Origin of the sequence: Paenibacillus mendelii, assembly GCF_024498075.1 — a bacterium.
Taxonomy (GTDB): Bacteria; Bacillota; Bacilli; order Paenibacillales; family Paenibacillaceae; genus Paenibacillus_Z; species Paenibacillus_Z mendelii.
The window spans coordinates 115,344-173,014 of record NZ_JANHOF010000003.1; the positions used below are offsets into that span (position 1 = coordinate 115,344).

The window sequence follows — 57,671 nt, forward strand, 5'->3', positions numbered from 1 at the left end:
AGACATTCGGTTATGCGGTCATACCAGATGCATTATCGCAGGAGGAGCTGACGTACCTGAATCAGCTGGTCGAGAGCGAGATGGAATCCGACCCGGAGAGCTGGCATAAGCCGATGGAAGGCGCAACAGGAAACGGGAGCCTGTTAATGAAATATCCGGTGGAGATGGACAAGTTTATTCGTCACCGCACCATTTTCCCTTTGATTCAGGAAGTGCTTCTTGACGAGGCACGGTTTGCTCAGTTCGACTTCCGTGATATCACGATGGAGCGGGCAAGCGGCAGCCAAATGGGCTTTCATCGCGACATCAGCTGGTACGGCACGGTGGGCGGTAAGACCTGGGATCCGGAGAACCCGTATATCAGCACGTATGCCTGCGTCATCTATTATTTGAAGGATGTCTATGAATGCTGTCCCGCCTTCTGCCTTGTGCCGAGCAGTCATGAATATACCTCACTGGATGAAGCGAAGGAAAAGATGGGGGATGCGTACCAGGAGGTTCCGATCCGAGGCAAAGCGGGAACAGCCATTCTGTATAACATTACGACCTTCCATACGCGAAAAGGGGGCAAGGACGAATGCGCACACGGCAGACGTACGATGCACAATTACCATTCGCGTGAATCGAGTGCCCCATTAACGAATTGGGCAACCGTGCCGGAGGAGCTGGCGCTCAGCGATGACAAGCAAACTCGCCTGTTCTACTCCCAGTGGACGCCGAATCAGATCAAATTCGCGCGTGACAATTACAAGAAGCCGATCCCGACCTACTATCCCGTTCATATGATCAAATAGTCGATAGGGGTTGTCTGCAGCATGAGGAATAAGGCCGCTGAAGAAGCGGCCTTTCTGCAGCCCTAGGATTCGCACCACATATTCGTTTCAATATGTGCAAGGGAAGAAGCGAGCTTCGCCGCCAAGGATGGCGGTACATGATTGTTCTTCTTGCCTATCATCGCCATTATTATAGGAGGTTAAGTCTATGACTATCATTAAACGCGTACGAATTATCCGAACGCGCCAAGACAACAGCTGGACGATCGTTAAGGTAGAAACGGACCAGCCCGGGCTGTACGGGATCGGTTCGGCGAATGACTACTTCAATCCCAGCGCGGTTATCGCCGTGATCGAGGAGCTGCTTGCTCCAACATTGATCGGCCGTGATGCGGGGGCAATCGAGGACATATGGCAGTCCATGTATCAGAGCGGCTATTGGCGCAACGGTTCTGCGCTGATGACGGCGATCGGCGCTATCGATATGGCGCTATGGGATATCAAGGGCAAGGAAGCGGGGATGCCGGTTTACCGGCTGCTCGGCGGACCGTGCCGCTCGGCTGTACCGTGCTACGCCCATGCGAGCGGCAGAGATATCGCTGAGCTGTCGGAGGATATCGCGCGCTATCAGGAGGAAGGGTATTCCGTCGTTCGCTGCCAGCTGGGCGCCTATGGAGGAGGAGGGTTCCTTCCCTCTGAACGTGCGAAGCGTCCTACGAATGCATGGCCGTCGGCAGCTGTCTTTGACGAAGAAGCGTATCTGGAATCCATTCCGCGCATGTTCGAGCAGCTGCGTCTGCAGTTTGGGCCGGAAGCCAAATTCACGCATGACGTTCACGAGCATTTAAGCCCACAGGGGGCGGTTATTCTATCCAAGCGTCTGGAGCCGTATGGGTTGTTCTTTCTCGAGGATGTGCTGCCGCCTGAGCAGATCGCGTGGTTCCGTTCGATCCGCCAACAGAGCACGACCCCGCAGGCGATGGGAGAACTATTCACCAGTCCGCATGAATGGCTGCCTCTTATTCAAGAGCGCTTGATCGACTACATACGTGTCCGGGTCTCGAAAGGCGGGGGCATTACGGCCTGCCGCAAAATCGCCGCGCTTGCCGAGCCTTATGGTGTCCGCACGGCATGGCAGGAAGGCGGGGACAATGACCCGGTTAATCAGGCGGCGGCGATGCATCTGGATATGGCGATTTGGAACTTCGGTATTCAGGAAGAGAACACATTCCGTCCGGAAGAATTGGAAGCGTTCCCTGGACATGCGGTTCTGTCAGATGGACATCTCTATGCGAATGAGCGGCCGGGGCTCGGCGTCGATATTGACGAGGACAAAGCGGCGAAGCTCGTCAACCCGGAGCTGCGGACCCGTTTCTATCACAAGCCGTATCCGATCGATCGCAAAGCGGACGGGACGATCGTTCGTCCATAGCCTTACTTAAATGTACATCCGCAGCTGTGCTAGTTGTACATCTATAACAGTACTAGGTTGTCCATCTGTAGCTTTCATAAGGGAGGTAGTTTCATGTGGCGGAGCAGTCCAACACGATAAGATTTGACTCGGCGTGGAACGGGATTATATCGGGCGATTTGCAGGCAATCAAGGTCGCGGGCGGGTTTCAATTCGTCGAAGGTCCGGTCTGGGACCGGCAGCGGGGATATCTCTATTTTAGCGATATCCCGGCTAACCGAATCTATACTTGGAGTCCGCAGGACGGTGTTCAGCTCTTCCGCGAGCCAAGCGGCAACAGTAACGGGCTGACGCTGGACCGGCAAGGGAGCCTGCTTGCATGCGAGCATGGCAACCGCAGAGTGTCCGCAACTGATGATGACGGCTCCGTTCGGACACTGGTCGAACGTTTCGAAGGAAAACGGCTGAACAGCCCGAACGATATCGTCGTCAAATCGGATGGCTCGTTGTATTTTACGGATCCGCCTTATGGGTTGACCCACCCTGCAGAGCAAGAGCTGCCCTATCAAGGCATCTATCGCCTTCTGCCTGAGAGTGGGGCAATCGAGCTTCTGTGCAAAGAGCGGAATCATCCGAATGGGCTCTGCTTCTCGTCGGATGAGCGCATCCTGTATGTGGATGATTCGTCGACTCAAGACATTTATGCATACGATGTGGCTGATGATGGTACGATTCATAACGGGCGGCTCTTTGCCCGCTTGGATCCCTCGTTCGGGGCCGGCGTTCCTGACGGCTTGAAGGTTGACGTTCGCGGTAATGTCTACGTAACAGGACCTGGAGGTATATGGGTGCTGGATCCGGCAGGAACGCCACTGGGTGTTATACGGATTCCGGAGGTTGCGGCCAATCTGGGTTGGGGGGGAGACGAGCATCGAACGCTCTTCATAACCGCAACGACTTCCTTGTATAAGATAGAGACGATAAACCCCGGGATCCGTCATGGGAATTGAAATCACTTGGAGGGAACAGCATGAAACGAATTGCGGTGACCGGAGGCAGCGGGAAGCTTGGCTTGATTGCAGTCGATGAATTGATGCGGCACGGTTATGAAGTAACCGTGATCGACAACAAAGCGCCTGAAGGACGCAAGTGCAAGTATGTCCATGCACAGCTGACTGATGCCGGGGAAGCTTACGGAGCGCTGAAAGGAACGGATGCAGTCCTGCATCTGGCCGCCGTACCTGGTCTCGGTATATACACACACGGACGAATCTACTTCAATAACGTCATGTCGACCTATAACATATTGGAAGCCGCGGAAGCGCTCGGCATGCACAAGGCGGTAATTGGATCGAGCGAATCCTCCTACGGTTTCTACTGGGCGACGCATCCCTTCGTCCCCGATTATTTCCCGGTCAATGAGCAGCATCCGCAGAAGCCGCAGGAAGCCTACGGATTGTCCAAAGTATTGAATGAGACAACGGCGGCCATGTTCTACCGGAATTCGGGCTTGCAGGTCGTGCCCCTGCGGTTTTCGACGATCATCTCGGAGCAGGAATGGCCGAACTTGATTCGCGCGATGAAGTCTGATCCGGCCTTATTCAAACGGAATCTATACAGCCATGTAGATGTCCGTGACGCAGCAGTGGCATGCCGGCTGGCACTCGAGACGGATGGGCTAAGCCCTGAAGGGATGAATATCACCTCAAGCGTGACGCTGTCCGACGTGGAGACTCCGGAGCTGCTTGCAAGATACTTTCGGGAAGTCACCGATATTCGGGAGGAACTCTCCGGCTATAAAGCGCTGGTCAGCAACAGGCAGGCAAGAGAGACGCTTGGTTGGGAGCCGGCGTACACCTGGCAGAATTATTAAACAGTAATGCGCTACATGCTCGAATTTGACGGTGGCGGAGTGCTGTAACACGGCTTGTTTGGTGCATCTGTACTAGTGCTGGATCGCGCGGCACCCCGTTTCGCTGCTGTAACGCCGAAAATGGGCGTTACAGCCATTGCGTTTGTGAACTGAGTGCGTGTAACGCCGCTTTCTACCGTTACAGATGCCGGATCGGCATCTGACGCCTGCGCATAGCAGCTGTAACGCCAGAAAAGGGCGTTACAGCCAGCGCATCGGTGAGCCGATGGTCGTGTAACGCCGTTTTCTACCGTTACAGATGCCGGATCGGCTCCCAACACCTGCGCATAGCTGCTGTAACGCCGAAAAAGGGCGTTACAGCCAAAGCGTTGGTGAGCTGATGGCGGTGTAACGCCGCTTTTTACCGTTACAGATGCGGAACGGCTCCGGACACCTGCAAATATCTGCTGTAACGCCAGAAAAGGGCGTTACAGCCAGCGCGCTGATGCGCTGATGGTCGTGTAACGCCGTTTTCTACCGTTACAGATGCGGATCGGCTCCCGTCACCTGCACATAGCAGTTGTAACGCCGGAATGCCGTTACCATCAGCATAGGCAGCCACCCCTCCCCTCAGGTCGCATACATCCACACGGAATTCTCCTCCCCGTTAGCTCAGGAGCTGTGCTTCTGGAGCCGCTGTCCATTCGTCCCCATAATGATAGAGCTGCACGTCCTCATGTTTCGCCGCACCTGTACGTTCCACCGTATCAACTTCACCGGCCAGACCCAGCTCCATTAAGAAATCACCTACTACACGGTCATACTCCACCCGGTTCGTACGCAGCGACTGAGCATGGTCGGCGCCCGACATTAAATGCAGCCGCTTGAATCCAGACTTCGCTTCGTATAGCTGAAGCGTCATCTCCATCGGAATGTAGCGGTCTGCATCGCCGTGAATGAACAAAATCGGAGTGTCCGCCTCAGCTACATCCCGCAGGGGAGAGACCTGCCGAAATCTCAAGCCGGATCGTAACCAGACGAAAAATTCGGCAATCTGCATAAGAGGGAAGGGAGGCATCCGAAAATCCTCTTTCAACCGATACTTCAACTGCTCCGTTAAATCGGAATAGGGGCAGTCTACAATATAGAATGCAGCGCGCTTATCTATTGCGGCATGCTGCAATGCCGTCGCTGCACCCATGGATTCCCCAAGTACACCGATGGTGCAGGTTGATCCGCATCTTTCAAACAGCCAGTCGATGGATGATTGGAGATCATGCTTTTCAAAAAAGCCGTATGTCGTCGTCGGGCCTCCGCTTTTGCCGTGGCGGCGATGGTCATAGGCAAGAACATGAAAGCCCCTCCGGCGAAATATCTCCATATATTTTAACGTGCCTATTAATGAAGAAGTGACGCCATGCACGAGTACAACCGCTTTCCCTTGATCCTGCATGGCTGGAAAGAACCATCCGCGCAGCTTATAGCCGTATGACGATTGGATCGTGACCTCTTCGTGAGGAAGCCGATCAATGTCTTTTTGAATAAGCGTACCCGCATGCGACTCGAATTTGTAAATATCATCATCTTTGTAAGTGCGAATATGAATGACCAGCCCTGACAGCTTGTACCCTATGCCAGCTAATAAAAGGAGTGTAATCGCGATTGCCCAACCCAGCATGAAATATCCCCCATCTCTTTTCTCTGCTATTAGTAAGCGTTAGGATGCCCGGGACCCGGTTTCATTATGAGAAGATATCCCCAGTTTTGTTCTGTTATTGATCCGCCCACATGGTATCTCGGTGTATAGGAATAGGTGATAAACTCCATAATAACGCTGCGGGTTTGCAATCATTCCCAGTTGTCTGGAGGAGAGGTTTTATGAAAGGTTTGTCATGGCTGGCTTCGGAGTGGAGGGCCATTATTCGCACGCCTAAGACGATAGTTGCACTGCTTGGCATCATGCTGGTTCCGGCTCTCTACAGCGGGACGTATTTATGGGCTTTCTGGGACCCCTACGGTCATCTTGAGAAAATACCGGTTGCTGTCGTTAATGAGGACCAGCCCACTATGTATGAAGGGACCAGGTATGCGATCGGTAATGATCTGGTGGAGGAATTTAAGAAAGACCATTCATTCGATTGGCACTTTGTCGGGCGGGAGGAAGCGGAGCGGGGACTGCTGAACAACAATTATTATTTTGGCATCATGATCCCCAAGGACTTCTCCACGCGTGCAACAACATTAACTGCAAATCAGCCGACACCGCTCGAGCTAGTCGTGAAGTCGAATGAAGGGCTCAATTTCACCGTAGCGAAAATCGGGGAGTCGGGCGTTGAGAAAATTCGTGAGAAGCTCTCGGAGAAATTAACGCGCAGCTACACCGAAGCGATATTCGATAATCTGGAACAATTGAAGGACGGCATGCAGGAGGCGAGCAAGGGCTCGGCGGATCTCCATAAGGGGATTCAAGAGCTTGCTTCGGGTACCGCGACTATGCAAAGCGAGATGAAGAATAAACGATCCTCGCTGAAGCAATTGGATGAAGGGGCAGCCTCGCTCCAGCGTGCTGCTGAACAATTAGCGAGCGGAGCATCCCAGTTAAAGGGAGGCGTATCGCAAGTAACTGCCGGCATGACCACCTTCGATAAGGGGTTGACTGCCGCTCGTAACGGCGGAGATCAGCTTGCACTAGGGCTGAAGCAAATTTCATCCGGCTCGGAGGGGATGAATGCCCTGATGAAGCAGTTCACCAGCGACCACCCTGAGCTGGCCGAGGATAAGGATTATGAGGCTATAACCGCAGCCGGCGCACAGGTATCCGGGGGTCTTACGCAGCTAACGGCTTCGCTCGATAAACTGAATAAGGGTTTGGAGGAATTGACCGGCAATTTCGGGAAGCTGGAAGCGGGCATGAAGCAGGTCGATACCAATTTGAAGAAGCTCTCCTCAGGTGCCTCCGAGATCAGCACAGGGGCGGCTTCACTGAAGAGCGGCGTCCATCAATTGCGTCAAGGGTGGGATACATTAATCAGCGGCTTGGACAAGCTGGCGGCCGGCGAGAGTAAGCTCTTGAATGGCAGCGGCAAGCTGAGCCGCGCGTTAGCCGATGGTGCGGAGCAATTGAATGATCTACATGCGTCGCAGCCTCTGTACGAGATGATGGCCAACCCTGTTCGTCTTAAGGAAGAACCGATCACGACATTGCCGAATTATGGTACCGGAATGGCGCCTTTCTTCATTTCGATCAGTCTGTATGTAGGAGCGCTTTTGCTCAGTACTGTGTTTTCGCTGCGTGAAACGGCTAACCCGCCTCGCTCTGGCTGGTTGTGGTTTCTCTCCAAATATGTGATTTTGGCGATCGTTTCCTTATTTCAAGTGATCATTCTGAGTCTCGTCTTGATCGGTATTGTGGGGGTCGACCCTTTGAATACGATCGACTTCGGTCTGTTCGTTTTCTATACCAGCTTAATATTCATGGCGATTATTCAGCTGCTCGTGACCGTTCTGGATAACGTAGGGCGCTTTATTGCGATCATCATACTCGTCCTGCAGCTGACCGCGACAGCGGGAACCTTCCCGGTCGAGTTAATACCGGAAGGGCTGCAGGCTGTTCACAGCTTCCTGCCAATAACCTATACCGTGGATGGATTACGTGCCATTCTGACGACGGGTGAATATGGCGTCCTTCGCTTCGACATGCTTGCCCTGCTTGTCTTTGGCATCGTCTCGATACTGTTGACGATCATTGTCTTGTCTATTGCAGTTAAACGAATAAACCGGCGCTCCTCCAAGGAGGAGCAGCCGGAAGCTCTGTAATCGATAGTTTACTGCAGCTGTACACCGATTCCAAGTGCATCCAAGCGTTCCCAATAGTCGGGACATGTCTTGGAGACACAGCCGGGGTCGGCGATGCGGATACCGTCTGTCTTAGCGCCGATCAGAGAGAGGGCCATGGCCATTCGGTGATCATCATGAGGATTGAGCCGAGCAGGGCGAGGCTGACCGGGATAAACGGTCAGTCCGTCCGGATGCTCATCTGTCCGAATGCCCAGCTTCGCGAGCTCCAAGCAGATCGCTGCTATCCGATCGCATTCATGATGTCGAATATGTGCGGCATCGGTCAATGTGATCGGGCTGTCGGCGAACACGGCTAATGCCGCCATTGTCAGCGTTTGATCCGACCACTCATTCATACTCATCGTAAATCCCCCCTTCAGCTGCCCCGTCCCCCGAACTTCTACGGCATTGCTCTCTACGGTTGTTGTACAGCCCATTCGTTCGAGCGCCTGCAGGAGCTTTATGTCCGGCTGCCGGGTATCGGCCGGAAGATCTTTTATTCGGATACAACCATTCGTTAGTGCGGCCAGTGCCCAGAAGTAGCCGCAAGTAGATACATCCGGTTCTAACGACAAGGCTTGTGCCTTATATGGTCCAGGCTGAATAGCAATCGTCTGTCCATCGCCTGACACATGGAAGCTTGCGCCAAACTGCTTCATAGTCGCTAGGGTCATCTCTACATAGTCGCGTTGTACGATGGGACCTTTGACGTAAACTGTAAGAGGCTCATGCGCATAAGGAGCGGCCAGCAGCAGTCCGCTCAAAAACTGGCTGGATTGATCGCCAGGCATATGAATGGTTCCTCCGCTAAGTCCGTTCCCCAGTATGGAAATCGGCAGTCCTTCGGGTTGTTCTAAATATCGGATCTTCGCTCCAAGCGAGGATAAGACATGAACAAGCGGCGCAATCGGCCGCTCACTCATCCGTTTGCTTCCTCTTAGGATCCATTCACCATGGCTTGCAGCAAGTGCTCCGGGTAAGAATCGGGCGACCGTTCCTGCTGCACCAACATACAATTCTCCATGCCGGATAGGCCAAGCCCCTCCACCCCCTTCGACGATCGCGCATTCTCCCTCAACCGTAATAGGAATGCCAAGTCGGCGTAAGCTGTCTATGCACCAATAGGAATCGTCACTCTTTAGAATGCCGGTTAACTCTGAGGTTCCTGAAGCCAAAGCGGCACTAAGGAGCGCGCGGTTCGTCAGACTTTTGCTGCCGGGGATCGTCATCTCTGCATGAATCGGGCTGATTGCGGGGGATAGAGCGGCTTCTTGGCGATCATTGTAACGGGACCATGGGGAGCGGGCTTCAAAATCGGGCTGTTGGACGGATGGAACGGACATTTAATCATCATCCTCTCATTTCAGTCATCCAAATGGACGGCTTCGTTTGTATAGATTATAATAGGGGCCATACCAATAAAAGAAATACCAATTAACGAAGTATGCCATAGAGGTGTTCTATATCATGATTAATCTGGAATGGTACCGTATTTTTCTGCACACGGCTAAGGCCGGCAATTTGACTAAAGCGGCTCAGGAGCTGTATATAACACAGCCCTCTGTCAGCTATGCGATCAAGCAATTGGAAGAAGAGCTGCAGCTTAAATTATTTCATCGTTTATCCAAAGGAGTTGAGCTGACAGCGGAGGGGAGGACGCTGCTTGGCTATGTGGAGCGTTCGTTAACGCTGCTGGACGCTGGCCAGCAGCAGATGGATGCCATGAAGCGGCTCGCAGCCGGAGAGCTTCGGGTCGGGGCAAGCGATTCGCTCATGAAGCATCTCATGCTCGCGCAGCTCGACGATTATCGGGCCCAGTATCCCGGCGTCCGCATCCGGCTCTCCCACGGCAAGACACCCGACCTTATCAGCCGGCTGAAGGATGGATTGACCGATTGCATCATTGTTCCTATGCCGGTGGATGACCCAATGCTTGAGATCAAGCCATTAACTGCGGTTCAAGACACTTTCGTCGTAGGCGAGGCCTATCGCGAGCTTACGGACAAGCCGTTGACAGGGATAGAGATCAGATCCGCTCCTCTGCTCCTGCTGTCTCAGGGAAGCGGAACACGCCGATTTCTCGAGCAGTGGCTGGCGAGCCAAGGCGTAGCTGTGGAGGCGGATATCGAGCTGGGGAGCGTAGACCTGCTTGTCGAATTTGCAAGGCGGGGGTTCGGTGCGGCATTCGTCATTCGTTCGTTCGTTGCGGCCGAGCTCGAAGCAGGGCAGCTATTCGAGCTTCGGACGGCAGAGCCGATACCGCCTAGAACCGTAGGCATCGCGGTCCGTAGAGGCATGCCGCTTCCACTGGCGGCTGCACGATTTATTGACATGCTGTCACCGGAGCAGCTATCGTAGGCCTGGAATATAGCCAAACAAACAGACCATCACCAACTCGGCGACGGTCTGTTTCTTAATGTCATTTTCTGTTAGCTTACGAGAGTCGCTCACCGCTTCCGAAGGAGCGGATAGGAGACGCTGCTCGGCACCTCGATCAGAATGATCCGTAAGGTCTCTTCGCCGCCCGCGGTCAATATGACCTCAAGCTCTGCATCAGCCTGCTGAACGATAAAATCTTTATGGTTGAAACGGGCTGCCGCCCGATCACCAGACGCGTATCCGATCGTTCCGCTTCCGCGAATGGCTAACGCCGTGAGCGTGTTGCCTTCGGCAATCGAGCGGCGGAATGCCTTGCCGGGTTCGATAATAACATCCCACATCTGTGCTTCCGCGACCAATTCAACCGGGGAGCCGGCACCGAGGACGGTCTTGCTTACATAACCGTCGCCTTGCTCGGAAGGGAATTGCTCATGCTCGAACTGGCTGTAAGTCGGCTGCCGCTTCAGCGCTTCCTTCATGGACGGCTCGAACCATATTTGGAATCCTTCCATATCCGGCCCGATGAAACGCTCCTCATGGCTGACGCCGGATCCGGTCTGCATCACCTGCGCACCACCGGCACCGATGGTGCTTTTTGTTCCAAGCGTATCCCCGTGCTGGGCTTTGCCTTGAACGACATAAGTCATAATTTCGAAAGCCTGGTGAGGGTGAAGCGGGAGATAGCCTTCTTCCTTCGATTGTGCCCAAGCCCAGTAGAACAGCGGACCGACACGCTTGATGACCGACCCTTCGCCGGGAAAGCCGATCGGTTTCTGTTCTGTAATTTTTCCGCCGTCAAAAGCGCCTGATGCCTGCAAAGTTGGACCATAAATTAGGGGTTGTGTCATGATGATTCCTCCTCGGATTTCGATTATGTCAATCCTATAATTCTATAATAATTATCTCAATATCAAACGTCTTAAATTAAAGATAAATTAATTTGATCTGTTTGTCAAGGGATGAAGCATATATATCATGTCGCTAGTCCTTATGCCACGTATCGAGGAACGAAAGGTATTAGAGTAAGTTGTGGATGCATCTGAATCTTGTCTTTGATATAATCATGGCAACGAAATATTCCCGCATGTAACTGGCGAAACGTGGATTACCACGATGGAGCATGCGGATGCTGCAGGGCCGATACCCGGACGCTTCGGAAGATCGGATCGACAGCATGTTGCTGCCTCGGCAGGCCTATAGTGGGCTGTCAGGGAGCAAGCCGTACGCCTGGGCAAAAGTATTCGAGGGCAAGGTGCAGCGATGCAGCTTGCGGTCGAATGCTTTTTTTGTTTTCTTATTTTCTCATTCAAGGAGAACGGGAGGCGAAGGCAATGGCTGTCATGTTAAAAGCAAAACCGCTCGCAGAGGAAACAGGTGCCGAAATCGCGGCAAAGGTAAATGGTTGGAAAGCACAGGGCCGCAACCCGGCGATTGCGACGATTCTCGTGGAAGGAGACCCTGCATCCTTGTATTATGCCCAAGCGAAGCGCCGGCTAGCGGATAAGCTGGATGTGAAGTTCGAGCTGCATACATTTCCCCCGGATGTGCCGGAAGAGCAGCTGCTAGGTACAATTATATCGTTGAACGAGAATGCGGATGTGCACGGTATTATGTTGGAGCTGCCGCTTCCGGCGGGAATCCGTCTGGATCAATTGGCGGAAGCCATCGATCCGCTTAAGGACGTCGATGGCATCGCGTCGACCAATAAGCTGGCGTGCCTGACGGGTTCGCCGGGCATTTATCCGGCAACACCGCAGTCCTGTATACGGCTGCTGCGTTATTATGATTTTTCACTGCGGGGTAAACATGTGGTTGTCATTGGGAGAGGGGAAACGGTAGGTCGTCCGCTCATTCAAATGCTGTTGAGAGAGAATGCTACCGTGACGATTTGTCATTCGCATACTCCGGATCTTGGCGCGCATATCCGGCAAGCGGATATTGTTATTGCAGCTGCTGGCAAAGCCAATCTGATTACGCCAGCTATGGTTCATCCGAAGCTGGTTATCGTGGATGCGGGTATTAATGAGAAACCAGACGGCAGCGGGATTATCGGTGATGTGGATCCGGAAACAGCAGCTGTTGTACATGCGTTAAGCCCTGTACCCGGTGGTGTTGGTACGCTAACAACAGTTATTTTATTTGACAATGTCATGCGTGCCATGGAGCTGCAAGAAGCTGCGGGGAGGTTGAACTGATGACCATCTATAACCAGACGATTCGTTCTTTTCTCCTCGACGCTAGCTCCAGCTCCCCGACGCCGGGAGGAGGAAGCGCTGCCGCGCTCACAGCAGGGCTTGGGGCATCGATGGGAGCCATGGTCGCAAATTTGTCGACTGGGTCGAAATTCGATACGGTTCGTGAACGGATGAGCGTGATTGCCCATGATATGGCGGCGGCTATAGAGCAGAGCGAGTCCGTACTGATCGGGGATATCGAAGCATTCGACCGATTCATGAGTGTGCTGGCGCTGCCTAAGGAAACGAAGGAAGAACAGATGCATCGAAAACTAGCTCTGGAAGAGGCTGCAGCAGCTGCAGCAGACGTTCCGCTATCGCTGATGCTGCTGTGTCATCAATTGCTGCTCGTGTTGGAGGAAGAGGCACAGACCGTTAACCGGAACGTGATATCCGATTGGGGAATATCAGCGATCTTGCTTGAGGCTGCGATGCAATCGGCCTGGCTTACGGTAGAAATCAATTTGAATGCGATGAAGAACGAAGCGGCAGTGAAGATCATCCGCATACAAGGGAAAGGATTGCTGCAACAGGGAGAAGCCATGAAGCAAACTGTGCTGGAGCAAGTAAGGAATCGGATGTAGCGCAGAACGCACAAGGGGACTTAGCCGGCCTTCACAGAGGAATTATCCAGGTCCCCTTGTTGTTTAATCCTTGTATCTGAGTGTGACACATCTAATTAATACCGCACTTATAATGAGAGACTTCCTACCCATGTACGCCCAGGTCAATATCATTGGATCAGCTGCAGACTGCGCCGATGGAGCGCTAATATTACAGCGATTCGTTAGGGATGTGATTGCAAAGGGTAATGATCTAAGTAGGGCGGTGAAGCGAATGCAGCTGCTTGGAGGATGAATAAAAAAAACGCATATTTAATAGAAGAGATTTTTTTGGATAATTAAATATGAGAATCCATGCATCCTTTTCTTCCCATAAAGAAAGACTAAAGATACCGGTAACGGTCCTTTAGTCTTATGTGATAACAAGGGGCTAGCCGCCGCCTTTCTCTACATGTGCCCGTCCGCGCCTTTTTTGGATATCTAATGGCTCAGGCACATAATCGCCGCCTTCGAATTGATGCTTAACAAGCATATTGAACGAGTCAACCCATGGTGTGAGGGAACGGCCCAGTCGAGCTTCTTGTGCGTACTGAACGATTTGATTAACAAATTCCATATTGGCCGAGATGTGTACTTCTTGAACCGCCGGTGCAAGCCTGCGGATATGAACCGCAATCGTCTGCTTCAGTTCACTGGAGATATCATTGTGGTCATTGATAGTCATGTTGGAGTTATATGGACCGGCGAACCGCTGGTTGTTCCAATACGGACTTCCGGTATTAATATTATACACGCCTTCGCTTGTATTACTCTGCTCCCTGGATTTTCGGCCGCCAATCTTTTGCGTACCCGTTGCCGTCCAATCTAATGTCATACCTACATAAGCATTCTTATCCGTCAGGAACACCATACCTGCGGCTATGCCGTTTATATTCGATATTTCTGTGGAGAGGTGAGTGCTGTACTCAATCCAGCGATTGGCATGCTGGTGTGGATTGCTCGTTGCGGCTCCGTACATGCGGCCGCCAAGCATCTTGGGATCGCCTTTTTGTTTAGTACCATAGTCGTAAGTGCTGTCCTGCACGCGGCGTTCGTAATTGCAGCCTGTGAGCCCCACTGCAGCTATTAAGGCTAGAGCAAGAAATCGGAATCCGACCCGGCTCGCTATCCACTTGTTCATGATCCGTATCTCCTTCCTCTGGATTATCTATAGGATGGGCGGCGGGTGCGTAAATATGCATTGAATTTGGATACATAAAGAACCATGGTTTTTGTAAACAATGTAGGATAGAGATGGCGCCCTGTAGTACCCGTTTAGGGGCTGGGATAACCAATAAAAACGGCAGTTTTACAGCTTTGAGAACAATTTGTGAACTCTTCTAGGAACATTGACAAATAGCACCTTCAACTTTATATTTAATAAAGTGATTAGATTGCGGAAGTTGTCTAAACATCTCAGATTTCACGCATATCGGCCGTTTTTTTTTGTCTAACGGCAGTTGCGAAAACGTAAAAAGTGGGGTTGATTGATGATGAATCGGTGGCACGTTCTAAAACGGCTTATGCCGCTTCTTGCCGGAATGGTGTTGCTGCTGTCAGGGTGCGGACGAGCTGACCTGTCGGCACTCAGACCGCAAGGACCGGTTGCCGAAGAACAATTCGGGTTAATGAAGCTGTCCATCACGATTATGGCTTTTGTGGTTATCGTCGTGTTTGCAATCGCGCTCTATGTAATTATTCGTTTCAAACGTCGTCCAGGCGACAAGTCGGTCCCCGTACAGGTGGAAGGCAACCATAAGCTGGAGATCATTTGGACGGTCATTCCGATCATCTTGCTGGTCATCCTTGGCGTGCCAACCATTAAGTCTGTATTCGGACTCGCTGAGGACTACACGAAAGATCCTAACGCGATTCAAGTAAAAGTAACCGCGCACCAATATTGGTGGGAATTCGAATACCCGAAAGAAGGGGTAAAAACAGCGCAGGAATTAATTATCCCTAATGATGCTGTCATCTCCATCGAAGCTAAGACAGCCGACGTGCTGCATTCGTTCTGGATTCCTTCACTGGCGGGTAAGATCGATACGAATCCCGGCGGTAACGTGAACACTATGTATTTCAAAGCGCCTAAGGAAGGCGTTTATCTAGGCAAGTGTGCCGAGTTGTGCGGACCTTCCCATGCCTTGATGGACTTTAAAGTCAAGTCCGTAGACCGCGCTTCATACGATCGTTGGGTAGCTGCTCAGAAGGCTCCTGTGGCTCTTCCGGCAGATGCACAGCTTGCCGATACTTTAACGACAAACTGCTTGTCCTGCCATGCGATTGGCGACGGGACAGGATGGGCTCCGAATTTAACTGGTATTGGCAGCCGCGGCAGTGTAGCCGGCATGCTGGTTAATACGGACGATGCCCAATATGCGAATGAAGGTACCGTTGAAGAGAACCTGGAAAAGTGGATCAAGGATCCGGACAAAGTAAAACCAGGTAACAAAATGGGTAAAATCGAGCTTTCCGACGAAGAAGTCAAAGCGATCTCGAAATATTTGGCCGATTTGAAGATTGATTATTAATACTTGCAGATAAAGGAGGTACCTACTTTGGGTCATGCACACGAGGTTAAACGGTATCGCGGCCTAATGGACTGGCTGACGACTGTTGACCATAAAAAAATCGGCATTCTATACTTGATTGCGGGAGGCTTCTTCTTCCTTATCGGCGGGCTTGAAGCCATCTTGATTAGGGTTCAACTATGGAAGCCACTGAATGATTTTGTTAGCGCGAATACATACAATGAGCTGCTAACAATGCACGGAACGACCATGATTTTCCTAGCTGCCATGCCATTGCTGTTCGCATTGATGAATGCGGTAATTCCACTGCAAATCGGCGCGCGGGACGTTGCTTTCCCGTTCTTGAACTCACTGGGCTTCTGGACATTCTTCTTTGGAGGCGTGCTCCTTAACATCAGTTGGTTCGCAGGAGGGGCACCTGATGCGGGTTGGACGTCATACGTACCGCTCGCAGGTTCGACGTATAGTGAAGGGCATGGTGTAGATTATTATGTTATTGGCCTTCAGATCGCCGGTATAGGTACATTAATCGGCGGTATCAACTTCCTGGCTACCATTATTAACATGCGTGCTCCTGGCATGAGCTTCATGCGGATGCCGATGTTTACTTGGACAATTTTCATTACATCAGCATTGATTCTTTTCGCTTTCCCAGCTCTTACTGTAGGTTTGGTCGCATTGATGTTCGACCGACTGTTTGATGCCAATTTCTTTAATCCTGATAACGGCGGTAATACCGTTTTGTGGGAGCATATCTTCTGGATCTTCGGACACCCTGAAGTGTATATTCTCATCTTGCCGGCATTCGGCGTCATCTCTGAGGTTATTAGTACATTCTCTCGTAAACGGCTATTCGGTTACAGCTCGATGGTGTTTGCAACCGTGCTGATCGGATTCCTGGGCTTCATGGTTTGGGCGCATCACATGTTCACAACGGGACTTGGTCCGGTTGCGAACGCGCTATTCTCCATCGCGACTATGTTGATTGCGGTACCGACCGGTATCAAGATCTTTAACTGGTTGTTTACGATGTGGGGCGGATCTATTCGCTTCACGTCAGCGAATCTGTTCGCAGTCGGTTTCGTACCAACGTTCGTTATGGGTGGCGTTACCGGGGTTATGCTCGCGTCCGCACCTGCAGACTTTCAATACCATGATTCGTACTTCGTTGTCGCTCACTTCCACTATGTAATCGTGGGTGGCTTGGTACTCGGCATATTCGCAGGCCTGTTCTACTGGTGGCCGAAGATGTTCGGCCGTGTGCTGAACGAAACGCTTGGTAAGATTTGCTTCTGGTTATTCTTTATCGGGTTCCATCTGACGTTCTTCGTACAGCATTTCCTGGGCTTGATGGGGATGCCGCGTCGTATCTATACGTATTTGGATGGTCTCGGATTCAATAACATGAACTTGATCAGTACGGTAGGCGCAATTCTTATGGGCCTCGGTACGATCGCATTCCTAATTAACGTTGTGGTTACATCGATGAAGCCGCGGAATGCTTCCAACGATCCTTGGGAAGATGGCCGTACACTGGAATGGACGATCCCTTCTCCAGCTCCAGAATACAACTTTGCACAAACACCACTGGTACGTGGTTATGACGCATTCTGGAAAGAAAAGATGGAAGGCAAGAATGCCATGACGCCAGCTGAGCCTCTTGGCCCGATTCATATGCCATCACCTTCGATTCTTCCGTTAATTATGTCGATTGGTTTGTTCATTAACGGTTTTGGCTTGATGTATCATCAATACCTGGTTGCCGGACTTGGCCTAGCCATTACGTTCGGATGTATGGTTGTTCGCTCGATCAAGGATGATCATGGTTTCCATATCGAGCCGGATGAGCTGCATGACAAGGGGGTAAAAGCATGAGCGCACATTCACATGTAGACGGCCAATTGCCGCATGAGCCAGAGAAAGCAACTCTTGAAGGCCGTAATAAAGTGCTTGCCTTCTGGTTGTTCCTTGGCGGTGAAACGGTATTGTTCGGAACGCTGTTCTCTGCGTTTCTTGCCCTTCGTCATCAAGTGGGTGACGGTAATCCAACATCACAAGAATTGTTTCAGCTGCCGCTCGTAGCTGCTGCGACATTCATATTGCTGACATCGAGCTTAACAAGTGTATTCGCAATTCAAGCGATGCATAATAATAAAGTGAAAGCCATGATTAATTGGCTAATCGTGACCGTTATTCTTGGCGCAGGCTTCTTGGGACTTGAAATTTATGAGTTCTATCACTATGTGCATGAAGGCCACGGCTTCACAACGAGCGCATTCAGTTCTTCGTTCTACACGCTCGTCGGTTTCCACGGCGCGCACGTCGCGTTCGGGGTTCTCTGGATTGGGCTGTTGATCGCTCAAGTATTTAAAAAAGGTCTTAATACAGTAACAGCGCCGAAAATTTATGTCGCCGGTATGTACTGGCACTTTATTGACGTCGTGTGGGTTTTCATCTTCACCGTCGTATATTTGATGGGAAAGGTGGGCTAATGAATGTCAAATCAACATTCGACTGTAGAAGAGCATGGCAGACCTCGCAAGCATGAAGGTCCTAAGAAGCACATTGTTGCGTTTATCTTCTCGATCCTGCTTACCGTTATCGCGTTTGCAACGGTAGCCTCAGGTGAAATAAACGAAACGTTTACGTACCTGGTGCTGGTCGGTATGGCCTTGCTGCAAGTGTTTATCCAAATGGCGTTCTGGATGCATATGAAGGACCGCGGTCATATGTTCGCTATTGTCGGTATTCTAACGGGTGTATTCGTTGCTTTCACATGTGTCCTTATGGCTGAGTATTGGGTTTGGTGGTAAGCAACACGAATTGAAGAGAGGGAGGTCCTTGTTGACCCCCTCTTTTGTTGTAAATGACGGCATCTAGAGTAATTTTCTTCAAATAGAAATATCAGAGAAGTGTATGGAAACCGACACTTTCTGATTGTTAAGAAAGGGGTGTTCCATGATGCTTGGTTTAGAATATTTCAGCTTTGAAGAGCTATGGAGCCCATTGTTCTTCTTCTTTATGGCAGCGCTTGTGATTCTGTACTTTTACTTGATCGGCCCATGGAAGGAAAAGCACTTTCCTGACGAGCCTCAAGTAACGAGGCTGCAGAAGAGTGTGTTCGTCTTAGGGATGGTACTATACTATTTCGCTCAAGGCGGGCCGCTTGAGCTGCTCGGTCATTTGATGTTCTCCTTTCATATGACCAATATGTCGCTGTCCTATCTGATCGTACCGCCGCTGATTCTATACGGTATTCCCTCTTATCTATGGCGAAAGATTTTTGGTCATTCATTCTGGAGCAGGCTGAGCATCTTTATGCATCCGATTCTGACGCTGGTGCTGTTTAATATGCTCTTCTCGATTTATCATGTGCCTGTCGTCCATGATTACGTGATGACCCATTTCTCCATTCATCGGGTTTACTATGCCGCTCTGCTCCTCTCTTCGTTCATGATGTGGTGGCAAATCGTTGTGCCGGTACCGGAATGGAGCCGTCTGGCCGATGTGAAGAAGATGGCATACATCTTCGCTAACGGACTGCTGCTAACGCCGGCCTGTGCGCTCATAATCTTTGCTGGTGCGCCTTTGTATGCAACCTACAGTGATCCTCAGATATGGGCGCAAGCCATGGGCTATTGTGTATCGGGAGATCCAAGTGCTCTTCTTGCGAGCTTCAATGGTCCATCTTTCTTCAGTCTGATGAAGCCGGTCGAGGACCAACAGACAGGCGGAATCGTGATGAAGCTGGTTCAAGAAGTGATGTATGGGGGGATTCTGTTGTATGTCTTCAAAGCTTGGTATAAACGGGAGCACGCAGACGATGAGCTTCCCAATTCTGGAGCGCCGGATCCAGCGGGTGCAAGCAGTTAGTTAGTCGTGTCCGAAGAATAGAGATGAGCAAAGAGGCTGAACCTTGCGGTTCTGCCTCTTTTGCATTCGCATGAACAGTCCAAAATATGGTATTCTTAAATCATCCATAGGAGCACTGGCGTGGCCGTAATCATTCACATCGTGAAGCTCTTAGCTGCTTATTTAATCGATTATGTATCGTGAATAATGTTGAAGAAATAAGTAGTTGTCCTATCCGTCCAATAGGTGCATGCGGTTAGAGGAAGGATCATCCCTTCATAAATCATAATAAAATAGCATAGTGGAGGGATCATCAATGCGTAAAGGTTGGATCCTATTATTGTTGATTACGGTGGTTGCGGCTCTTATAGGCGGCTGCTCCAAAGACAATACAAAGAAAGATCCCTCTTCAGGGACGAACAATGAGCAACAAGCGCAAGATTCTATTTCGAATACGACTGAATCAACGCCTGATGACGAGCCGCAGGCAAATAACGGCTTAGAGTCCGGGGCAAACCAGCTGTTGGACATGACCGTAATTCAAAGCGGAACATTCGGATTTGCTGATCAAACCGGTAAACGAATTCTGGCTTCAGTTGAGGAGAGTGACCGCGGCCAGCTGGAATCGATGCATACGGCGATCGGTAATTCGGGACAAGTAGTTACCGTCCGGTACGTAAGCAGTCAGGAGGCTGGAGAGAATGACAATGGCCGGCAAACTGCGCAAAATTTCGATAATCAAGCTGGAGAATTATTTGAGGTTCAAGATGGGACAGCTAAGCCGAACGAGACGTATTTCCTCATTAGTGGGGCTGAATTAAACCAGAAGGCACTTCTTCCGGTTACGGACAGCAGAGAAGATCAGGTCCCAGTAGACGATTCCGTGAAAGAGGAAATGAAAAAGAGCAAAAATCGCGACGTCCAGAATGTATGGCAGGTAGCGGTAATTGGCGAGGGGCAGCCGATCTATCTGGTTCAATTCGAGCGTCAAGGTGACGAAATGCTGGCAAGCTTAGCGATAAAGACCGAGAAGGGACTCGTATTCCAAGACTATCCAGCCAAGTATGACGAGAATTCAACCTGGCGGGTTGATGATGGGGGCTTAGTATCGCCAGAGATGTTCAGCTTTCTATTCGCGGCGAAGACCGCTGATGGATTGTTAATTGGGGTCAAATGGATGGGCGCGGAGGGAGAGAATGTATCGTTCTTGTCACAGAGCGGAAATACGTTCCATGAGCTCGATAAGCAGTATGGGCGCTACATGTCGCCAATCTGATCATTATTATGAGAGAAGGTTGTCTTGTTCATGAATCATCGCATTCGTAATCCGCTTGTAATTGGCATTGGGGGCGGCACTGGCAGCGGCAAGACGACGCTGACGGACCGTCTGGAAGCTGATCTTCATATGTTCAATGTCAGGGTCCTTCATACGGATCGTTATTACGTGCGAAATCGCCCGAAGGGCGTTGCTCCGATCTCGGGCAAAGAATACGAGGATTTCAATCATCCGGCTGCAGTCGATCTGACCCGAATCATAGCTGACCTGACACGCATTGCCAATGATGGGGAGACAGAGGTCGTTATTATCGAAGGCTTCTTGGTGCTTCACTTTGCGATGCTAAGAGAATGGACGGACTTAAAGCTGTATGTGGAATGTCAATCGGATGAGAGACTGGCCCGGCGTATTCAACGGTTCTCGCAGCAGGGCTACAATTACGAGGAGATCGTGACGGAATACCTCGACTTTGTCAGGTACCGTCATGATGAGTTCGTGGAACCGACCAAATGGTACGCAGACTTGATTGTGAATGGTTCCGGTTCGATGGAAACCGGCTACCGGATGCTGTTTAAGATGATCCAGCAGGAGCTGCAGGAACGCAAGGCGCTGCGTTTTTGAAACCGATGTTAATGGATAACATCCATGAAGTCCTTCACGTTAATGAGCGTGAGGGACTTTTTTCGTCTTTAGGAATTAACGAGCCTCGCCGTTATGGACGGAGCTGTCTAATTCTTTTTTATACAATATTTATGAAATGTTGGTTGACACTTAGTTAATCGTGTGATTATACTGTATATAAAGATATACACAGTATGATGACTGGGGAGGAACAAGAAATGACGAGCTGGCAGGGGGCTTGGCGGCTGTACCAGCATGAGATACGCCATTCGTGGGTAGGCATAATTCTATCAATCGTATTCTTCGCGTACATAGCAATTGTCTCGTCACCGATATTCTCGGAGTTTTTCGCGGAGCGGAATGATCCGAAGCAAGCTTGGATGTGGCTCGTTGATTTTCTATATCTGACAATTCTGCCGAACATGGGGTTTATTATGAACCGGGTCATGTTCCGTTATTGGCAGAATGATCCCTACACACGCAAGATTGCCTACTGGCGGACGCTGCCGATTGGACTTGTAACTATCGTAATTGCCCGGATGATTCAATTGGTTACGACATTATTGGTCGTAGGAGCCTTCTATTTTATACTCCAATACGTTCTCGTGAGTGATTTGCGTGAAACCTTGAATCTAGGTCAATATATCCTTTTTGCAGGTTTTTGGTTCGGTTATTCGTGGACAATGAGTTCTGCTTACATGTATTTCGAACAAGCCTATAACGGAAAAGTATACTTAATTATTTGCTTCTGTTTCATTGTCGTATACATTCTCATTATTCTGGCATGCTGGTGGGGCGACTTCCAGCCGGTTCGAGAATCGTTGGGGTTGGCACAGAACAATAATCCGATCGGGGCGATTGTTATGGTGTTGATCGGCGCTGCCACGATGCTAGCCTCCGGCCATATAATTCGGAAGAGGCTGGAAACACGAACCTTGATGAATTGATTAGCAGCAGCGGAAGGCACTGATCGGATTAAGACAGTTAGATGTCAAGAGCGAAGAAGGTGTACGTGCACGGTGTGGATACCAATACAGATTAATGAGCAAAGCGCAGAGCCGTTATACCATCAAATCGAGGTTCAACTCCGTGCACTGATCGTGAGCGGACAGCTGGCAGAGGGAACGCTTCTCCCGTCGATCCGAGAGCTGGCCCAATCCGTCAAGTGCAGTGTCATTACAATCCGACGGGTATACCAGGATTTGGAGAATGAGGGTTTGCTCCGAACACGTCAGGGAACCGGAACATTCGTGGCGAAGGTGGGGGATGCAATGAGAGACCTTCATCGCCGCAGCGCCGTTATCGAGGCGCTTGAATCGGCGGTTGATGCCGGGCTGCGCGTGCAATGCTCGGATGACGAAATGATGGAAATCTTGCGGGATGTACTGCAGCGGAAACGAGCTGCAAGCAGCAATCCAGGGGGAGGAGCTTAGAGAGATATGGAGCCCATGGTTATAGAAGTACGAGGCGTGCTGCAGAAACGAAAGCATTTTCAGCTAGGGCCAATTGATCTGCAAATTCCTCAAGGCTACGTGACCGCGATTGTCGGTCCGAACGGATCAGGTAAGAGTTCCTTATTCCGCTTGATGCTTGATCTGGCGAAACCGGATGCGGGTGAAATTGAACTGTTCGGGGAGCGAGTCGGCAGCGGCGATGACACAATGATGAAGCAGCGTATTGGTTATGTACCGGAGCAAGCGATTGATGTCGAAGACAGCTTGCGGGCGGACCAGAAGGCAGCGTTCATCAGCCAGTGGTATCCCAGCTGGGATCTTAATCGCTATCAAGAGCTGCTGCGACGCTTTGAGGTCGATACTTCATTGAAGCTAGGACGGATGTCCAAAGGGATGCGCCGCAAGTTCGATCTTGCGATTGCGATGGCTCATAACCCGGATCTGCTGCTGCTCGATGAGCCGTCTTCCGGACTCGATCCGATCGCATGGAAAACGATGATCGACGCCATCCATCGTTACATGGAGCGCGGCGACCGAACGGTGCTGATGGCCTCGCATATTATCGATGAGGTGAAACGGCTGGCAGACTACATCGTCTTTATCGTCCACGGCCGGGTGCTGGGCATGTATGAGAAGGATGCGCTTCTCGAATCATGGTATTCCTTCTACATCGACACAGGCGAAGGCGCCGTGAATTGGAAGGCTATGCCTGGATATCGAAGTGCGGAGCCGAACGGCGGCAGCATGTATAAAGTGATCACAAGTGAAGCCCTAGAAGCAGAGAGATGGTGCACGGCGTCCGGTGTACACATAACGGGCAAACAGAAGCTGGAGCTTGACGATATTCTGACCGCACTTATCGAGCAGGAAAGATTGCGAATTCGATCTTAAATAGAGAGAAGGAATGTTTACCATGAATCCATTAAAGGTAGAGAAAATTTTCAAGCAGTATGGCGATAAGACAGCAGTGAACGGCATTAGCTTCGAGGTAGGAGAAGGTGAAATCTACGGACTGCTGGGCGGCAACGGTGCAGGCAAAACAACAACGATGCGTATGGTTCTGGGTCTGATCTATCCCGACGGCGGCACGATTACCTATCACGGCAAGCCGTACACCGTCGAGCAGCTGAGGGGGCTTGGTTACCTTCCGGAGGAACGCGGGCTGTATCCGAAGGTCAAGGTCAGTGATCAGATCAACTACTTGGCTCAGCTTCGCGGCATGTCTCGCAAAGATTCCGACCGCAGCCTGAAGCGCTGGCTGGACCGGTTCGGCGTGCCGGAGTATTACAATAAGAAGGTCGAAGAGCTGTCCAAAGGGAATCAACAGAAGATTCAATTCATCGCATCCGTCATTCATGAACCGAAGATCATCATTATGGACGAAGCCTTCAGCGGGCTCGACCCCGTTAATGTGGAGCTTTTGAAATCAACGGTGAAGGAGCTGCGTGACGGAGGTACAAGCATCTTGTTCTCAACACACCGGATGGAGCATGTCGAGGAGCTGTGCCGCAATATCACGATTCTGCACAAATCGAACCCGGTCCTGCAGGGTAATTTGAAGGCGATCAAGAAGCAGTTTCCACGCGAACGCGTTATGCTTGGCACGGGTGGGGATGTGTCCGGACTGGAGTCCATCCAAGGCGTAACGAAGGTCATTCGGCATGAGAACGGCTATGAGCTGTTCATCGACCGCGAGGAAGCCGGTCGGCCGATCCTGGAGCTGGCCATGTCGCAGACGGATATTCAACACTTCGAAGTCTTGGAGCCAACGCTCAATGAAATCTTTATTAAAACGGTAGGTGAGAGCCATGAATAATAATTTTTGGACAGTCGTCGGTTTTACGATCCGCAACAAATTCAGAGGGAAAGCATTTCTCATTACGACCTTAATTATTGCAGTCATCATTAGTATCGGTATTAATCTTCCGTATATTATTTCGCAGTTCAGCAGCGGTGAGGACGAACCGACCTCGATCGGTTATGTGGAGACCAAGGAAGACCTGACGAGCTCGACGATGTTTAACGGCGTTCATATTGCGGCTATGCTGAATGAACATTATAGTACGCAAGAGAAGGCGGAGCTGAAGCTCGTGCCATTCGCGGATACGGGATCGGCTGACAGCAACGAGAAGGAGCTCAAGAAGGCGATCGTTAACGGCAAGATTGACGGGTATATCGAATTCAAAGCCAATGCCGAAGTCGGATTCCCGGATGTGATCTACAAGTCTGAGAAGCTAATGGAAGGCAGTGTGACGCAATCCTTACAAACTGGGTTGGCTGCCGTTAAGTCGAAGGGTGTTCTGCAGGATGCGGGTCTGAGTGCGGAACAAACCAAGCTGTTGATGTCGCCGGTGGACATCGATGCCGTTCAGATTACGACATCCGAAGGCGCCGGCTCGATCGGCCAAGGCAAGACGCCATCCCAGCAGGCCATGGATATGGGCTTGGTCTATGTCATCATTATTCTACTGTTCATGGCCATTATGATTACGGGCCAGCTGATCGCAAGTGAAATTACGGCAGAGAAAAGCTCCCGCGTGATGGAGATTCTAATCACGAGTGTCTCGCCGCTCAAGAGTATGTTTGGCAAAATCTTTGGCATGTTCATCGTAGGTCTGACTCAAATCGTCGCTTATGTAGCAGTCATTGTCATCAACATGACGCTGCCGCATAATGCGGAGCCGCTGGCGGAGCTGAACATCCGGTTTAGCGATATCGATCCGTTCGTGCTCATATACGCACTGATCTTCTATCTGGCCGGTTACTTCTTGTTCGCGACGCTGTTCGCGGCGGTTGGATCGATCGTCAGCCGTACCGAGGATCTCGGTCAAGCGGTGCTTCCGATTACGATGCTCTCGCTGGCCGGTTTCTACATCTGCATGTTCGGCGGCTTGTCCAATCCGGATTCGATGCTGATTAAAGTATCTTCGTTCATCCCGCTGTTCTCGCCATATGCGATGGTCGTTCGTCTGGGTCTGTCCGATCCGCCGCTGTGGCAAGTATGGGCATCGATTATTATCCTGCTCGTCACGATCTATGTTGCAGGCTGGATATCCGCCCGTATCTACCGCGCTGGTGTCCTGATGTACGGCAAACGCCCGTCCTTTAAGGAACTGCGTAAAGCGATGAAGGCATATAAGGTTTAAGAGGTTGCTTTGTCAGTTGTGTGGTGTCATAAATTTTGAGAAATAATTAAGAATTAATGAGAATAAAATTTCAGTATTAATGAGAAATGAATAATTATACACTGATATACAGTTGTTGTTAATCTTGAAAGTTCCTCAGCTGATAGAAAAAAGCTTGAAATCCTGTGAATAGCGAGCATTCATGAGAAAACTGAATCGTACTGAGGGAGTTCAATAAACAACTGACGGCAGCCGGTCATACGATCGGCTGCCGTTTATTATTTACACTGTCTACTTGACGGGGTGCAGTTCACGCGGCAGCTGCTCCCTATTTTTATTAAGCTAAAGGTCAGTGGAGTCATTAGCTTCTTCAAAAGTTGAAGCAAAAATGCCACTAAAACACATAACAGTTCCAATGATAAGTACATGTTAATGGAGCTGACGGGGTGATAGGATAATGATGTTATGAGGGGTATCCAATCACAAGGGGGGTTATTAAAGTGAAAAAAGTGATCCGGAATCGAGTTTTCCTAGTTGTGATGATTGTTATGCTGTTGACGACGAGCTGGCCAACGGGAACGAATATTTCATATGCCCAAGCAGATGAAAGCTCGATTTTCTTTGACAATTTTGAAGATAATCATGCTACGGCCTGGACTCCTGAAAGCGGAACCTGGGCTACAGTCGATAGTCCGGGAGGAATTTTATTTTCTGATGAATTCGAGAATGGAAGTGCTGTAGGGTGGACTAATAATGGGGGTGAGTGGTCCAGCGTACAAGGCGAATCGTCTAATGTCTATCAACAGAGTTCCAGTAACGGGGGAGCAGAGCTACTTGCAGGGAGCGATGCTTGGACGGATTATTCCTTTGAAGCGGATGTGAAGCTAATCAGCGGCGCGGGAGCGATGCTGGAGTTTCGGCATCAGGATAATCAACACTTTTACTATTTGTACATGAGTGAATCGTATATCAGGTTGATGAAACAGAACGGCAGCGCTCAAGAGTGGTTGAAGGCATATGATGGTCCTTCTCTTGATGTCTCAAGGTTTGTGCATATGAAAATCGATGTCATAGGGAATCAAATCCGTGTATATAGAGATGGTGATCTGGTTATAGAGACTACGGACGATACCGGTTATTTCTCATCCGGTAAGGTAGCGATCGCCTCATGGGCCACATCGGCGCAATTCGATCATGTTGCCGTGACTGATCTGTCCGTTAATCGAGTTTATTCGCAGACGGATACCAGCGGCGGTATTTCCCATACAGGCAATAGCGCTTGGGCTGATTATTCCGTACAAGCTCAAGTTATGCCGACAGCCATCAGCGAGGATGGAACGGTTGGCCTAAGCCTGAGGTATCAGGATATTCATAACAGATACGATCTACAGTATATCGAAGCTGGGAAAATCCAGATTGTCAAAGTATTGGACGGTGTAGCGACAGCGCTATCAGAAGCGGCTTTCAGTATGAAAAATGGAAAATCCTACACATTCAAAGGCGTCGCAGCGGGTAAAGATATCGAATTTTATATTAACGGCGTTAAACTTCTGTCCGCTTTAGACACAACTCTTGCAACCGGAAAGATTGCTTTGAATATGTCGCAGGCCACTGCGGTCTTCGATAATATCGAGGTACAAAAGGTATTAGCGCCAGTTAATTCGGATGGTCATACAGCTTACTATGTCAGTTCCAGCACCGGCGATGATGCCAACGATGGCTTAAGCCCTGAACGAGCATGGAAAACGCTTAATAAAATCAATATTTCGACTTTCAGTTCAGGGGATTCCATTCTCTTGAAATCCGGCGACGCATGGAATGAACCGCTTGTTTTGAAGGGCTCCGGCTCGAAGGAAAATCCGATTACTGTTTCTTCTTATGGTTCAGGCGCTAAGCCTGTCATCTCGTGGAATGCCCCGAGCGGTGGAAGTGTTGTCACTGGACATAATTTAAGCCACTGGACGATTAAGGGATTAGCCGTTAGCATCCTAACATCTTCAACATTATCGTGGAGCAATATTACAGCAGGAATTAACGTTATTTATGATAATGCGCAGCGGTACGAAAATCTTCGAATTGAAGAGAATGACGTATACAGTGCTAATTACAACAGTAATAGCAATGGAATTATGATTTCGGCATTGATTCCGGGAACCGACATCAAAGAGGTTGCAACTGATGTTTCGATTATCGACAATGAGGTCCATAATGTGGGGTGGTATGGAATAACCACTGCTGGATGGGATACCGCGAAAAACGAGGATTTGCGCTCTCAGATGCTTTTTGGAAGGTTTAAAATCAGCGGAAATTACGTGCATCATACTGCCAGTCAAGGAATCGTTCTGCAAAATGCTCATCATTCCGTTATAGAAAGAAATGTTGTTCATGACGGAGGTCTCGGCATAGATACTTGGGGGCCTGGAGGCTTATGGATCATCGCCTCTCGGGATTCCGTTATTAAATTTAATGAAGTATATAACATGAAGGACGCGGGATCGGGTTATGACGGATCAGGGGTTAACGTGGATTGGTACTGTGACAATATCACCGTTCAGTATAATTATGCGCACGATAACAAAGGCAACGGAATAACGACAATGAGTAATTACGGCACAAAAATATGGAATAACAAAGTCAGAGGCAATCAAGGGCAGCAATCGAACGGGAACGGTCAAATCGCACTCGGTAATTTTACGGGAAGACCCGATCTCTCATCAGGAGAGCATGATCTGGATGTCGCCAATAATATGATCATCGTAGACGTAGACAATACGGCCGCGATCAACAGCGCTTCTAATCCCCATGGAACGTGGACGGGAAATAAGATTCATGATAATCATATTGCAATTGCAAGAGAAATAACGAACTTCAATATTTTCGATATTGCTCAAAATACGAACTTTGATGTTATTGATCATAATGATGTCGCTAATGAATCGCTTGCCTTTAGCTCGATTTACCATGGGACAACATATACGAGTCTTGCATCATGGCAACAGGGTACAGGGTTTGACGGCAATACACAAGTTCTGCCGATTGATGAGTCGATTCCTTCGACAGTAAATCAAGTTACCGCGACGCTTGACGGTTATGCGGAGTTATCCTGGTCGGCGGGAGAAGATCAAGGGAACGGGATCCTGCACTATAACATCTATAGAAGCGAGGACGCGGCGTTTACGCCAGCTTATTCCAATATGGTGGGAGAATCCGCTACGACATCTTTTATTGACAGAGAAGAAGCAAAGCCAAACACGACGTATTATTACAAGTTAGAAGCGGAAGATCGGAGCGGAAATGTAGGGGCTGCTTCAGAGGCTGTCCATCTAACAACCGGACCGACTGTCCCGGAAACTGAGCAACCGAAGATTGTTGATTTTGCAACTTTTCGCGATGGTTATCAATTAAATGTTGCCGATTTACAGACTATGCCTTATATCGCGGGAATACAACCCATTCAAAAAGTAGAGCTGTATGTGGATGATAGTTTGTTGCAAGTAATGACGGCATCGCCATATGCATATACCGTAAAAGGCTTAAGCAATGGAGAGCATACTCTGCAATACAAGGTTTACGATATGACGGGGAGTGTTACCGAGTCGAAACGGATTAAAGTAAACAAACAAGTAACCGCCCTGCGCAGCTTGTTCACACAATCTCGGCCGACGATTGACGGTTCAATCCAAGAATGGGGTTCACCCGAGTTTGTCATGAATCAGAGAGCCCAGGTGAAAAGTATTGAAAGCACTTTCGCTGATCAATGGACTCCGCAAAGGTTAAATGCTTTAGGGCATACCCGATGGGATGACGACAATTTGTATATCGCAATGAAGGTTATAGAAGACGTACACCGTTTGCCGATCTCGAATGCGGCCGATTTGTGGAAAGGCTCAAGCATTCAGATCGCCATTGATCCCGATAGAGGAACTGTTCCGGGAAGCAAAGGATACACTGAATTCGCATTCGGATTAACCGATGAAGGCCAGGCTGTCGGGTATCGTTACAACGCCATTGCCGGTAAAGCTGCAGGTGAGTTTTCCGCAGGCGAAATGGAGATTTCCAGAGACGATGCGACGAAGTCTACTAGTTACGAATTGAGCATTCCTTGGGGCGAAATCATCCCGGAAGGAATTTCTGTTAAAGACGGTTCCGCATTGGGGATCTCTGTACTTGCCAATTATAGCGACGGAAGCTTCATCAACTCGGGTAATGGCGATGCCCGCTCTTGGCAAACAGATATTTGAAACTCCAACGATTAGCGCGATAGCCGGAAAGGGAGAGGCGCGATTAAGTTGGGGAGCGGTAGCCGGAGCAACAGGTTATAACATTAAGTACGGTACAGCCAGCGGAGTGTATTCGAGCAAGATTGATGCGGGAAGCGTAACCCATCATACTGTATCTGGACTGACCAAGGGAACGACCTATTACTTGATTGCGGAAGCCTACGATGCATATGGCGAAAGCGGTCATTCTAACGAAGTAGCTATCGTTGCTTTGGGCGAGGAAGTGGCCGGAGCAGGCAGCGGAAGTCCTGGAAGCCAAGTGGGCAACGATCGCTCCAAGGTAGAGATTAAGGATGGGGCGGCTGAAGTGAAGTTGGATGAAGGCCAATCGAAAGCTGTCATCCTCTTATCGGAAGTCGGGAATTATCCGCTTCAAGTGCACTTTGGCAAAGTGTCGATTACTTTAAGCCGAGAGACGCTGGATAATCTCAAAGAACAATCAGGCATTGCCGCGGGTTCTTTGATTGAAGTGACCTTGAGCCCTACTATCGATTCAGCTATATTAAACGCGCCGGTCAGCGGCAGCAAAGCTGCGGTGAAAATCGCGGGTAAAGTCTATGATTTCGAAGTAAAACTCAAGACTGCCGACAATCGTGAAATCGAAATCGGTATCGTCTCAGGCGGCATTACGCTATCTCTGCCTTATGATTCCGGTCAAGTCGATCAGAAGCTTCTCGGTATTTACTATTACGATAAGACGAAGAAGCAGTGGGAATATGTCGGCGGTGAAATCGATGAGGTCAAGAATCAAGTGAAGGTAACGCTGCAGCATCTAAGCGTGTATTCGGTAATGGAGTATAACAAGACTTTCAGCGATGTGAAGGAAGGCTATTGGGCGAAGCGAGTGCTTCAAATATTGGCAGCGAAGCATATTGTCAATGGCGTGGACGAATCGAGATTTAACCCTGAAGGAAACACGACGAGAGCAGAATTCGTAACTTTATTGGCGAATGCTTTAGACCTGGAAACCGGCGGCGCGATGAATACGTTCATCGATGTAAAAACGGATGCATGGTATGCGGATAGCGTTGAGGCAGCAGTCAAAGCCGGGATCGCTTCAGGGATAAGCGCAAATCAGTTTGCCCCGGACAAATTCATCAGCCGAGCAGAAATGGTCACGATGATCGTGCGTGCGGCCGGCATTCAGCCGAACCCGGGGGCGACAGTCAGCTACGCCGATGCACATGATATCCCGGGATGGGCACTACCTTACATTGCCGCTGCCAAAGAAGCGAATTTGGTGCGTGGAAGAGGAAGTAACTTGTTTGCGCCTAATAGCAAGGCGACGCGGGCGGAAGCTGCCCAATTCATTTACAATTTATTGAATAAATAAGGGGATGATGGTACATGTTGCTGCACGAAGGACAGAAGATCGTATTTATTGGCGATAGCATTACCGATTGCGGCAGGAAGGATGATCCTGAGAATATTGGAGGCGGATATGTACGCGTCGTGCGGGATTACTTATCGATCGTACGTCCGGAGATCTCATTGCAGGTGGAGAACCGAGGGATAAGCGGTGAAACGATATTGGATCTAAAGGCACGCTGGAATGAAGATGTAATCGAGTTACAGCCGGACTGGCTGTCCATATCTATCGGCATAAACGATGAATGGAAAAACGTCAGCTGCGATGATTTCAGGGATACCTACCGGGAATTATTGGTTGAAACGAAAAGCAAAACGGGCTCGTCCTTGATAGTAATGGAAACGACGATCCTATCCGAAGATTCGAATGACGGGAAGAATGAACGTCTCCTTCCCTATAATCGAATAATAAGAGAAGTCGCAGCGGAATTCGAAGCCATTCTCGTGCCTCAGTATCAGTCATTTACAGCATACTTAAGGGAGCAGCGCGGGAAAACGCTAACCGTGGACCAAGTTCACATGAATTCGACAGGGAATTTGCTAATGGCCATCAACTGGTTGAAGGCTTGCGGGTTCGCACAATAAAAACACATAAAAGCACATCCGAAATTACAGTAAAACACATAGACGAACCGATGATATTGTGACACTATAGAGTTGTTAGCCTTAGCCCTTGTCCGAACTGCTGAGAAATTGTTGCTACCATCATGTGTCTCGGAGGATCTCATGTTTAAAGAACTGGTATCCTATACAAGGAAGTATAGATTAAGCTTTCGCATGATCCTCACCAATATTTGTATTGCCGTTTTGCCCATTCTCCTTCTAGGGACAGTGGGCTATTTTTCTTATATTAATATTATGAAAAAGAACGCGCTCGATAATATTAATATTTTCGTGACGCAAACAAACAATCGGTTCGACGAATATTTTTACCGAATGGATCAGCTTTCAAAATCGATTTTCTTTAACCGGAACGTTCAGACCATCATGCTCGAGAATAAATCATGGCAGGAATCCGATATTTTGCTGAGAAACTTAAACTCGTACTTGACACTGGAACCTGCCTTGAACTCCATCGGCATGATAAGTACCAAAGATTTTCGCTTAGTGTCTACCGGCGAATTGCTTATGCAACCTATGGTGGCGTATTTGAAAGAGATGCAAAATAAGAACAGACTAAGCAATAAGCTGCAGATTTCCCCGCCGTTTTTAAAAGATAAGGGCGTACTGGCTTTTAGGAAGGTGAAATCCATTCTTCCAAACCGGTACCTGCAGGAAATTTACATAGGTGTTATGTTATTGGATACGGAATGGATACAGGAAATATTACGCTCGGCGGATTTGGCGGATAAAGCGGAGCTCTATATTATGAACGAGAGCGGCGATCTCATTGGCTCATCGACTAATAATCCCGAATTTGAACAAATATACGCCCAGTCCAGAACGAATCAGGATCACAAAGTCGTCGATTTTCAAATGAACGGCGTCAATTACTTGTACCAGTCTCTCCCGATCAAAAGCTTGGGTTGGAAGTTCGTTGCCTTAATTAATGAGGATAAGCTGGTGGGAAAGGCATCAATCATTCAATATATCGTGATTTCGGCTATAGGGATCATGGTGCTAATCGTCATCTGGGTCGCGATCTCCTTTAATATTCGTTTAACCCATCCCATCACGAAGATGGCCGATATTTTCGATAGCGCAGCGAGCGGTGACCTGGATGTCCGGTTGAGATTCGGATATAAGAATGAAATCACGATCATTCAGGACAACTATAACAATATGATGAATGAAATCAAGAAGCTTACTGACAATCTGCTGCAATCCCAGCAGCAGCTCTATGAAACGGAAATGGAGAAACGAATGTTTCATTTAAATGGTCTCCAAAGCCAGATCAATTCTCATTTTCTGTATAACGTCCTTCATTCTATAAGAGGCATGGCTTTGTCCAACGCACGGAGAGAGGTAGCTGTCGCAATTGACAATCTCGTCTCTTATTTTCGCTACATTACGCTTACGGATGAATATGTTCTTCTATACAAAGAGCTTGAGCATCTGGAACGATACATCGATATTCAAAAAATAAGGTTTGGAGAACGGCTGCAGTTTAAAGTATCCGTAGACGAGCGGCTCGGTGCCCATTCGATCGTGAAGCTCATTCTTCAGCCGCTTGTGGAGAACGCCCTATTTCATGGTCTCGAAGGAAAGACAGGGCGATGGATCATTCACATCCATGCGACTGTCGAAGAGGAGAATCAATTACTCATCAAGGTGATGGATAACGGAATCGGCATGAGCGAGGAACGCTTGACGCGCATACATTCAGAGTTTGAAAGCATGAACAAGAATTCATCCGAAACAGCAGGACTGGGACAAGGGATCGGGTTGGTCAATATTCATAAGAGGATTCAAATCTATTACGGGAAGCCGTATGGCTTATCCATCAAGAGCTGGAAAAATCGGGGCACGGTCGTGACGGTTAGCGTACCGCTTAAAGTGGAAGGGTGAGTAAACCATGTACAAGCTGATCCTCGTTGATGATGAGCCGTGGATACTGAAGGATATGGAACAAATTGTGGATTGGGAAGCGCTCGGCTTTCAAATTGCAGCGAAATTTAACGACGTGCATATGGCTGAAAGCCTATTGAAGCGGCAATCCATCGATGTCGTGATCAGCGACATCCGTATGCCAGGGAAAAGCGGCTTGGATTTATTGTCGTTCGTAAACCGTGTTTCTCCCCAAACCTTGGTGGTGTTCATGAGCGCACATAGTGAATTTAGCTACGCGAAAAAAGCGCTAGAGCTTGGCTGCTTCGCCTATCTGCTTAAACCTGTCAACGAGCAGGAGTTGCGAGATACGTTACATAAATGCGGCAATCGGTTAGCGGAACGTGATCGGGAACAGCGCGTACTTCAAACCTATCACAACTCCATGCTTTTTTTGGAAATGATCGAGAAGGGAATAACCGTACAACAAGTATCCAAGCAGTTGAAAGGTTTGGGCGTTGAAATGGGAAGTGGGGCAGGATATGCCTTTGCTATCGTTAAAAGCAAATCAGCCATATCGGAGCAATCCTTGCTGGATTCGGATCGATTGCTGGAAGAGCACGGCGTTGCCTTTTTTCGCGCGATGGTAAGTCCACTCAAATGGACGTATTTATTAAGTCGTTCCGATATGGATCCGAATACGATTAAGTCATTATATAAACGCGTTCTACGCATGACCGCAGAGCTTCAATGGGATGTAGGAGTAAGTCTGTCGAGCGTCTCCGACAGTCAAATCGCGAAATATTATAACCAGGCGAATATGATGGCCGACACCTCGAGCTTGAACCGCAGGATAGGCGTTTACCGCTATAGGCCGAGAGTAAACGCGGCATTGCCGTCTATCATGGAGCGGATAGGCAAAGCAACAAAGCTTGAGCATCTTGAAGCGGCGTTATTCGATTTACATAGAGGAATCGCCAAAGAACAGATTCATTTAAGCGGGCTTGCTGAAATCTATAATTTTTTTGTCGTGGTGATCAAGAACTTCTCTTCGTCGACCCAATCCTTCGCAGAGGACTCCATTACTGTCCAAGATCTGGTCCTCCACTACGGCAATCCCCATGATTTGCTTGTAGAGATGAGGATGTTAATTGACGAGCATAAGAAGAAACCGACGGAGTTAACAACGCTTCCAATCGTTGAGGAGATTATTAAGGATATCGAACGACGATACGCGCACAAAATATCTCTCAAAGAGATTGCCCAGCAGTACTTTATTAGCCCAAACTATTTGAGTCATCTGTTTAAACAGGAGAAGGGACAAAGCTTTATCCATTTCCTCATTCAGAAAAGGCTTGATGCGGCTATTACGCTATTGAAAGAGGATATTTCGCTATATGAAGTGGGGAAATTAGTCGGATATGAGGATTATGCCCATTTCAGCAAGCTATTCAAGAAACATCTTGGCCAATCGCCGTTAGAGTACAAACAACGCTTGGACAATAAAAACATAGTCCGCAAGAAACTACAATCGGATCTCTTTGATTAACACATAGAAAAACAATCAAGCCCGTGTCACACTGAGTACCATCAATCAAGAATTGAAGGTGGACGAAAGGTGGCATGGGCTTACTTTATGGAAGAGGATACGATGGACGTGCAGCGTTGGATTAGCATTTACGAAAATGGGATTTATTTGGAGATTCAGATTACCGAAAGCGGAGATGTCCGTCTGGTTCATCTATCTTCCTTCCCAGCGAATGAAGATGCACGAGGAACAGAGGAGGAACGAAGAACGCGCCGGATCGTCGAGCTGCAAGCGACAGGCGAAGATCGGGACGATCATCATGGATCCAAGTATACGGGAACAATGCCGGGAGGGATGCTGAAGTACGAATGCCATAGGGATTTCTATAACGAAAGTGGACGAAAGATTGAAGTGGATATGGAAGACAGGGGAATGCGGGTGACCGTGCATTATCAATTTTATAAGGATATCTCTGTCATCCGAGCTTGGACGGAGATTGTCAATCAGAGTTTGAATTCCATACCGTTGGAATACGTCTCCTCGTTTACGATGACAGGTATCTCGAGCGGAGGTAACGGGTCATGGGAAGCCAAAAGCCGACTTCATATTGCTCATAATGCTTGGCACGGAGAGCTGCAGTGGAGAAGCTATACGTTATCCGAGCTAGGATTAACGAAAGTAAATGATTATTCGATCAAAAGACTTTCGTATAGCAATTCGGGAACATGGTCTTCCGCCGATCTTCAGCCGATGGGAGGCTATGAGAATACAGCGGCGGGAATGGCCATGTGCTGGCAGATTGAGCATAACGGGTCATGGCATTGGGAGGTGAGCGATAAGGCCAATGGTCAACTCTACTTGCAATTAAGCGGTCCAACTGAGAACGAAAGTCATTGGTGGACAAATGTCGCGCCCGGTGAAACTTTTATTTCCGTTCCTGCGGCGATTGCGATTGTCAAAGGGGGATTCGAACAGGGAATTGTGGAATTGACACGTTACCGGCGAGAAATCCGCCGCTGGAATGAAGACAATGAGCGGCTGCCGGTCATTTTCAACGATTACATGAATTGCTTATTCGCTGATCCAACTACCGAGAAGATCTTGCCTTTAGTCGATGCAGCTGCTGCGGTGGGGTGCGAATATTACTGCATCGATGCTGGCTGGTATGCGGACGGTGAATGGTGGAGCGATGTGGGACTATGGCAACCGTCGGAGAGACTACCGGCGAGAAATCCGCCGCTGGAATGAAGACAATGAGCGGCTGCCGGTCATTTTCAACGATTACATGAATTGCTTATTCGCTGATCCAACTACCGAGAAGATCTTGCCTTTAGTCGATGCAGCTGCTGCGGTGGGGTGCGAATATTACTGCATCGATGCTGGCTGGTATGCGGACGGTGAATGGTGGAGCGATGTGGGACTATGGCAACCGTCGGAGAGACGTTTCCCGGGCGGCTTGCAGAAGGTACTCGACTATATCCGGGCGAAAGGCTTAATTCCTGGACTTTGGCTGGAACTTGAGGTAATGGGCATCCATTGCCCCATAGCGCAACAAGTGCCGGATGAATGGTTTTTCATGCGACATGGCAAACGAATCATAGATCACGGGAGGTATCAACTGGATTACCGTCATCCCGAGGTCATTCAATATGCAGATGAAGTGCTCGATCGGCTAGTGATGGAGTACAATGTCGGATACATCAAGATGGACTACAACATTAATGCAGGCATCGGTACTGAGGTTAATGCCGATAGCTTCGGAGATGGCTTGCTTCAGCATAACCGTGCCTACCTGCGTTGGCTTGACAGCCTATTCGCTCGTTATCCGGACTTGGTGATCGAGAATTGCGGAAGCGGGGGTCTGCGTATGGATTATGCTTTGCTCGCCAGGCACAGCGTGCAGTCGATTAGCGACCAGACGGACTACCGCAAGTTTGCGGCGATATCCGCTGCCGCTCCTACGGCGCTGACTCCCGAGCAATCAGCTGCTTGGTCTTATCCGCTTAAGGAAGGAGATCGGGAAGAGGTCATCTTTAACATGGTGAACGGCATGTTAATGCGAATTCATCAGAGCGGGCACTTGGCGGACATTACATCGGATCGCTTCGAATTGATTCAAGAGGGGATTTCTTATTACAAGAGTATTCGAGCATCTATTCCGAAGGCTCTTCCATTTTGGCCGATTGGCATACCTAAGCACGGCGATCATTGGCTTAGCCTTGGACTAAGATGCGGTGAGAAGGCTTATGTGGCTGTTTGGAGATTAGAAGGAGGAACGAAAGAAGCGAGATTTCCTATTCCGGGCTGTGACGGCAAGAAAGTAACGGTTCGATGCGGGTTTCCCCGGCAGGAGAGCCGTAGCGGGAGCTGGAGTCAGCTTGAGGGAGCGCTAGTTGTTACACTTCCAACGGAATTCACGGCACGCCTGTATGAATTGCACATTGAGGAGGAGTAGCCAATGGTCAAAAAGTGTGTCTATGCTGCCTTGTCATCAAGGGAAGATTGGGTTAGAAACGTATAATGCGACTACGCTATTCGATAACGTACTACTCATCGAACAATAGGAACGCAGGACGCCTCGATCACCGATCGGGGCATTTTTTTATCCATGCAACATCGTAACAAACTACATCCAATGTTCTATTCTCAGCACATATGAAGGCAAGATCGCCTATGGCACAATCAAAATAGCAAGAGAGATAACAGGCGTGGATAGGGAGAGGAGGCAGATGAGTGGAGAGCGTAAAGAATGATGATAACGCCGGGGGCGTGCCGGAAATCTCGATCAGTGCTCCGACTAGGAGTGGATATAAGATAGTTAGCGTCGCTGATTTCGGCGCTAGAGCCGAGGAAGGGTACTGTAACGGAAGCGCCTTCCAGAATGCCATTGATTATTGCAAACAGGAACGTTCGTCGGAGCTTGTCGTTCCTTCGGGAGTATATCGATTTTATAATGGCAATCATCCTAAATTCGAAGAGATGCATGATTTTCAGTTCGATGGTGGGAATTCTGAATTCATCTTTTCTACAGCGGAAGTCTTCTTTATCATAAGGAATTGCGTTCGGACGATATTCAAAAATTTCACTGTCGATTGGGACTGGGAAAGCGGGCAATTGGCAAGCATCGGACTCATACGGGAAGTGGCCTCGGACCGCACTTATTTCGATCTTCACTTTCCGGAGTATGCGCAAGCGCCGGGCGATATGAACCTACGGACATTAAACGCGATGAATCCGCTGACATTATCCGCAGGCTGCGAGTTAGGTCGTGAATTCAACGAAAATCATTTCCGGAGTGTTAGTCGCCAGGATCCCAATACGTTCCGAATTGCACTATCCAACCCCGAAGATTTTCGCTTTCTGAATCCAGGGCAAGCTTACATCGTACGTCATTACATTTATGACGCGAACGCTTTCGAACTTAAGAGCAATCAGCATTTGCAAATCGAGCGTATAACGGTCTATTCCGCGCCAGGACATGCTTTCGTGGCGTCGGGAGATCAACGCCATTGGGCGCTGCGACATTGCAGAATCGTGAAGCGGCCGGGAACGACGCGTTGCATTTCCGTCACGGCAGATGGCTGCCATATCAGTAATTCTCTAGGTTACTTTAGGATTGAAAACTGCGATTTTAGCTACAACGGTGACGATTGCCTGAACATTCACGATAATTCCGTTCAGGGTTTCAAGCGAATCGATGATCGGACCGTAAGCTTAAATCGTGTGCTAGCATGGCGTAATCCCTTTGCGCTAGGGGATGAAATCGAGTTTCGAAATGAAGATCTGTCACCTGCGGGGATCAAGGAGCGTATCGCAGGCGTGGAATGGAATAAAGAGCATAACAGCTGCACGCTTACCTTTGAAAAACCGATCCCTGCCGAGGTTTCAGAATGTGCGATACTTTTTAATCGAAGATATGATTCCGGCAACTATATCGTTCGCAACAATTTCTTTCACCATAACCGCGCAAGAGGGATATTGCTGCATTCCGGCAACGGCTTGGTGGAAAATAATCATTTCTTCATGAATCAAGGGTCAGCGATACAGATTGAGTGCGGTTCCGAGTCTCGCTGGTCGGAAGGATTCGGAGTAAGCAATCTGCGCATCCGCAATAATCTAATTGACAGCTGCGATGTGAATCACTGGAACATGGCCGTCATCTACATGGGTGTGTATCTAGCCAAGGGGAGAACGCAATATGCGATCTTTGACCGCGTGTGGATCGAGAATAATACGATTATCAATTGTCCGCAGCAAGCGGTTTATGCGTCATCCTGCAGAAGGGTATATATCCGCAATAATGCCATTCTGAATTCAAATGTCGGAAGGCTCAAATCGCATGCCGATGGAGACGAGAACGGCGTGCTCCATCGGGAATATTATCAGGGAAGTTTAATGGCTAGCCATTGTAACGAGGTTAGGATCGAGAACAACAGAAGATTATCCACGGTTGCAACAACAGAGGATCATATTTATATCGATTATGAGACTAGCACGAATGTGAATTTGCTTCATAACATCGGGTTCAATTGAGACGACAGCCGGTTCAGGCTGCAGAAGAAACGGGTGAGCTATCCTATGGCAACAATCGGGGCGAAAGCCGGAACGGGTAAGGATGTAGGCAGAAGAATAGTCAAGTATAAAATGCTGTATCTCATGCTGCTTCCTGCCATTGTGTTTCTTTTAATATTTAGTTATATCCCCATGTATGGCGCATCGATCGCATTTAAAGAATTTTGGATTTCGAAAGGAATTTTAGGCAGTCCATGGGTAGGATTTAAGCATTTCGAACAAATTTTCGCGACCGATAAGTTTTGGCAGGTTTTCACCAACACGATCGAAATCAATTTATTGCGTCTCCTATTTGGATTTCCTGCTCCGATTATTCTGGCTATTCTCTTAAATGAAGTAAGACACAGGGTCTTCAAACGGTCGATTCAAACGATTATTTATTTGCCCCACTTCATCTCTTGGGTAACGATCTCGGGCATCCTATTCTCGCTGTTATCCAACGAGGGTTTGGTTAACAGCATTATTGTTTTGATCGGCGGCGATCCTGTTAATTTCTTGACAAGCAACAGCATGTTCCGGCCACTATTGATCATTTCAGGAATTTGGAAGGAAGTCGGATGGGGAACGATCATTTTTCTGGCGGCATTGTCCGGCGTCAATCCGGATCTGTATGAGGCATCCGTGATCGATGGCGCTAACCGCTGGAAACAGATTGTTCACATTACGCTGCCAAGCTTACTGCCGATCATATCGATTTTGTTAATACTGAATTTTGGCAGCATGATGAGCGGTGGTTTCGACCAAGTGTTTAATATGTACAACCCGATGGTTTATGAAAGCGGTGATGTTATCGATACCTACGTTTACCGGATCGGGCTGACGCAAGGGCAGTATAGCATGGCAACCGCAATCGGGTTATTCCTAAACGTAATCAATTTTGTTCTTCTTATCGTAGTCAATAGCGCCGCGAAGAAAATGAACGGCCAAGGCATTTACTGAGGTGATGGAATAATGGTGCGATCTACGAGTATCGCCGGCAAAATATTCGATGTGTTGAACATGATCTTCTTGGTTTTTATGGCATGCATTATGCTTTACCCGTTCTGGCATGTTCTGGTAGGATCCGTGCTTCCGTATGAAGAAGCCATTAAGACAAGCTTTAATCTTTTTCCGCGAAGCTTTTCTTTTGAAGCTTATGAATATGTGTTTTCCAAGGATACCATTCTCAAGTCGGTTATCGTTTCCGTAATCGTTACGGTAGCCGGCACCTTATACCAGTTATTCGTTACGGCTATAACGGCTTATCCGTTAACGAAACAGGATCTTCCGGGCAGATCGGCTATTTTTCTTTTTATTATTTTCACGATGTTTTTTGGCGGGGGACTTATACCCTATTACTTGCTGATTAAGAGTCTTGGGATGGTAAATAGTTTGGCAGTGATGATCATTCCCGCTGCTTTAAGTACGTACAACATGATCGTGCTCAAAACCTTCTTTCAGAATATTCCGATCGATCTAGAAGAATCGGCGAAAATCGACGGCGCAGGTTATATGAGAGTGTTCTTCAAGATCATTATCCCTTTGTCGGTTCCCGCACTGGCTACTATTGCCTTATTTATCGCGGTAGGACAATGGAACAATTGGTACGTTCCGATGTTATTCCTCAATGATAAGGAGCTCTGGCCGTTGGCGATGGTGTTAAGGGATGTACTGATCAATAACAATATGGAATTAACCCGTGGAGGCAGCTTCGTAAGTAAAGAATTCATGTTGGGAGACACGATCAAGAATGCGATTGTGATGGTCTCCGTCATTCCGATCATTATCGTATATCCGTTCATTCAGAAGCACTTCGTGAAAGGAGTGATGATTGGATCAATCAAGAGTTGACAGTTCGTTCGATAGAGTGCGTTAATGATTAAATCATAGGGGGTAGTCAGCGACATGTTGAAGCGAAGCAAAGGACTTATTTTACTGCTTGTAGTTGCGTTGTTTGTAATAGGGAATATTGCAGGTTGCTCGAGTACGAACGGTAACAAACAAGATGGCGAGTCTATTACGCCTGGAAATACCGGAAGCGGCAGTTCTGACCCTGTCGTCGAAAATGAAAAACCTGTCGAATTATCCGTATTTAGTTGGATGTTTGAAGGAGCAGACGCACAAGATTCTCAAATCTATAAGTATTTGCAGGACAAGCTCAACATCCGCTTGAAGCTGATTACGGCTTCGTGGAATGACTGGGAAGAGAAGCTGAACGTGATGATTGCCTCCGGGGAGATGCCCGATGTATTTGTCTCCTATGGCATTGACCGTCCGGTTCAATACCGTCAGTGGATTAAAGAGAGCATGCTCCTTCCGCTTTCTGATTACGCGGAGCAGTATCCGAATATGAAAGCATCGCTGGCCAACTTTGAACATTTAGCTAAAACGACCGACAACAAGCATTATGCGCTCCCTATATTCAATGAATCCGGAAGTGGCAAGATGGCGGTGAGCGGGCACAATATTCTAATTCGCAAGGATTGGCTGGATAAACTAAACCTGGAAATGCCGAAGACGATCGATGATTTCTATGCGGTTGCTAAAGCATTTACCGAGGGTGATCCGGACGGCAACAATAAGAAAGATACGTACGGTTATACCTCCAGCGCCGGAGGGATTTGGTGGCAATACCCGCTGTTCAACGCTTTCGACACGAGCACGGATAGGTGGGAGAAGAAAGACGGGCAATGGGCGCCAGAGGCGATTTCCGATGAAACGAGAGACGGGCTTGCTTTTCTGAACCAGCTTTACAAGGAAAAAATTCTTGATCCTGAGTTTATGTTGAATACAGACGACCAGAAAATCGAGAAATTCATAACGGGCAAAGTCGGAATCATGATTCATAACGCAAATGCGACCTTCTATAATGATTTTTATGATAAGTTCAAGCAGGCATATCCCGATTCGGATCCGAAGTCGATTTTCACCTGGGTAGGCACCTTGGTAGGGAAAACAGGCGCTCAGCGGATGGATGGCTTCAATAACTTCTGGGCGGAAACGTCCGTTAATGCCAATATCTCGGAGGAGAAAAAGAAAAAGGCATTGGAGCTGTTGGACTACCTACTCTCGAGTGAAGGGCAGCAGCTTATGATGAACGGCATTGAAGGGGTCCACTACAGCAAAGACGGAGATAAAATCACACCCATCATGACGGATGAAGATAAGGGTAAAGACAAAGCCTTTTCATTAAAAGCATTGGTTTCATGGAATTCGGACTTCCTCCCCGACAGTACGCCTAATAAAGAGGATATTATTGCCATGGCGAAATCGACGGGGGACTTTGCTGTTCCGAACCCGTTGGCTTACCTGAACATTAGCCCGGAAGAACTGGATCCGAGTATTCCAAGCCAGCTGAATGATTTGGTGAATGAAAAGTTCGTAAAGATCATTGTGGAATCGAAGGATGTTCCAGCGGATTTCGCTTCCTTCAAGGAAGAGTGGTTGTCTAAGGGCGGCACGAAAACGATCGAGGCAACGAATAAACAGGCGCAGGCCGAAGGTCGCTAGATCTGCGAGAAGGCTCGTTTGTGGTAGGAAGAGACCTTGCTGGAGCCGAATTTATCAGCAAGGTCTCTTTAATTGGGCGTAGGTTACATATTTACAAAGCTAAGAATCGAGGTTGTTGGAATGAAAAAGTATGAGGATTTTCAGCCAGGCGAATTGTGGCTGGATACGAATGGAAAGCCTATTCAGGCGCATGGCGGCAGTATATTATTCGATAATGGTATGTATTACTGGTATGGAGAGAATAAAGACGGCCCGAACAGCCTAAGTCGGATCGGTATTCAGCGCGTGGACGTAATTGGCATATCCTGCTACTCTTCAAGCGACTTATATAACTGGACATTCGAAGGCATCGCGTTGCCTGCGGTTCCCGATGATCCGAATCACGACCTTCATCCGTCCAAAGTGGCGGAGCGCCCGAAGGTTCTGAAGAACGATCGGACCGGCAAATACGTCATGTGGCTCCATGTCGATAATGTAGACTATACAATGGCTAAAACCGGTGTGGCCATAAGCGACAATCCAGCAGGACCATTCGTATATGCGGGAAGCAAGCGCCCTAACGACGTGGATAGCCGGGATATGACATTGTTTAAAGACGAGGATGGATCAGCGTATTTAATTCATTCGTCTGACTGGAACAAAACCCTGATCATATCAAAGTTAACGGATGATTATACGGATTTGAACGGCGAGTTTACGAAAGCGTTCATTGACCAGTCCCGGGAAGCGCCTGCGGTGTTTAAACATGCGGGGAAGTATTACTTGATATCCTCTGGTTGTACGGGGTGGTATCCCAATGCGGCTCTCGTTGCCGAATCGGATCGGATGATGGGCCGGTGGGAGCTAAGGGATAATCCGTTAAGCGGACCGAATGCCCGGAAAACGTTCCATGCGCAGAGCACTTATGTATTTCCTGTCCAGGGATTGGAGAACAGCTTTATTTTTATGGCTGACCGATGGCGACCGGAGGAGCTTGCGGATTCTAGATATGTATGGCTTCCTATCACTTTTATGGACGACGGGATAGAAATCAAGTGGGCGGATCGTTGGGATTTGAATACGTTTCGAACATGAATACATGAATGCAGGCCGTTCCTCCATAGGAGGAGCGGCCTTATGTGTCGGGAGGCTACCTGCAAAAGTGAGGTTTTACAAAAAACAGTTGTGTTGTGTATACTCTTTTTATACAATGAGTTAAGCGCTTAACCCACCCTGTTGAATATAAGAGAAAGCATTACTTTTTTATCCTTAAGGTTCCAGGAATGCAGTAGACAGTAGACAACCATCCACGAAGACTAACACGATCTCGGAGGTACTTATGGCCCATTTAATGTTTAACGGAACGATTAGTCGGGACGCTCTGGAAAGCTACCTTTGCAGAGCGGTCACAGCCGCAGGTCTGGTCAACAGCGATACGCTGGACGACGATTTGAGAATGATCAGGAACATTGGTGCTAAATTTCTCGGCCGCGCTTCAGGCGTATGGGATCTGGAACCGAATGATGATGTACATTTCCAGAACTCCAGGGCTTTAGCGGAACGCGTACATGATGTCGATCCGGACATTATTTTGCAGACATGCATTTTTGAAGCTGTGTTTATTGGTGTTGAAGACATTGAAGTACCGGCGTGGGTGTTCAAGGCATTCCAATTACCAGTTGAACACCGTACATTTTGTTACACGGATATGTTGTTTGAAACGAAACCACAGGGGTTCGTGTGGGATGAGAATGGCGGTATTCCGAACATCAATAAACAGGAGACACAGCTTTGGTTTTTCTACAGGGCGGCGCGTTATATCGATGCTGGATTTGAAGCCATCCATATGGGACAAATTCACCTGTATAGCGCCGACGATATCGGGTTTAAGAAAACGATCGCACTATTCCAAAAGATTCGGGACTATGCAAGAGATCATGCAAGAAGAGGCATCGTGCTGCTCGATGCGCATACGCACGGGGTGAATATCAATGGCAGGCTTCTGTTCGATTTCCATTCCATGCCCTATTCACGGATGCCAATCCTCGATAAGCCAGGTGACAAACTCGCGCTGGTGCAGGAGGGGTTCAGCGAAGGCGGCATAACGCCGAGCGGCTGGAGCTGTGATGCGTTGCCAATGCTGATGGAGCTGGATAACTGGGGTGGGAAATTTTTCAGTGAAAGTGACTGTATTCCGAATGAACGCAGAGCATGGATGGAATGGTGGGGCTACGATCAGATTGCATGGTTTGCCTCACAGGATGAAGAGAGCCGTGACCAGTTTCTTGAATACGCCTTCAAGTGGACGGCCGTGAGCAATGTTCATGCGTATTTACAGATGCCAATCCGAAGAGGATTGGGGAGCTGCCAGGTTTCGATGCCGGCAAGGGGTGAGGGGAAAGCAAGCTCAAACTGTTACCAAGCCAATCATGCAAGTGATGGCTGTCCACTTGGATTCGGACAGGAAGAGACGATCAAATTGCTATGGCAATCGGAACGAGATCTAAGAAGCCGAGCAGGAAACCCGGTACCAAACAGCTCATATGGAGCAGAATGCAGCTTTGATCTGGAGACCGGCGTCAAACTACCGGCCCGAGTCATCCTATATGGAAGTTTTCAGCATCATGTCGGGGCAATTAATCATGATTCCAACAGCGAAACAACCCGAATGTACGATATAGGGGAGGGCCTTTATCGGCGCACATTTGTATTCCCGTTCCGAGGCTCCTACGAATATGCGGTGGCTCCGTACGGAACCTTGTCTTCGACCTATTCGATCGACAATTACCCTCGCAGCGGGTCCTCGACGAAGTCGACGCTGGAGCTTGAACGGGATAACGAAGTCGTTGAATTTATCTTTGATTTCGCCAAACGGAAGCTTACCGTTAATGTAATCGAAGGTCTTTAATGTAATTATGCCTCCCTCTGCAAATACCTATCGGTGAACGGTGAGGAAACCAAGTTCGTAAAAGTGATTATGGGCATTTTCGGTCACGTTAACGTAACCAGATTGTTTCAGCTCCCGCGTATATGAAAACCCAGGATAAATCATATTCATGATTTATCCTGGGTTTTCATTGAGTTTAAGCAGGATAAAAGGAGTGGGCTCAACTTCGTCGAAGAATACAGATATGGTAATATTTACTTGATATTTATCAAACCAATAAAGCGAGGTTCAGAGCATGAAACCAGTAAAACCTTTACTGCAGTTTGAATTTGTGCAGCTCCCAGTTCCTAATGTTATCGAAGCCGCAAAGTGGTATATCGAGCATCTTGGATTCTTGTGCGACCGACTCCCGGATCCAGGCGTGGATATGTGCTTCATGAATTTGCCGGAGGGCGGACTCGTTATCCTTAAGGAAGAACAAGATTTGAACATCAAGGATTTCGGGCGTTTCCGCAACGAATCCGGATTTTATTTCAAAACTCAGCAAATCGAGACGGTAAGGGACTATTTGCAGAGCATCGGGGTGGAAATTCACCTATATGACGATAATGGCTTCAAGTTCCTGACATTTAGCGATCCATACGGCAATGTGCTTGGTCTCATTCAGGACATCAACAAATACAATGATTTGGCGGAGCAGTTTAAGCTTGGGCTTGGCCGGGATCTCACTGAGAATGAAGAGGCGCAGCTTCGCCGGTTCGGTCTGATGAAGGAATGGGAGCTGCAGGATACGATAGTCGCCATGCTGGCCGAGATGAACAAGAGTAGCCATTCCATCGAATAGTCTATTTCGGTAAATAAATCGGAAGATATGCAGCATTATTCCGATTAAAGAAGAAGAGTTGGGATCAAATACGCCCTTATAATGAAAGTACCACTGATGAAAAGAGGTAAAGCTATGAATAATCAGCAGTTACTTTCAGCAGCTAAAGATAAATATCAACAAGACGGTTATGTAGCCATTCAGAATGTATTGGATGCCGATTTGATTAAAGAGGCACAGGAACATGTAGAGTGGCTGCTTCAGAAAAATCCAGGTACACGTCCGGAGAATCTAGGAAATGATTTGATGACAGATGACCCGTTCTGGGTACGATTAGTCAGCGATGATCGGCTGCTGGATATCGCACAGCAGTTTATCGGCCCGGACATTGCGTTGTTTGCTTCACATTATATTTGTAAACCTCCGTATGACGGTAAAGCTGTGCTCTGGCATCAAGACGGAAGCTATTGGCCGCTGGAGCCGATGAATGTAGTTACCTTATGGTTGGCTGTAGATGATTCAGTCGTGGAGAACGGATGCTTGCGAGTCATTCCGGGTACACAAACGATGGACATTCAGCAGGTTCGACCGAACACAGCCGTAGACAATGTTCTGGAGTCGGAGGTGGATCCAGCGCTAGTTGATGAATCCAAGGCAGTCGATATCATCCTTAAGGCCGGCGGTGTCTCCGTGCATAACCCGAACATTATTCATGGTTCAGAACCGAACCATTCGGCGCTTCGCCGCTGCGGGTTAACGATCCGCTACATCCCGGCAACGACTAAGATTGTGACGAAGACGCAGTGGGCGAGCGCGTTTATGCTCAGAGGTCAAGAGGTTCCCGGCATCAACTCCTATTTGCCGAAGCCGAAATATGTTCCCGGCAAGCATATGCCGTTCCGCGGCTGTGAAGCCTGGATGTAATATAGAAAGGCTGAGGACAGAAGGATTTCACCCTTGGCAAAGTGTCTGGATGCGTTCATCGCTGAACGACTAGAATCCCCCGCAATCATGAGAAAGGCTCATGATTGCGGGGGATTCTATTTACATCGGGAAGAAATTAACTTGAATAGGTTTTAAGTCCGCTTGATCCCGTCATTCATGCCTTCAATTGACATCAGAGGATGGTGAACGTGACCCTCACTTCCCCTATTGATAGCGAAATTCGCTTAGAGCGTCGGACATTTTGGCAATGGCCTTCTTCAAGTTCCTGTAATAGGTGCTCGGAGACATGTTCAGACGTAAAGCTACGGACTCATGATTTCCCGACTTTTGAATGTAGCACATGTTCAGAATAGTCCCATAGGTCACGTTCAATCCGGTACCATTACTCCATTCGTTGATAATCGATTGGATCGCTTTTCTCAGTTTGTTTGCCTCTTCAATCCGTTCATTTTTGGAACGGGCATATTTATTGAGGTATGGGCATGCATTCATGAAGGATTCGTCTTCCTCGAATTGATGAAACTGATGGAGCAGCTTCTTCGTATGCTCAATGGCTTCGGTGCGTGATAATACGCTGATGGGTAATGTGATGCCTTCGGTTGTCCGAAAACGTTCCGACAGCAGCCCTTCCCTTAAATCCAACTGATACGCTTTGTATTCGATCCCTTCCTGTGAAACGTAATCTCCCCACACAAGCCGCTGAAATCCCATGCTATCCATGAGCTGATGCGCCTCCGGGAATGGAGCGATGACAGTCATGAGACTGTTGGGGGCAAACCGGGAATAGCCGTACATAAACGCTAAGCCAATAGCGCTTGACCCGAAATCCGGAAGGAATGAAGCGATCCACATGACCAGCTCGTTCTCCTGATAGGTGGAACGCTTGATGTAGTTGCTGTAAGTGGGATTGTTGATCAATTCTTTTCTTATAGCAGGGGTGAGCGGAAGTCCAGTGACGAAGAGCACAAGCTGATTGCTCTTGTAAAAGCCGCAGAATGTATCTGGACTCATCTCCCAATAAGGCTCCAAATAAAACTCTTGCCTCGTAATGTCTGGGAAAAAACCGGGTACATTTTTGTGAAACGAGACGAACATCTGCCGTGCTGCTGGAAGCTCTTGTTGAGGTAAGGGCCGTATATCAAATTCATCGAACGATTCAAGAAAACAATACATATGAAGAATCTCTTTGTCGATGAGGTGAAGCAGCTGCAGGTAGAGCTCCGATCGTTCGGCCGGTGGTCTTTGGTGCAATCTTTTTAGAAGGAAGGGTCTGGCTTTATCCTGATAGGCATCGTGGGTATCCGGTGACCGGAAGCTGAACTCTTTGCGAAACCAATATCGGATTGAACTGTTAATTTGCCATCCATCTGAAGTCAACTTTATGAAGGGTAACTCACAAAACTTTCGAAATGCGTTAATGGTAACTTCATGCTGTAGTAAATGTGTGATCAAATCATAATCAAAGCTCCACAGCAGGGAAGCGGCATCGAGAATTTTGGCCTGTGCTTGGGTTAACCGCACATCTTGTAATTGGTACATGACGGCCTTCTGATAAAATTGTGTTTTATAACGTCGTGTGCTTAGAACATCAATATTCTCGCGTAGAATATCAAGAGATATGGTTTGAATGGCAAAGGGGAAGCCTCTGGCGACTTTTGAAATCATATGGATGTGGTTGAATTCGTGAATTCCGAATGATTCAATAAACCGAAAGCTGGTCGTTTGGTCAAAGGGCTTTAATTCAATGTTATGAATCATCGTTTGCTCTTGACTTGTATGAAGCTCCCAAGGGACTTCAAGAGGGAACCGTGAAGCTGACAGTATACGGACGTTGGAAGCAAGTAAGGGGAATAATCGTGCAGTGATCCAATCGTAGTACGGCATCCACTGGTCGAATGGATCGAGTATCAATAGAGACATCTCACAGCGAGATGCAATTAAATTCATGAACTCACCCATCTCATCTATGGGAATGGAACGGGATGAAGAGTGGGATTCACCGGGTAAGTCGTGATACACGTGAACAAAATGAACTGCAGCTGGATCCTTATCGGTCTGATGGATAATAAACGCTTCGCACCCCTCATACTCCTGACATAATTGTTGTAGAAGGGCTGATTTGCCGATGCCTCCAGGCCCATAAACATGCAGGGCTCGGATGCCGGGTTCAACTAGCAAGGTTCTCATGTAGGCAAGCTCTTGATCTCGCCCCAAAAATGGTTTGTATCTTGCTTTGTTCGGATCGTGAAAGACAGCCATACATGTTCCTCCCAGCATTGAGTTTCGGAAAGGATATGACATTCGTTGTGCTTTCATTCTAATATGACTGAACAGTATTTGCTACTGCGTAGATAATGATCGGCAGCAATGAGAGTTTTGTGAAAGTGAATATCGTATTGTGAGTGAAAGTAAGCCCGTGATAAAAGTAAGTTAGACTCAATAGAGAGGGAGTCAGCAGTTGATTTCAGTGAAGAGGGAGTGATTCTACTGTCAAGTCATACGGAACTCTTACGGATTTATTTTGATGAAGTTCACAACAACGGGAACTTTGATCAGATAGGGGAAATCATTCATCCGCAATTTGTGCTGCATCATGCCGGCGGGGAGGAGTATGTAACGCTGGAGCAGGCAATCGAAATTACGAAAATGTATCTTTCCTCCTTCCCTGATATGCATTTCCGGATCGAGCAGGTTATTGAGAAAGTCGATAAAGTAGTCGTCCAGACTACTTTTACCGGGACGCACAAAGGACCGATGCTAAATATCCCTGCAACAGGGAAGTCGGTAGTTATTCAGAATGTTCATATTTTCCGCTTAGAGAACGGTAAGATTTCTGAAGTATGGCTGTATAGAGATGATCTGGGCTTAATGAGACAGCTCGGCGTCATTTCAATTGAATAATGGGCAGCGTGCCTTGAATGGGATGTTTGAATAGCTTGCTAACGAATGTCAGTGATCAATCGATGGCCGTCTTGGAAAGAATTTATGAAGATTTCATTCCGTACATCTGTACAAGATGTACGGAAAATCGAGACAAGATGAGGAGAGTAGTTGCCAATGCTAAGCCACTCCATGCTGAGAGAGGTACTGGTTAAACCAATGCCTTTCAATTTATCAGCAGTGACTGCCGCAGCTGATGCGGTTAACAGCAGAATGCTCCAACATAAAGCAATTATGGAGGCGTTCGGCATTACGAGTTTGTCCGGACTTGGTACGCTTACGATTAGAGGCAACGTTGTCCCACAAGCAGGACTGACAAGGCCGGAACCAAATGTGCTGGGAGCAGAGACGATATTCCAGTCTGCCTTCCGGGGTACTTCGATGGTACAAGGCTTGCTGCGCTTTGAACCGGCGGGAGGCCGTGCACAATTGATCAAAGCGATTCCCTTTCCAGCTCAGGGGACAGCAATTCCTACTATACCTGCCATTCCAAGTCCTATCGTGCGACCTGTTTCCCATGTCAGTAATCCGTTTGGATCTCTGACGGAAACAGCCACTTCGAATATCAAGCCAAGTACTACGGCTTTTACTTACGAGCCTTTGAGCGATGCGGCCTCTATTGCGAAGCGCAGCCTGACTACAGTTCCTGTACATACCGCCTATTGGGCGGCGCAGGAAGTTCATCTGGCAGACAATACGACGGTAATTTTGAAAAATCCGCAAAAGTATCTGGTCATCCTTGCTGAGAAAATAACGGTCGGTAACAATGTAACGTTTACTTGGGAACGACCGCCCATTCAAAAGCCGGCCAAACGAAAGAAACTGTCTCCACCGGCGGATCGGTCCATGTCGACGACGCTAAGCGGCATTACGGGGACCGATGGCCTGCCGGGGGTAAAAGGCGAGCCTGGCTGGGACGGAACTGACGGCCCGGAGCTTGAGGTATGGGTGCTTGAGATGAACGGCCGGCCGGCATTTGATCTGCGGGGCCAAGACGGAACGGCTGGCGGAGACGGCCAGGATGGTCAAGCTGGCGGCAGAGGCTCGAAAGGAAGAACGGGAATCAAGGATGGGGCTGGTCTTTGGTGCGCAAGCGGTGCAGGTGCAGGAGGCAATGGAGGCCGGGGCGGCTCAGCCGGCGGCGGCGGGGAAGGCGGTGAAGGAGGGCGCGGAGGCAAATTGTCACTCTATGCGCCGCAAGCCGTCATTAACAGCTACTTGCAGGGCTTTTATGTGACTGTCGACGGAGGCGAAGGCGGACCTGGAGGAATTCCGGGTGTACCGGGCCCAGGCGGACCAGGAGGTGCGGTTGGCGCTTCGGTAAAAGCGGCATTCGAAGAATGCGGACCGAAAAACGGCCGTTCAGCCGGCCAACCCGGCACGCAAGGAACAGCGGGAATAGCCGGTCCTCCCGGCAAAGACGGAGACCGGCAGGGAGAACCGGTAAGCATGAAGGTGATTGATGCCGACGAATTCCGGCGCAAGCTGCTTGAGCCCGCAATATTCAGTACCGCGCCAACTTCGGCATATATCGATGATACGGTGGAGCTCGACGGAAAACGTTTCACGAAAACCGATGTTGCTCTGGTGGGCGGTGTTCAAGCACAGACACTGGTTTACAGTGATACGAAAATGCAGTTTAAGGTGCCCTCCCTTGCAGGCGGAAGCCATTCGGTGCAGGTGAGACAAAGCGATAACACGCTTTCGAATCGCGGAACGATCTACGTTCTACCGAAGCTGGTTTCAGCGCAGCAGAGCCGGGTACGACCGGGAGGAAAGGTGCGCCTTGTTGGCAGCGGCTTCGCGGGGAAGGCAATGGTGAAGGTGGATGATCTGGATATGCCGGACGTTAATGTGCAGAGCCCGACGCAGCTGGAGTTTACGCTGGTGCGCCCAGCAGACGTACAGCCGAACCCGTCCGGGGAGAAGATCCGGGTGAGAGTGATGCTGCCGGATGGAACCCCTTCCAACGAAATCGAGCTCGTGCTCGAAACGTTCCATATGCTCGTCATCGGCGACTCGATTCAATGGGGCCAAGGGCTGCTGGAGCAGGAGAAGTTCCATTCACTCGTCGCTTCCGCCGTGCAAGTCCGTGAAGGCGGCATTGGCTTCTACAAAACGGTGCTGGCCCACTCGGGTGCAATTATCGGCGCAGGAGTGACGAACATCCAGCCGAGTCTGCCTGGAGAAGTGCCGACGAGCTTTCCGACTGTGCTTCAGCAGGTGGATTTGTTCACGGATCTGCCTGATCATGTGGATCTGGTGCTCATGGATGGCGGCATGAACGATATAGACATCCGAAATGTACTCAATCCGCACGGACCGGATTTAACGCCCATGGCAAAGCAATTTTTCTTGAATGACATGATTACACTACTCAAAAAAGTGGGGGATAAATTTAAAAACGCGAAAATTATCGTGACAGGCTATTATCAGATTATTTCGGAGCACAGCAATCTGTTGGCAGTGGAAGCAATGCTGATCGCGCTCGGTGTCGGCGTCGCCGGACCGGGCGGGGGAATCGTGATGGGCGCGATCGGAGCGTTAGAACTGAACCAAATTACTAACCGCTGCAAGCAAGTTTACGACGAGTCGAGAAAGCATCTTCGGGAAGCGGTTAACGCCGTCAATGCGATGCCGGAAGGCGGCAATCGCATCTTCTTCGCGGATCCCAATTATGGCACGTCCCGTGCAGCTTTGACCAGCGATCCGTTTGTTTATGGCATTCATCCGAATTTATCGCCGGAAGACGTCCATGTCGCGCCATCGCGCAACGTCGAATGTACTGCTGCCAACCAGAATGGCATCGAATTGGAAATTTGCCGCGTCGCTTCCGTCGGACACCCGAATCCGAAAGGCGCGCGAGCTTATGCCGACGCGATTATGCCGCTGTTATAAGCGGGCATGCAATAGGCAGAGATTTTGTTCGGCTCAAATCCCGTACACGTAGAAGCTTAACCGAAAGCCCCGGGAGTGAAGGGAGCTGAAAAGGAAAATGAGGTACTTAGTAGCATTAGATGATGGCCATGGAATGGAAACACCAGGTAAACGAACACCTGTTTTTCCTGCTCAAAGCGGATTAGAAGGAGAAACAAAAAAAGGATATATGCACGAGAATGAATTTAATCGTGCTGTGGTTGCCAAGTGCAAGGCTCACTTGGAGCGGTCTGAGATCGACGTTTTACTAACAGCGCCAGGAGACGATGATCCGTCTCTGACCGATCGCACGCACCTGGCTAATTCCAAGGGTGCTAACCTTTTTGTGAGTGTCCATGCTAACGCTTTTACGGGAATGTGGGGAAGTGCAAAGGGAGTTGAAACTTACTGCTATCCAGGATCTAAGACAGGCAGAGCCTTCGCCGCTGTGCTGCACAAACACTTGATTGAACACACGTATCAAGTGAATCGTGGGGTGCGTGAAGCAGATTTTGCAGTTTTACGACGAACGAATATGCCTGCAGCACTTGTTGAAGCAGCGTTCATGGATAACCTGGAGGAGGCGACCCTGCTGGTAAGCGATGCTTTCCGGAGTGAATGTGCCGAAGAAATCGCACGAGGGGTCTGTGAGTTTCTTTGCGTTGAATTTGTGGAAGAGCCAATCGAAAAACCAGCGATACAGCCCACTGTTCATAAAGTGGCCATTGCAGTTAATGGTAATCTTATTGAAGTGAGCGGCTTCATGCGTGAAGGCAATTCTTTTGTTCCGATTCGTGCGATCGGGGATGCGGCAGGAACGCCGGTTGGCTGGGATCAAAATTGTGGTAAAGCCACCTTGAACAGTGTGGTATTAAAAACCACGGTAATTGTAGGAGAAACCGGATATGCTTGGGCTCGTGAAGTGGCTGCTGTACTCTCATATGATATTGACTGGGATGGCGGTACCTGCACGGTTAACTTCAAGGGTTAGGATTATTTGATAAAAGCCATAATTCCGAATAGCATATTTCGGATTAGAATGGTATGGGATGTATATAAGCGTAAACGAAGGCTGCTGATCTGATTGGCAGCCTTCGTCGTGCAACTGGGCATTTTGTTTTCCGGGTGGGAACATTTATGTATCTTTAAACGTGATGATTGCAGTGTTAAGACGATCCCTCATGTTTGGTTTCCTGATAGAAGCGGGGAGACATTCCGGTGCGCTTCTTGAACGTTTTTGAAAAGTGTGAAGCATTCGCGAATCCACAATACTCTGCGATAAGATCCAGCTTCAGCTCCTGCGTATCGAGAAGCTCCTGCGCCTTCTGAAGGCGCAGGTCAAGCAGGTATTGATGAGGTGTCGAACCGAAATGGGTGGAAAAAAGCGCATTAAAGTGAGACTCCGAATAGCCCGCGTGCTTGGCCATCATCTCGACCGTAATGGAGGAGGACAGATTGAAGGAGAGGAAGGCATTCATTTTGGCTGCAAACTGTTGACCCTCGAAATCTGCGGATCTGGACGGTTCGGAATTATCCAACAGGAGAAGCAAAAGTTCCATCGCTAGCTTCTGGACGTGCAGCGTGCTTTGAATATCATTATTCGTATTGACCTCAATCATGCGATACATCGTATCCATCAGCTTCCCGGGCTGCTTGGGTACGAACTTGACAGGGAGGTTCACCAATGGGAAATCGTTAAGCTTGGGCTGAAGGAGGTGTGAGTAGCTGTCCAGGTTGGTTTGGCCGGGTGTTGTGACAAAGCTGCGCTCCCGTTCAGAGTTGTAAAAGAAATCTAGATGAGCGTTTGGAACTACACATTCCCCAAACCCCCTCGTGCTAAATAAGACGCCCGGTTGAATGAGCGCGAATTCACCCGGAAGAATCTCGTATTCAACGCCCTCCACGTGGAGAAGGTATCTTCCTTCTTCTAGAAATAAAATCAAGTAATCCAGAAGCCGGCGTTCCCCTTGAAAAAAGTCTGCAGCTCTATAGCGGTAGCATAGCCGGATATAAGGCAGGACAGGGAAGTCACTCCAGCTCTTTCCCGTCGTCATTGCTGCATCCCCTCCCTTTACATTACTTCCATTATAGTAAGGCCGTGGTTTTTGACAAGTAATTTCGAAGTTTTTAACCAGATTGATCGCTGAAATCAAGGTACAATCAAAATTGAAATCGGAGGAATTGATGGTAACTGACATAACCATATTCAATAAATTCTAGGTGATGGAAGTGGAGGGAGAAGCCAATGGGAGACACATCCAATCCAGTACAAACCATGAGCATTCCGTTGTTTGTTGGCAGTGGCAGGATCGAGTACGGGGAGAAGGAAGTACCGGTACCGGGAAGGGGGCAGCTGCTGCTTCAGGTCAAGGCCAATGCGCTATGCGGTTCCGACCGAGGCCAGTTTTACGAGGGTTCGAGTACGACACCGGGTCATGAGGCATCGGGGATTGTAGCGGCCGTCGGTCCTGGTACGAATACGGTCATCGGAACGCCGGGAGTCGTCTTTCTAATGGGCTATTGCGGTCAGTGTCAAAACTGCAATCAGGGTTACACCAATCAGTGTCTAGATAAGCAAGCAGACTATGGGTTCAGCCATGATGGGGGATACGGTCCGTTCATGGTGATCGACGAGAACGTGTTCTTCGCGATCGATAAGTCGATTCCAATGGCGGAAGCAACGATGATTCTCGATATTATGGGAACAGGCGGTCATGCGCTCAAACGGGCATCCCTCGTCCGTCCCGATATCCGGTCTGTCGCGATCACAGGCGCAGGGCCGATTGGCTTGGGTGTTGTAGCGATGGCGAAGCTTATACTGGGCCATGAAACCCCGGTATTTATTACGGATTTCATACCCTATCGTCTAGAATTAGCGGAGAAGATGGGTGCGATTCCAGTAAACCTTAACAATCGTACACTTACTGAAGCAATTGGACAAAGTGGCATGGTTGGCGTAGATATCGCGATAGATACGAGCGGTAAGTCTGATGGGCGCCGTACAGCGCTGGAGGCGCTAAACAAAAGGGGGGTCCTGGTTTGTGTCGGTCATGGACAAGAACTCAACCTAAGTGTGTCGCATGATCTGATCGCTGCTGAACGTGCCGTGCTTGGAAGCGAATATTTCCGGTACGACGAATTCGAAGAGAACCATGAGCTGATGCTGGAGAATCTGCCATATCTGAGCCAAATCATCACGCACCGCTGCAAGGCAACTGAAATTCAGGAAGCCTATGAGCTCTTCTTTGCAGGGGAAACGGGTAAGGTGGTTATCGAGCAATGAGCAAGCAGCGGATTAAAATCGCCTTGGTCGGCGCTGGCGGGTGGGGATTGCAGCATGCTAGGGTGCTGAACGACCGAAGGGATGTCGATTTTTGTGCGGTTGTCGGTCGTAATCCGGAAAGGACGTTGGCGCGTGCCGAGCTGTTCGGTACGAATGCGTATACGGACATCAATGAAATGATAGAAAAGGAACAGCCGGATCTGATCAGCGTGTGCTTGCCCAATCAG

Annotated in this window: 47 protein-coding genes, 1 pseudogene and 1 riboswitch (2 of these 49 cut by a window edge); of the genes and pseudogenes, 41 read left to right on the top strand and 7 right to left on the bottom strand. The window is 48.9% G+C overall.

The features are described from left to right. The 4 genes from NNL21_RS11385 to NNL21_RS11400 form a co-directional block, all read left to right on the top strand. Positions 1-794: the 3' portion of a phytanoyl-CoA dioxygenase family protein gene (locus NNL21_RS11385; protein ID WP_204820890.1), read on the top strand. 55 nt of this gene lie to the left of the window's left edge; 794 of the gene's 849 nt are visible here — the last part of the coding sequence; the start codon falls outside the window, past its left edge; it ends in the stop codon at positions 792-794. A gap of 187 nt (positions 795-981) precedes the next feature. Then, positions 982-2,205 carry an enolase C-terminal domain-like protein gene (locus NNL21_RS11390; protein ID WP_204820891.1) on the top strand — a complete coding sequence of 408 codons (1,224 nt, stop codon included), beginning with the start codon at positions 982-984 and terminating at the stop codon, positions 2,203-2,205. Positions 2,206-2,300: 95 nt separating this feature from the next. Further along, positions 2,301-3,194, top strand: a complete 894-nt coding sequence (locus NNL21_RS11395; protein ID WP_204820892.1) for an SMP-30/gluconolactonase/LRE family protein — start codon at positions 2,301-2,303, stop codon at positions 3,192-3,194. Between the two features lie 20 nt (positions 3,195-3,214). Continuing rightward, complete coding sequence (locus NNL21_RS11400) at positions 3,215-4,057, top strand: NAD-dependent epimerase/dehydratase family protein (RefSeq protein WP_204820893.1); 843 nt, start codon at positions 3,215-3,217, stop codon at positions 4,055-4,057. A gap of 406 nt (positions 4,058-4,463) precedes the next feature. On the opposite strand, the gene NNL21_RS11405 is transcribed toward NNL21_RS11400, so the two are convergent. Then, positions 4,464-4,685 carry a hypothetical protein gene (locus tag NNL21_RS11405; protein WP_204820894.1) on the bottom strand — a complete coding sequence of 74 codons (222 nt, stop codon included), beginning with the start codon at positions 4,683-4,685 and terminating at the stop codon, positions 4,464-4,466. 18 nt (positions 4,686-4,703) lie between these two features. After that, on the bottom strand, positions 4,704-5,714 hold the full coding sequence (locus NNL21_RS11410; protein ID WP_204820895.1) for an alpha/beta hydrolase: 1,011 nt from the start codon (positions 5,712-5,714) through the stop codon (positions 4,704-4,706). 200 nt (positions 5,715-5,914) lie between these two features. Here NNL21_RS11410 and NNL21_RS11415 point away from each other — a divergent pair, with 200 nt between their 5' ends. Continuing rightward, positions 5,915-7,852, top strand: a complete 1,938-nt coding sequence (locus NNL21_RS11415; RefSeq protein WP_204820896.1) for a YhgE/Pip domain-containing protein — start codon at positions 5,915-5,917, stop codon at positions 7,850-7,852. 8 nt (positions 7,853-7,860) lie between these two features. Here NNL21_RS11415 and aroA read toward each other — a convergent pair whose 3' ends face one another. After that, positions 7,861-9,216, bottom strand: coding sequence for a 3-phosphoshikimate 1-carboxyvinyltransferase (aroA, locus tag NNL21_RS11420; protein ID WP_204820897.1), 1,356 nt, complete (start codon positions 9,214-9,216; stop codon positions 7,861-7,863). A gap of 124 nt (positions 9,217-9,340) precedes the next feature. Between aroA and NNL21_RS11425 the strand changes: the two genes are divergently transcribed. After that, on the top strand, positions 9,341-10,231 hold the full coding sequence (locus NNL21_RS11425; RefSeq protein WP_204820898.1) for a LysR family transcriptional regulator: 891 nt from the start codon (positions 9,341-9,343) through the stop codon (positions 10,229-10,231). Positions 10,232-10,320: 89 nt separating this feature from the next. Here NNL21_RS11425 and NNL21_RS11430 read toward each other — a convergent pair whose 3' ends face one another. Continuing rightward, positions 10,321-11,100: a pirin family protein gene (locus NNL21_RS11430; protein ID WP_204820899.1), complete on the bottom strand. Its 780-nt coding sequence runs from the start codon at positions 11,098-11,100 to the stop codon at positions 10,321-10,323. Positions 11,101-11,328: 228 nt separating this feature from the next. Next, positions 11,329-11,453, top strand: a riboswitch (ZMP/ZTP riboswitch). A 130-nt stretch (positions 11,454-11,583) separates the two neighbouring features. Here NNL21_RS11430 and NNL21_RS11435 point away from each other — a divergent pair. Together NNL21_RS11435 and NNL21_RS11440 are read left to right on the top strand one after the other, a co-directional pair. Continuing rightward, positions 11,584-12,447, top strand: a complete 864-nt coding sequence (locus tag NNL21_RS11435) for a bifunctional 5,10-methylenetetrahydrofolate dehydrogenase/5,10-methenyltetrahydrofolate cyclohydrolase (RefSeq protein WP_204820900.1) — start codon at positions 11,584-11,586, stop codon at positions 12,445-12,447. Further along, a complete protein-coding gene (locus tag NNL21_RS11440) occupies positions 12,447-13,070 on the top strand; it encodes a cyclodeaminase/cyclohydrolase family protein (protein ID WP_204820901.1) in 624 nt (207 codons plus the stop codon). Before NNL21_RS11435 ends, NNL21_RS11440 begins: the two co-directional genes overlap by 1 nt. 409 nt (positions 13,071-13,479) lie before the next feature. Here NNL21_RS11440 and NNL21_RS11445 read toward each other — a convergent pair whose 3' ends face one another. Beyond that, positions 13,480-14,229 carry a hypothetical protein gene (locus NNL21_RS11445; protein ID WP_256555174.1) on the bottom strand — a complete coding sequence of 250 codons (750 nt, stop codon included), beginning with the start codon at positions 14,227-14,229 and terminating at the stop codon, positions 13,480-13,482. 349 nt (positions 14,230-14,578) lie between these two features. Between NNL21_RS11445 and coxB the strand changes: the two genes are divergently transcribed. The 28 genes and pseudogenes from coxB (at position 14,579) to NNL21_RS11580 (ending at position 48,284) form a co-directional block, all read left to right on the top strand. Beyond that, positions 14,579-15,619 (top strand): cytochrome c oxidase subunit II, encoded by a 1,041-nt coding sequence (coxB, locus tag NNL21_RS11450; RefSeq protein ID WP_204820902.1) that lies wholly within the window; start codon positions 14,579-14,581, stop codon positions 15,617-15,619. Between the two features lie 66 nt (positions 15,620-15,685). Further along, a complete protein-coding gene (gene ctaD / locus NNL21_RS11455; RefSeq protein ID WP_373567562.1) occupies positions 15,686-17,494 on the top strand; it encodes a cytochrome c oxidase subunit I in 1,809 nt (602 codons plus the stop codon). Beyond that, positions 17,491-18,111, top strand: a complete 621-nt coding sequence (locus NNL21_RS11460) for a cytochrome (ubi)quinol oxidase subunit III (RefSeq protein ID WP_204820904.1) — start codon at positions 17,491-17,493, stop codon at positions 18,109-18,111. Before ctaD ends, NNL21_RS11460 begins: the two co-directional genes overlap by 4 nt. Before the next feature lie 3 nt (positions 18,112-18,114). Further along, complete coding sequence (locus NNL21_RS11465) at positions 18,115-18,432, top strand: cytochrome C oxidase subunit IV family protein (RefSeq protein WP_204820905.1); 318 nt, start codon at positions 18,115-18,117, stop codon at positions 18,430-18,432. A 145-nt stretch (positions 18,433-18,577) separates the two neighbouring features. Beyond that, the gene (gene ctaG, locus NNL21_RS11470; RefSeq protein ID WP_309145321.1) at positions 18,578-19,492 is read left to right on the top strand and encodes a cytochrome c oxidase assembly factor CtaG; all 915 of its coding nucleotides are present in this window, start codon (positions 18,578-18,580) and stop codon (positions 19,490-19,492) included. A gap of 295 nt (positions 19,493-19,787) precedes the next feature. Further along, the gene (locus tag NNL21_RS11475; RefSeq protein WP_204820906.1) at positions 19,788-20,747 is read left to right on the top strand and encodes a hypothetical protein; all 960 of its coding nucleotides are present in this window, start codon (positions 19,788-19,790) and stop codon (positions 20,745-20,747) included. A gap of 30 nt (positions 20,748-20,777) precedes the next feature. After that, the gene (locus NNL21_RS11480; RefSeq protein WP_204820907.1) at positions 20,778-21,368 is read left to right on the top strand and encodes a uridine kinase family protein; all 591 of its coding nucleotides are present in this window, start codon (positions 20,778-20,780) and stop codon (positions 21,366-21,368) included. 218 nt (positions 21,369-21,586) lie between these two features. Beyond that, on the top strand, positions 21,587-22,315 hold the full coding sequence (locus tag NNL21_RS11485; protein WP_204820908.1) for a hypothetical protein: 729 nt from the start codon (positions 21,587-21,589) through the stop codon (positions 22,313-22,315). Positions 22,316-22,387: 72 nt separating this feature from the next. Beyond that, positions 22,388-22,801 carry a GntR family transcriptional regulator gene (locus NNL21_RS11490; protein ID WP_204820909.1) on the top strand — a complete coding sequence of 138 codons (414 nt, stop codon included), beginning with the start codon at positions 22,388-22,390 and terminating at the stop codon, positions 22,799-22,801. Positions 22,802-22,807: 6 nt separating this feature from the next. Further along, on the top strand, positions 22,808-23,713 hold the full coding sequence (locus NNL21_RS11495) for an ABC transporter ATP-binding protein (protein WP_204820910.1): 906 nt from the start codon (positions 22,808-22,810) through the stop codon (positions 23,711-23,713). Positions 23,714-23,735: 22 nt separating this feature from the next. Continuing rightward, on the top strand, positions 23,736-24,638 hold the full coding sequence (locus tag NNL21_RS11500; protein ID WP_204820911.1) for an ABC transporter ATP-binding protein: 903 nt from the start codon (positions 23,736-23,738) through the stop codon (positions 24,636-24,638). After that, positions 24,631-25,968, top strand: a complete 1,338-nt coding sequence (locus NNL21_RS11505) for an ABC transporter permease (protein WP_204820912.1) — start codon at positions 24,631-24,633, stop codon at positions 25,966-25,968. The genes NNL21_RS11500 and NNL21_RS11505 overlap by 8 nt, the downstream gene beginning before the upstream one ends. Positions 25,969-26,495: 527 nt before the next feature. Further along, positions 26,496-27,092 (top strand): annotated as a pseudogene (locus NNL21_RS36750) (3-keto-alpha-glucoside-1,2-lyase-like domain-containing protein); the annotation flags it as partial. Between the two features lie 165 nt (positions 27,093-27,257). Next, complete coding sequence (locus tag NNL21_RS11510) at positions 27,258-30,188, top strand: right-handed parallel beta-helix repeat-containing protein (RefSeq protein WP_256555175.1); 2,931 nt, start codon at positions 27,258-27,260, stop codon at positions 30,186-30,188. Beyond that, positions 30,115-31,560 (top strand): S-layer homology domain-containing protein, encoded by a 1,446-nt coding sequence (locus tag NNL21_RS11515; RefSeq protein WP_204820914.1) that lies wholly within the window; start codon positions 30,115-30,117, stop codon positions 31,558-31,560. The genes NNL21_RS11510 and NNL21_RS11515 overlap by 74 nt, the downstream gene beginning before the upstream one ends. Before the next feature lie 14 nt (positions 31,561-31,574). Next, positions 31,575-32,180 (top strand): SGNH/GDSL hydrolase family protein, encoded by a 606-nt coding sequence (locus tag NNL21_RS11520; protein WP_256555176.1) that lies wholly within the window; start codon positions 31,575-31,577, stop codon positions 32,178-32,180. A 141-nt stretch (positions 32,181-32,321) separates the two neighbouring features. Beyond that, the gene (locus tag NNL21_RS11525; protein WP_204820915.1) at positions 32,322-34,103 is read left to right on the top strand and encodes a sensor histidine kinase; all 1,782 of its coding nucleotides are present in this window, start codon (positions 32,322-32,324) and stop codon (positions 34,101-34,103) included. Between the two features lie 7 nt (positions 34,104-34,110). Next, a complete protein-coding gene (locus tag NNL21_RS11530; RefSeq protein ID WP_204820916.1) occupies positions 34,111-35,631 on the top strand; it encodes a response regulator transcription factor in 1,521 nt (506 codons plus the stop codon). Positions 35,632-35,700: 69 nt separating this feature from the next. Continuing rightward, positions 35,701-36,858, top strand: a complete 1,158-nt coding sequence (locus tag NNL21_RS36490) for an alpha-galactosidase (RefSeq protein WP_309145322.1) — start codon at positions 35,701-35,703, stop codon at positions 36,856-36,858. Further along, positions 36,776-38,065 (top strand): glycoside hydrolase family 36 protein, encoded by a 1,290-nt coding sequence (locus NNL21_RS11540; RefSeq protein ID WP_309145323.1) that lies wholly within the window; start codon positions 36,776-36,778, stop codon positions 38,063-38,065. Before NNL21_RS36490 ends, NNL21_RS11540 begins: the two co-directional genes overlap by 83 nt. A gap of 278 nt (positions 38,066-38,343) precedes the next feature. Further along, positions 38,344-40,143 carry a right-handed parallel beta-helix repeat-containing protein gene (locus NNL21_RS11545; RefSeq protein ID WP_204819129.1) on the top strand — a complete coding sequence of 600 codons (1,800 nt, stop codon included), beginning with the start codon at positions 38,344-38,346 and terminating at the stop codon, positions 40,141-40,143. Between the two features lie 45 nt (positions 40,144-40,188). Beyond that, positions 40,189-41,121: an ABC transporter permease gene (locus NNL21_RS11550; RefSeq protein ID WP_204819130.1), complete on the top strand. Its 933-nt coding sequence runs from the start codon at positions 40,189-40,191 to the stop codon at positions 41,119-41,121. A gap of 12 nt (positions 41,122-41,133) precedes the next feature. Beyond that, on the top strand, positions 41,134-42,012 hold the full coding sequence (locus NNL21_RS11555; RefSeq protein WP_256555177.1) for a carbohydrate ABC transporter permease: 879 nt from the start codon (positions 41,134-41,136) through the stop codon (positions 42,010-42,012). 54 nt (positions 42,013-42,066) lie between these two features. Further along, a complete protein-coding gene (locus NNL21_RS11560) occupies positions 42,067-43,671 on the top strand; it encodes an extracellular solute-binding protein (RefSeq protein WP_204819131.1) in 1,605 nt (534 codons plus the stop codon). Between the two features lie 120 nt (positions 43,672-43,791). Continuing rightward, positions 43,792-44,745, top strand: a complete 954-nt coding sequence (locus NNL21_RS11565; RefSeq protein ID WP_204819132.1) for a glycoside hydrolase family 43 protein — start codon at positions 43,792-43,794, stop codon at positions 44,743-44,745. Between the two features lie 244 nt (positions 44,746-44,989). Beyond that, positions 44,990-46,558: a pullulanase X25 domain-containing protein gene (locus NNL21_RS11570; protein ID WP_204819133.1), complete on the top strand. Its 1,569-nt coding sequence runs from the start codon at positions 44,990-44,992 to the stop codon at positions 46,556-46,558. A 274-nt stretch (positions 46,559-46,832) separates the two neighbouring features. Next, positions 46,833-47,381, top strand: coding sequence for a VOC family protein (locus NNL21_RS11575; protein ID WP_204819134.1), 549 nt, complete (start codon positions 46,833-46,835; stop codon positions 47,379-47,381). Positions 47,382-47,495: 114 nt separating this feature from the next. Then, positions 47,496-48,284, top strand: a complete 789-nt coding sequence (locus NNL21_RS11580) for a phytanoyl-CoA dioxygenase family protein (protein WP_204819135.1) — start codon at positions 47,496-47,498, stop codon at positions 48,282-48,284. Positions 48,285-48,509: 225 nt separating this feature from the next. Here the strand turns inward: NNL21_RS11580 and NNL21_RS11585 are convergent, their stop codons facing one another. Then, positions 48,510-50,564 carry a DUF1492 domain-containing protein gene (locus NNL21_RS11585; protein ID WP_204819136.1) on the bottom strand — a complete coding sequence of 685 codons (2,055 nt, stop codon included), beginning with the start codon at positions 50,562-50,564 and terminating at the stop codon, positions 48,510-48,512. A gap of 219 nt (positions 50,565-50,783) precedes the next feature. Here NNL21_RS11585 and NNL21_RS11590 point away from each other — a divergent pair, with 219 nt between their 5' ends. The 3 genes from NNL21_RS11590 (at position 50,784) to NNL21_RS11600 (ending at position 55,152) form a co-directional block, all read left to right on the top strand. Continuing rightward, entirely contained in the window at positions 50,784-51,206 is a 423-nt protein-coding gene (locus NNL21_RS11590; protein WP_204819137.1) for an ester cyclase, read from the top strand. Positions 51,207-51,362: 156 nt separating this feature from the next. Next, positions 51,363-54,143, top strand: a complete 2,781-nt coding sequence (locus NNL21_RS11595; protein ID WP_204819138.1) for an SGNH/GDSL hydrolase family protein — start codon at positions 51,363-51,365, stop codon at positions 54,141-54,143. A 97-nt stretch (positions 54,144-54,240) separates the two neighbouring features. Continuing rightward, the gene (locus NNL21_RS11600; protein ID WP_204819139.1) at positions 54,241-55,152 is read left to right on the top strand and encodes an N-acetylmuramoyl-L-alanine amidase; all 912 of its coding nucleotides are present in this window, start codon (positions 54,241-54,243) and stop codon (positions 55,150-55,152) included. A gap of 175 nt (positions 55,153-55,327) precedes the next feature. Here NNL21_RS11600 and NNL21_RS11605 read toward each other — a convergent pair whose 3' ends face one another. Next, positions 55,328-56,215: an AraC family transcriptional regulator gene (locus NNL21_RS11605; RefSeq protein WP_204819140.1), complete on the bottom strand. Its 888-nt coding sequence runs from the start codon at positions 56,213-56,215 to the stop codon at positions 55,328-55,330. A gap of 191 nt (positions 56,216-56,406) precedes the next feature. On the opposite strand from NNL21_RS11605, the gene NNL21_RS11610 reads away from it, so the two are divergent. Both NNL21_RS11610 and NNL21_RS11615 read left to right on the top strand, forming a co-directional pair. Next, complete coding sequence (locus NNL21_RS11610) at positions 56,407-57,444, top strand: zinc-binding dehydrogenase (RefSeq protein WP_204819141.1); 1,038 nt, start codon at positions 56,407-56,409, stop codon at positions 57,442-57,444. Continuing rightward, a protein-coding gene (locus tag NNL21_RS11615; RefSeq protein WP_204819142.1) for a Gfo/Idh/MocA family protein crosses the window boundary here: on the top strand, positions 57,441-57,671 show its start. It continues 753 nt past the right edge of the window; 231 of the gene's 984 nt are visible here — the first part of the coding sequence; the start codon lies at positions 57,441-57,443; its stop codon lies off the right edge, out of view. The genes NNL21_RS11610 and NNL21_RS11615 overlap by 4 nt, the downstream gene beginning before the upstream one ends.

Coding starts and splice junctions, on each gene's coding strand:
- NNL21_RS11505 (WP_204820912.1), top strand. CDS start 24,631: ATGAATAATAATTTTTGGACAGTCGTCGGTTTTACGATCCGCAACAAA.
- NNL21_RS11390 (WP_204820891.1), top strand. CDS start 982: ATGACTATCATTAAACGCGTACGAATTATCCGAACGCGCCAAGACAAC.
- NNL21_RS11480 (WP_204820907.1), top strand. CDS start 20,778: ATGAATCATCGCATTCGTAATCCGCTTGTAATTGGCATTGGGGGCGGC.
- ctaG (WP_309145321.1), top strand. CDS start 18,578: ATGATGCTTGGTTTAGAATATTTCAGCTTTGAAGAGCTATGGAGCCCA.
- NNL21_RS11585 (WP_204819136.1), bottom strand. CDS start 50,564: ATGGCTGTCTTTCACGATCCGAACAAAGCAAGATACAAACCATTTTTG.
- ctaD (WP_373567562.1), top strand. CDS start 15,686: ATGGACTGGCTGACGACTGTTGACCATAAAAAAATCGGCATTCTATAC.
- NNL21_RS11530 (WP_204820916.1), top strand. CDS start 34,111: ATGTACAAGCTGATCCTCGTTGATGATGAGCCGTGGATACTGAAGGAT.
- coxB (WP_204820902.1), top strand. CDS start 14,579: ATGATGAATCGGTGGCACGTTCTAAAACGGCTTATGCCGCTTCTTGCC.
- NNL21_RS11500 (WP_204820911.1), top strand. CDS start 23,736: ATGAATCCATTAAAGGTAGAGAAAATTTTCAAGCAGTATGGCGATAAG.
- NNL21_RS11430 (WP_204820899.1), bottom strand. CDS start 11,100: ATGACACAACCCCTAATTTATGGTCCAACTTTGCAGGCATCAGGCGCT.
- NNL21_RS11410 (WP_204820895.1), bottom strand. CDS start 5,714: ATGCTGGGTTGGGCAATCGCGATTACACTCCTTTTATTAGCTGGCATA.
- NNL21_RS11605 (WP_204819140.1), bottom strand. CDS start 56,215: ATGACGACGGGAAAGAGCTGGAGTGACTTCCCTGTCCTGCCTTATATC.
- NNL21_RS11495 (WP_204820910.1), top strand. CDS start 22,808: ATGGAGCCCATGGTTATAGAAGTACGAGGCGTGCTGCAGAAACGAAAG.
- NNL21_RS11550 (WP_204819130.1), top strand. CDS start 40,189: ATGGCAACAATCGGGGCGAAAGCCGGAACGGGTAAGGATGTAGGCAGA.
- NNL21_RS11565 (WP_204819132.1), top strand. CDS start 43,792: ATGAAAAAGTATGAGGATTTTCAGCCAGGCGAATTGTGGCTGGATACG.
- aroA (WP_204820897.1), bottom strand. CDS start 9,216: ATGTCCGTTCCATCCGTCCAACAGCCCGATTTTGAAGCCCGCTCCCCA.
- NNL21_RS11575 (WP_204819134.1), top strand. CDS start 46,833: ATGAAACCAGTAAAACCTTTACTGCAGTTTGAATTTGTGCAGCTCCCA.
- NNL21_RS11445 (WP_256555174.1), bottom strand. CDS start 14,229: ATGAACAAGTGGATAGCGAGCCGGGTCGGATTCCGATTTCTTGCTCTA.
- NNL21_RS11460 (WP_204820904.1), top strand. CDS start 17,491: ATGAGCGCACATTCACATGTAGACGGCCAATTGCCGCATGAGCCAGAG.
- NNL21_RS11510 (WP_256555175.1), top strand. CDS start 27,258: ATGCCGACAGCCATCAGCGAGGATGGAACGGTTGGCCTAAGCCTGAGG.
- NNL21_RS11595 (WP_204819138.1), top strand. CDS start 51,363: ATGCTAAGCCACTCCATGCTGAGAGAGGTACTGGTTAAACCAATGCCT.
- NNL21_RS11435 (WP_204820900.1), top strand. CDS start 11,584: ATGGCTGTCATGTTAAAAGCAAAACCGCTCGCAGAGGAAACAGGTGCC.
- NNL21_RS11525 (WP_204820915.1), top strand. CDS start 32,322: ATGTTTAAAGAACTGGTATCCTATACAAGGAAGTATAGATTAAGCTTT.
- NNL21_RS11485 (WP_204820908.1), top strand. CDS start 21,587: ATGACGAGCTGGCAGGGGGCTTGGCGGCTGTACCAGCATGAGATACGC.
- NNL21_RS11580 (WP_204819135.1), top strand. CDS start 47,496: ATGAATAATCAGCAGTTACTTTCAGCAGCTAAAGATAAATATCAACAA.
- NNL21_RS11555 (WP_256555177.1), top strand. CDS start 41,134: ATGGTGCGATCTACGAGTATCGCCGGCAAAATATTCGATGTGTTGAAC.
- NNL21_RS11540 (WP_309145323.1), top strand. CDS start 36,776: ATGCGGACGGTGAATGGTGGAGCGATGTGGGACTATGGCAACCGTCGG.
- NNL21_RS11600 (WP_204819139.1), top strand. CDS start 54,241: ATGAGGTACTTAGTAGCATTAGATGATGGCCATGGAATGGAAACACCA.
- NNL21_RS11560 (WP_204819131.1), top strand. CDS start 42,067: ATGTTGAAGCGAAGCAAAGGACTTATTTTACTGCTTGTAGTTGCGTTG.
- NNL21_RS11475 (WP_204820906.1), top strand. CDS start 19,788: ATGCGTAAAGGTTGGATCCTATTATTGTTGATTACGGTGGTTGCGGCT.
- NNL21_RS11425 (WP_204820898.1), top strand. CDS start 9,341: ATGATTAATCTGGAATGGTACCGTATTTTTCTGCACACGGCTAAGGCC.
- NNL21_RS11440 (WP_204820901.1), top strand. CDS start 12,447: ATGACCATCTATAACCAGACGATTCGTTCTTTTCTCCTCGACGCTAGC.
- NNL21_RS11610 (WP_204819141.1), top strand. CDS start 56,407: ATGGGAGACACATCCAATCCAGTACAAACCATGAGCATTCCGTTGTTT.
- NNL21_RS11570 (WP_204819133.1), top strand. CDS start 44,990: ATGGCCCATTTAATGTTTAACGGAACGATTAGTCGGGACGCTCTGGAA.
- NNL21_RS11415 (WP_204820896.1), top strand. CDS start 5,915: ATGAAAGGTTTGTCATGGCTGGCTTCGGAGTGGAGGGCCATTATTCGC.
- NNL21_RS11465 (WP_204820905.1), top strand. CDS start 18,115: ATGTCAAATCAACATTCGACTGTAGAAGAGCATGGCAGACCTCGCAAG.
- NNL21_RS11400 (WP_204820893.1), top strand. CDS start 3,215: ATGAAACGAATTGCGGTGACCGGAGGCAGCGGGAAGCTTGGCTTGATT.
- NNL21_RS11520 (WP_256555176.1), top strand. CDS start 31,575: ATGTTGCTGCACGAAGGACAGAAGATCGTATTTATTGGCGATAGCATT.